The organism is Streptomyces spinosus (genome assembly GCF_020400655.1).
GTDB classification, from domain to species: domain Bacteria; phylum Actinomycetota; class Actinomycetes; order Streptomycetales; family Streptomycetaceae; genus Streptomyces; species Streptomyces argyrophylli.
In genome coordinates this window covers 1-56,126 of sequence record NZ_JAINRC010000007.1, presented here as the reverse complement: position 1 = coordinate 56,126, position 56,126 = coordinate 1, and the positions used below count along the sequence as shown (strand labels likewise).

Genomic DNA, 56,126 nt, shown 5'->3' with positions numbered 1-56,126 from the left:
GGTGACGGGGCCGCTCAGGTGCAGGATCAGCAGGTGCGTGGGCGCCGGGTCGAAGGCGGCACGATAGGGCTGCTCCTCCTGGACGGAGACGTACAGCCGCTCCCACCCCAGCCCGGTACTGCTGTGCCGCGTCCGTACGCCGGGTTGCCGAAGGATGCCGACCGTGTCGGCCAGGCCCAGCTCCGCCATGGTGCGACCTCCTCGTGGCACCGAATGCAGTTGAATGATAAACCGTGGCGGTGGGGGCGGAAGAGCGCGCGGCATCACTCCAGGGTTCGACCGGCACCCTCGGGCCGACGCGCCGGGCAGCCACGCCGTCACGGCTGGGCGGGTCGTGTCGACGACCGGGAGGAGGCACGCCACATGTGTGCCGAGGTCGGCGGACGGGGCCTGCTCCGCGAGCGTGTGACCGGCGACGCGGCTGCCACAGCGGGGGGTCGGGTCACCGCCGCACGCGCACCACCAGTCGCGGAAGACGCCTGACCAGCCAGGCGCTGACCAGCCCGATCGCGGCACCGGCGGCGACGTCACTCGGGTAGTGGGCACCTGACTGCACCCGCTCCGCCGCCACCAGCGCGGCCGGCACCGCGCAGACCGCTCCGGCCGACGGCCACGAGGGGGCGACCGCAGCGGTGAAGGCCAGCGCGGCCGCGGTGTGCCCGGAGGCGAACGACGAGGAACCGGGCCGGTCCTCGACCTCATCGTGGGGGATCCACTCCTTGGGCGGACGCGGCCGGTCGACCACCTGCTTGCACACGCCGTTGCACACCAACTGCGCCAAGCCGAGTGCCGCCATGCCCGCCACCGCGGCCTTACGGCCCCTCCAGCCGCCGGCCCAGACCATCACCGCGGCGGCACCCCACCACAACTTGGTGGCTTCCGCCGTTTCCTCCACCAGCGACAGCGTCCGGTGGATCTCGGGTCTCCGGCAGGAGGCCATCCACTTGGTCAGACGATGGTCCATCTCACGCGCTGTGGCAAGCAACCTCATGACCTGCTGGTATCCCGCGCTCACCGGATCACGCGCGTCCGCTTCCGCCCGCCTCACCGCCCCTGCCGGCGCCCGCCTCCCCACACCCCGGCTCTGTCGCGGCGCCCTGGGCGGCTTGTCGCGTCGTGACACGGCATACACAGACGCCTCCCGGCGCGGGGAGGGAACGGCGCCGGCCCGGGTGCGGGCGGGCGTCATCCGGCGGAGTCGTCGCGGGAAGGGGCCTCGGCCGCGCGGCAGGCCGCGCACACGACCTGCGCGGCGGGCCCGTAACGGCGCGTCAGCCCCTGGCAGCGTCCGCAGTAGCCGACCTGGTTCGCAGTACATCCGAGCAACAGGGCGGCCGCGGCCCGATCCGTCGAGGGGGCGATGCGCCGAGGCATCTCCTCCACGTGTCGAATGTACGACCGTCCGCCGCTCCGAGCAGCTCGTCAGGGCCTCGGCACGCAGCCCGGGTGAGTGGAGGCGGAGCTCGCGGGAGGACGGGCGCGCGCGTTCCGTACGGCTGTGCCACCTTGGCCGGGAGGGACGCGTGAGAGGCGAGCGCGGCCACGGGAGGTGTCATGAGCATCGGTCCTGCCCGCCGAGGAGGCCCGGACGACGGGACGGCACACGCGGGGCGGCCCGGTCGCAGGCGTTTCCTCGGAGCGTGCGCCGGCCTCGGGCTCGCCTCGATGACGGCGGCCTGCGACGCGTCCCCTCCCACCCGCGGACACCCCCGGGCCGCCCCCTCCGACCGGCCCGAAGCGGAACGGGACCGCCCCGGGACACCCGAGTGGCGCATCACCTCCCGGGGCCCTGCCCAGGCCGTCGCCGGCTACGCGGACCGGGTGAGCGTGACACCGGGCGAGGAGTGCGGCCTGTACGTGTCGACGACCGCGTCGTCCTTCCGGGTCTCGGCCTTCCGCGTCGGCTGGTACGGCGGCGGCCAAGCCCGGCTCGTATGGTCGTCCGAGCGCGTGCGCGGCCGCGTCCAGCCGGAGCCCCGCTTCCTGCCGGACACCCGCACCGTGCGCGCGGACTGGCCGCGCACGCTCACCGTCGGCACGGCCGGCTGGCCGGAGGGCGCGTACCTGCTGCGGCTGGACGCGGACAGCGGCCACCAGCGCTACGTCCCGCTGATCGTGCGCTCCACGCAGGGCACGGGCCGAACGGTCCTGATCCACGCCCCGGCCACCTGGCAGGCGTACAACCGGTGGGGCGGCTACAGCCTCTACGCCGGTGCCTCCGGCGCGTACGCCACCCGTTCCCTGGCCGTCAGCTTCGACCGCCCCTACGACGCCGACGGCGCGGAGAAGTTCATGGTGTACGAACGGGCGGCTGTGGTCCTGGCGGAACGGCTCGGCATACCCCTCGCCTACACCACCGGCACGGACGTGCACCGCGACCCGGAGGTGCTGCGCGGCGCGGCGGCGGTGGTCTGCCTGGGTCACGACGAGTACTGGACCCCGGAGCAGCGCCGGCATGTCACCCAGGCCCGCGACGCCGGCACCAACGTGCTCTTCCTCGGCGCCAACACGTGTTTCCGGCGGGTCCGCCTCGCGCGGGGGGAGACCCAACGGGACCGTACGGTGGTCTGCTACAAGACCTCCGTACGGTCGGACCCGCTGTACACCACCCAGCCCGCCCTGGTGACCACCGACTTCCGCCAGGCCCCGGCGCCGGATCCGGAATCCTCGCTCACGGGAGTGCTCTACGAGGGCTACCCGACGGACGCGCCGTACGTGGTCCACGCGGCGGACCACTGGCTGTACGAGGGAACGGGCGTACGGCCCGGTGACGCCTTCGACCACCTGGTCGGCGTCGAGTACGACCGGGTCACACCCGCGGCCCCCGTCCCCGCGCCGCTGGAGATCACGGCCCACTCGCCCCTGGTGTGCGGAGGCCGGCGCAGCCACAGCGACTCCGCCTACTACACGGCTGCCGGCGGCGCCGGCGTGTTCGCCACCGGCACCATGCGCTGGGTGGAGGCCCTCATGGCCGGCACCCCCGACGGAGGCCGCGACCACGGGATGGACGCCCGGACCCGCACCTTCGTCACCCGCACGACGGAGAACGCCCTGCGCGCCTTCGCACAGGGCCCCGCCGCCCGTCACCTCCCGGCGGCCCGCCCGAACGTCAGCGAGCTGTACCCGACACATACATGAGGCGGCACCCGCGGAATCCGCGCCTTCAGCCCCCGGTTCAGCCCTCGTGCGGCACTCGTGGTCCTTCCTCCTCGCGGCCGAAGACGTAGGCGCGCTCCACCCGCGCGACCTCCACGCTGTACGAGGAGTACCAGCGCTCACGTCCCAGCCGCTGTGCCTCGAGATGTTCGGGGTGGGCCTTCCATGCCGTGATCGAGGCCTCGTCCGCGTAGTAGATGACGACGAGGTCCCGGCCGTCCTCGTCCGTCAGCGACTCGCGGCCGAGATAGCCGGGCTGCGTCTCACCGAGTTCGGCCATGCGGCTTCGCTCACGAGTTTGAGCAGCGTTTGTGCATCAGTTTGGGAGGCGCTGAAACAGGATCGGAGTCGAACATCGGCCACGGCGACTGGGTACGGCGGAGGGGACACGCGAGGGCCGATCGGGGCACCGGCCAGTCCGGACGGCCCTGGGTGGTTCGCTACGCCCGGAGAGACGCTGAAGGCAAGGGGCCCCGTGTCTGTCCAGGTCGGACGAATGCGAGCGGAAGGTCCAGAGGGTGAGGATCATGAGCAGCAGGAACAGGCGTACCGCCGCCGCGCTGGCTGCCCTCGCGCTGGTAGGCACGCTGGCCACCGGATGCGTGGCAGGCAACAGCAACACATTCAGTGGGACATCCCTCAGCCGGGCCGCCGCGCGGCCGGGCCCCTCCGGCAGCGATTGCTGGGGTCCGACCTCGGGCGACGACTGGGACAACTGGGACTCATGGGGCCCCGGTATGGGGCCGGGCATGATGGGTCGCGATGACTGCGCGTGGGGCCCGGGCATGATGGGTGGGCACTACTGGCAGCGCGGCGATGGCACCCCGGTGAAGACCCTCGACCAGGCGCGCCGGCACGCCGCCGCCTTCGCCCACCGGCTCGGCCTGCGCGTCGGCGAGGTCATGCAGTTCTCGAAGAACTTCTACGCCGAACTGGAGACCCCCTCCGGGAAGCTCGCCACCGAGATCCTCGTCGACCCGGCCGACGGTGACACCGGGATCGAGTACGGCCCGGCGATGATGTGGAACACCGACTACGGCATGCACCCTCGCGGTCAGACACGGACCCGGCTCTCCCCCGACGAGGCCCAGCATCGCGCCCAGCGGTGGCTGCGTGATCGGGGCAGCGACCTGACCGCCGACAAACCCGATGCGTTCCCGGGCTACTACACGCTCCACACCATGCGCTCCGGGAAGATCAACGGCATGCTCTCGGTCAACGCCGCCACAGGCGCCGTGTGGTACCACACTTGGCACGGCACCTACATCGCCACCAGCGAGCACTGACAGATGCCGCGTCCCAGGCCCGACGCCCGTTCCTCCACCGATGAGCATTCGAACAGCGGTCTCCACCGGTGCCGCCCGAAGTCGTGAACATGTGCTGTCCGTTCTCGTGAACAAAGCCAGCCATGCGCTTGCTCATCGCGGCGTAGCCCTCGAGATCCGCGGCGGGAGGTGGTCATCTTAAGGAGCCCTCCGTCAGTGAGGAGCATGGCAGTCAAGGCTACTGACGTGATCCGTCGGCGGCTACCGCCTCGGACGCGCGGCCGGACCGGATACGCCGGGTACGACCGGACTGCCGCCGGAAGCACCTCCCGTCCCGGGTGATCCCTGGATCGACTAGGTTTACTCCATGTTCGAAGGCATGCTGGTAAGACTGCGCGCACTGCGCCCCGAAGACGCCGAGCACCACGTGCGGTGGCGCAACGACCCGGAGGTGGTGCGCTGGGCCGCGGCGGGTGACCCGTTGTTCGGCCCGGTCACGGCGGAGGCGATCCAGCTCGGCTTCGACACCATGCTGCGGCTGAACCCCAGGGAGTCGGCCGTGTTCACGGTCGAGGACCTGGCGGACGGGAACGTGATAGGCATGGCCGACTACCGGGACCTGGACCCCTACGCCGGGGTGGCCACCCTGGGAGTCACCATCGGTGAACGGGAGTTCTGGGGCCGAGGCCACGGCAGTGACGCGCTGCGGATGCTCGTGGACCACCTGTTCGGCGCGTACTGCCTGAGCCGGCTGGAGCTGGACACCTGGAGCGGCAACGAGCGTGCCGTGCGCGCCTTCACCCGGCTGGGCTTCCGCGAGGAAGGGCGCCGCCGGTCGGCCGTGCTGGTGGAGGGGGAGCGCTACGACCGCGTGCTCTTCGGCATGCTCCGCGAGGAGTGGGCGAAGCGCACGTGACGCCTGCCGCGGCCCGCTCTGCGCTCACACCGATGGCGCAGAAGCGCCTCCTGCCGGGCGGCGCCGGCCAGGGCCGTCCATTCCGGGTCGTCGGTGTGGGGTGTCATCCGCGCCACGTCCACCAGCCGGAACCCGCGCTGCGCGCAGAGCCGGTCGACCTGGTCGCGGTACAGGGCGAGGACCTCCTCCTGGCCGGCTTCCCCGGGTAGGGCGTGATCGGTGGGCCGGGGCCGGAACTCGACGTGGTGAGCGCGGAGTCGGGTCTCGATCCGCGCCGGACCGGTGGTGCGCAGGAGCGTGCTGCGACCGCTGTCGGGCATGACGGTCTTTTTGCGGCTCGTCTTGGCGTCCTGGTACACCGGGGCTCGCCGTGACACCAGCCGGTCCCGGCCAATGTCACAGGACCGCCTCACGGGAGTGTCCCCACCGCCGGGGTGCGCCCCGGGTCAGGACCGCTCGTCCTCACGGGTACGCCGGCGGTAGGCGGCGGCGTTGACCCGGCTGCCGCAGCTCCGCTTGGAGCACCAGCGCCGGGTGCCCGCCTGGGAGCGGTCGAGGAAAAGACGGGTGCAGGGCTCACCCGAGCAGTGCCGGATGAGCAGGTGGTCGGGTCCGCCGAGCAGGTCACTGGCGCTCGCCCCGAGGGTGGCCAGCACCTCCTGGACCCCGCCGCGGCGTTCCACCCGGCCCACGGCGTGGAGGGTGAGACGGACCGGAGGGTGCGCGGCGGCCCGCCGGACCCGGGCGACGTCCGCGAAGTCGTACGGCTCCCCTTCCGCTGCCGCCAGGGCCAGCCGGTAGACCGCCTCACGCAGCGCCCGTGCCTCGGCCAGTTCCGCGTGGCTCACCGCCTCCAACCGGTCGACCACCCCTGCCTCGGCGGCCCAGCGGGCGAAGTCCTCGGGCTCGGCCAGCAGTTCTCTCCGGCGAGTCGTGCGCCACGCCACGGTGGCGGCGAAATCGAGGGCGAGGTGATCACTGACGAAGGCGAAGCTCACCCCCCGAGTATGGGCGGTCCGCACGCCGGAGACACATGCCGTCATACCTTCAGGGTATGACGAAGAGGGTGAGCCGCGTCGTCCGGTCTGGAGGCATGCAGTGCGTACGCAGACGTCAGTGGAGCCGGAACGGCGTACAGGCCCGCGAAAGCGGATGCTCGTCAGGTACCTCCAGGTGGCCCTGCTGGTGCGCCTCGCCTCCGAAGGAGCACGAGTCGGCCTGGTGGTACTCGCCGTGGACCGTACGCGCAGCACCGGCTACGGAGGTGCCCTCGTCGCGGCCCTGCTGGTGCCCAGCGTCATCGCCGCCCCGCCGGCCGGTGCGCTTGCCGACCGGGTCCGGCGGCGCCGGCTGTTCCACGGTGGCTGCCTGGTCTTCTACGGGACGGGACTGGCCGCCGTTGCGCTGCTCGTCGGACGGGCCTGCGCTCCCCTCGTCCTGGCCGTGGCGGCCGCCGCGGGCTGCTGCACCCCCCTGCTGACCGGGGGCCTGACCAGTCTGCTGGGCGACCTGCTGCCGCCCGCGGCGCTGAACCGCGCCTTCAGCCTGGACGCCGTCTCCTACAACCTCGCCGGAATCGCCGGCCCGGCCGTCGCCTCCGCCCTCGCCGCGGCGACCGGTCCCGCCCGCGCCCTCGCGGCACTGGGCGCCGGAGCCGCCGCGGGCGGTGCGCTCGTCTTCGCCCTGCCGCTGGAACCGCGCGCCTCGGGAACCCCCGTGCCGCGCCCCGCCGATCTGGGTGCCGCGGCCGTCCTGCTGGTCCGCGACCCGCCGTTGCGCTCGCTCACGTGGGCCAGCGCGGTGGGCCAGCTCGGGATCGGGGCCCTGCCGGTGGCGTGTGTGATGCTCGCCGCCCACTACCGGACGCCCTGGGCCGCCGGCGGTCTGATGACCGCCATGGCGCTCGGCTCGCTGGCCGGCTCCCTGGTGTACGCCTGGCGGCCGTGGGGCACCCGCCGCCCCGAACTGACCGTCGTCGTCATGCTGTTCGCCACCGGAGCGGCGCTGGCCGCCGTGCCCTGGACGGACAGTGCCGGCGCGACGGCCGGAGGCTTCGCTCTGGCCGGGTGCTGCACCGGCCCGCTCTTCGCCGCCCTGCTGACCGGGCGTGACCGCTACGCGCCCCCGGCCGCCCGCACCCAGGTGTTCACCCTGGGAGCGAGCATCAAGAGCGCCTTCGCCGCGGGCGGGGCCGCGCTCGCGGGCGGCTGGCAGTCGGCCGGGCCCGGGGGCCTCGTCGCGGCGGTGGCCGGCTGCCAGGTCCTCGCGGCCGCCCTGGGCGCGCTCCTGCTCAAGGAACGCCGGGCGAGGGTGCCCCGTCCGCTCGCGGAGCGGAGCGCGGGGCACTGAACCCGTCTCTCCCTCTCCCTCGGCTGAGGGCGGTTGCGATGATGCTCCCCGGGCGCAGGCCGGCCGGAGCCGCCCGACGGCGTGTCAGTGGGTCAACAGGAAGGCGGCGGCCAGCATGACGAGCACGGAGACGCCACAGAACGCGAGGTGCGAGCGCGGATAGTCGTACCGTTCGCGTGTCACTCCGTTGTTGATCTCGTGCGCCCACACCGTGAACAGCTTGCGGCTCGGGTACATGCCGATCGTCAGCCCGATCAGCGCGAACGAGCACAGGACGAGCATGTCCGCCAGGGCGAAGCCGCGCCATGATCCGAACGCCACCGCTCCGGTGCCGCACACCACCCAGATGAAGGGGTAGACCGTCCAGAACCTCTGCATCGGCACCCATTTCGCCATGGCGGAGCAGTGGATCACCAGTGCGGTGACAGCCAACAGCCACGGCCCATCCGTGGTGACCGACGTGAACACGGGCTTCCCCCCAGGTCGTTGAACTCGCAAAGAGTAACAGCGAGGCGGGGGGCGGCTCTTGGGGCGAGCCCTCGACAGGAGCTCTCGGCGGGGCGGATGTCACGGGTCGGCCAACGGCTCATCACCCCGCTGACCGGCACGCCTCGGCTGCTGTCCCGGTGCCGCACCCGTCAGTGGCCGGCGCTCTGGCCGCCGTCGACGTGGAGGATCTCTCCGGTGACGAAGGGCGCGTTCTCGAGGTAGACGATCGCGTCGACGACGTCGCTGATCTCGCCCATCCGGCCGAGAGGGTGCAGGGCGGCCAGCATGTCGTCGGAGTCGTCCGAGTGCATGGGGGTCTTGACGACGCCGAGGGCGACGGCGTTGCTGCGGACGCCCTGGTGGGCGTACTCGATCGCCAGGGCCTTGGTGGCGGACTGCAGACCGCCCTTCGTCAGGGAGGCCAGCACGGAGGGCACCGCGGAGTTGGCGTGGTCGACCAGGCTGGTCGTGATCTGGACGACGTGTCCGCCGCCCTGGCGGGCCATCTGCTCGACCGCGAGCTGGGTGATGCGGAAGAACCCGGTCAGGTTGACACTCGTCACCGCTTCGTAGTCGTCCTGCGTGTACTCGGTGAACGGTTTGGCGATGAAGATGCCCGCGTTGTTGACCAGTGTGTCGATGCGCCCGAAGCGCTCCAGTCCGGCGGCGACGACGCGCTCGGCGGTGGCGGGGTCGGCGATGTCACCGCGCACGGTGACGACGTCCGGGTCCTCCGACTCGGCGATGCCACGGGCGGTGGCGACCACGCCGTAGCCCAGTTTCCGGTAGGCCTCCACCAGCCCGGCACCGATGCCCTGCGACGCGCCGGTGACCACTGCGGCCTTCTCCACAGGAGCGCTCATGACTGTCCTCTCGGTCGGGACCGCCCACCGTGCCGGCCTCGACGACCGCCCTGGGCAGAGTTCGTACAAAAGACATCTCCACTGACATACTGGCCGATAATTCTTCGGAGGGCGTCTCGGGCGGGGCGTCCTGACCGGCGGGGTCGGCGGTGAACCAGCCCCGCGTCATGCCTTGGGAGTGCCGTCCTACCACCTGTGAGCGAACAGGTCCCGGGCCAGGCGCTCCTGACCTTTGACTCCTTCCGTACGGTCGCCTAAGTTCATCTAGTCGACCGGTCGGTCAAGTGTGTCCGGTCGACGTGTGTACCGATCCCCTACCGGAGGCAGAGATCAGCGTGCGTACCACCACCCTGGGCACCCGCGGACCCGCGGTCGGCATCATCGGCCTGGGCGCCATGGGCATGAGTTTCGCCTACGACATGACCACACCCCGGGACGAAGCCACCTCCGTCTCCGTCATCCACCAGGCCCTCGACCTGGGCATGACCCTGATCGACACCGCCGATGTCTACGGCCCCTACACCAACGAGGAACTCGTCGGCCGGGCCCTGGCCGGCCGGCGCGACCAGGCGGTGATCGCCACGAAGGTCGGTCTGGAGTGCATCGACCCCACCGGCGGCCCCGGCGGCGCCCCTCTGGTCAGGCCCAACGGCAGGCCCGAGCACGTCCGCGCCGCCATCGACGCCAGCCTGCGCCGCCTGGGCACCGACCACATCGACCTCTATCAGCTCCACCGCGTCGACCCCGCCGTCCCCTTCGAGGAGACCTGGGGCGCCCTGGCGGAGGCGGTCGCGGCGGGCAAGGCGCGTCACATCGGCTTGTCCGAGGTGAGCGTGGAGCAGATCAAGCGCGCCCAGACCATCCACCCGGTCACCACCGTGCAGTCCGAGTTCTCCCTGTGGGCCCGCGACGTCCAGGCGGAGGTCCTGCCCTACTGCGAGGACCAGGGCATCGGCCTGCTGCCGTACTCGCCGCTGGGCCGCGGCTTCCTCCTCGGTCGCTTCAGCTCCTTCGACGAACTGCCGGAGAACGACCAGCGGCGGCGACTGCCCCGGTTCCAGCAGGACAACCTGCGGGCCAACCTCGCCATCGCCGACAAGGTCCGCGAAGTCGCCGACCGTATCGGCGCGCCCCCCGCGCAGGTCGCCCTGGCCTGGCTCGTCGCCCAGGGCAAGCACGTCGTCCCCATCCCCGGCACCAAGACCCCGAAGTACCTCGTCGAGAACGCGGGCGGCGCGGACCTCCGGCTGTCGCCGGCCGATCTCGCCGAGCTCGACAGCATCCCGGCCCCCGTCGGCGCCCGGTACTGAGCGCTCGCCCGGCGCCGCACACCCGCTGTCCAGGGGCTGCCGACACGACGGACAAGCCCCCGGACGGTGGCCGCACAGGAGGCTGAGGCTCCCAGCAGGGAGGACACCGGTCCTGGAGTCCGCCCCCATGAGCGGCGCACCCTGGGAGCGTGGAAAACGAGCGGCACGTTCCTTTGACGCTTCCTGCTGGAGAGCACCGGCCAGTGACTGCCGGCCAAGCCCGCCTTGGCCGGCTTGGCCGTACGGACGGCCGGGTCCCCGCCGTCGGCCGTGTCCCTCCACCGGCCCGCGCGGAACCGGCAGACCACGCGACCGCAGCGGGCCGGGCCGGACGACCGGGCCCCGAGCCCGCGATCCGCGACCTCTCCGTCGACCATCCCGAGGAAGACCGCATGACCGAGACGCCCTCACCCCGCCGGGCCCGAGTCGAGACAGGGGCGATCCGCTCACCCTGGGTCCACATCGCGCAGGCCGCTGCCGCCCTGGCGACCGGCATGGGTGTGGGACGCTTCGTCTACACCCCGATCCTGCCGCTGATGCACGCGCAGGCGGGACTGTCGGCCGAGGCAGGGGCGAACCTGGCCACCGCGAACTACGTGGGATACCTGGTCGGGGCACTCGCCGGAACCCTGCTGCCCCGGCTGGTGCGTTCCGCGGCCGTGCTGCGCGGCAGCCTCCTGGGACTGATCGCCTCTCTGGCCGCGATGCCACTGGCCCACTCCACCACCCCGTGGCTGCTGCTCAGGCTGGCCGCCGGAGCCTTCAGCGCACTGATCTTCGTCATCGCCGCGAGTTCCCTGCTCAGTCATCTGCGCGACCACCCGGCCCACCTGCCGGGTTGGGCGTTCGGCGGAGTCGGCGCCGGGATCGCCCTGTCAGGCCTGCTCGTGCTGGTGCTGCGCACGGCCGGCACCTGGCGGGTGGCGTGGTGGGCCTCCGCCGCTCTGGCCGCGGCACTCGCTCTGGCCGCGTGGGGCCTACGACCCGAGCCCGCGCCCCGGCCCGCCTCGTCCCCGGCGCACACGCACGCCTCAAGCGACGGACCACGCACCAAGCGCTGGTTCAGCACCCTGTTCGCGTCCTACACACTGGAGGGAATCGGGTACATCATCGCCGGTACGTTCCTGGTCGCCGCCATCGAGCAGGCCTCGCCCGGCTGGATCGGCAGCGGCGCCTGGGTGCTGGTGGGCCTGGCGGCCGTTCCGTCCTCCGCGGTGTGGGCCGGGCTGGGACGCCGGTGGTCCCGCCCGGACCTGCTGCTGGCCGCGCTCGGCGTGCAGGCCGTGGGCATCGCGTTGCCCGCGCTGCTCGGCGGGGTGGCGGCCGCACTGATCTCCGCGGTGCTCTTCGGCGCGACCTTCATCGGCGTGAGCACGCTGGCCCTCGCGACCGGCGCGCATCTGCGGTTCCCCCGTGCCGTGGCCCTGTTGACCGCGGGATACTCGGTCGGTCAGATCCTGGGCCCGCTGATCGCCAGGCCCCTGCTGCACCACGGCTACCACCAGGCCCTGATCCTGGCCTCCGTGGTCGTCCTGGCCGCGGCGCTCGCCGCCCTGGTGCTCCGCATCGGTTTCCCGCACCACGTACCGGCGCCGGGTGCGCTCGTCCGGCGCCCGACGACGGCCCCCGGCAGCCGACAGGCCTCCCGGGACGCCGTCGAAGCCGAGGTGGGGGAGTGACACGGCCACGATGGGCACCGGCTGGTGCTCATCGTGGCCGGATTCACGGCAAGGGAACGCCGAATAGGGGACGCCGACTACGCGAAATCCGTCCTACTTGAGGATTTCAAGCAGCCGATCCGCCAGAATCGCCGCCGAATGGGGATTCTGGCCGGTGATGAGGTTACGGTCCTCCACCATGTACGGCTCCCAGATCGGACCGCGGCTGAAGTCGACGCCGACCTTCTCCTTCAACTCGGTCTCCAGCAGCCACGGTGCCCTGGAGGCGAGCCCGACCCCCTCCTCCTCCTCATCGGTGAAACACGTGATCCTGTACCCCTTGAAGGGCGACTCGCCGTGGATCCTGGTGGCGAGGATCGAGGCAGGGGCGTGGCACACGATCGCGAGGGGCTTGCCGGAGGCGAGCTGTGCCGTCAGCAGCCGGCCGGCGTCGGCGTCGATCGCCAGGTCCGCCATCGGGCCGTGACCGCCGGGCAGGTACACCGCGTCGTAGTCCTCGAGACGGACGTCCGACAGCTTCAGGGGCCGACGCATCACCTCCGCGGAGCGGATGATGGCCTCCAGTTCCAGGGCCCCTTCCTCTCCGCCCGCCATGGATGGGCGCAGGCTCATCATGTCGACGTTGGGCGTCACGCCGCCCGGTGTCGCCACGACGACCTCATGACCGGCTTCCGTGACCTTCTTGTACGGAACAGCGAACTCTTCAGCCCAATAGCCGGTCGCGTATCTGGTGCCGTCCTTGAGGATCCAGTACGTCGCCCCGCTCACTATGAAGAGTATTCTCGCCATCGCGCTCCGCCTCCTCGCCCCCGCCCGAGTCGTTGTGGAATTCGACTTTTTCCCACTCTAAGCGGACATTTCACCGGACGCATGCCGGCTTTTCGGACGCGGTGATCCTCCGGGCGCGGACGAGCCCCCGGGATCGCTCAGGGCCTGCGGCCCTGGAAGGTGCGACGCAGGTCGCTCACCCAGGCATCGGGGTTCTCCCAGGGGATGAAGTGGCCTCCGTGGTCGTGGGCGTTGACGTTGACGTGGTTGAACCAGTCGGCCTGTGGGCCGGTCTTGAACGCCCGGACGCGCTCTTCGGCGGTGTGGATGCCGGGCGGGTTCTCGTACGTGACGAAGGTGAGGCCGACCGGGGCCTGTACGACCGGGGTGCGGTCGTGGGCGGGGGTCCAGGGGTAGCGGTTGGCGTTGGCATAGTAACGCATCGACGTGGCGATGGAGTTGTTCACCCAGAAGATGGTGGCGTGGGTGAGCAGGTCGTCCCTGGTGAAGACGGATTCGAGGTCGCCACCGTTGTCGCTCCAGCCGTTCCAGCGCTCCAGCAGCCAGGCGAGCAGTCCGGCGGGTGAGTCGCTCAGCCCGTGGGCCAGGGTGGCGCCGTCGAGCATGTGCACGGCGAGGTGGGACGCCCAGCGGTGGTCCTGCTCGATGACGCGGGCCCGGATGTCGGCGGGCTGGTCGTCGCCGAGGGGACGGTTCCGCGCGAAGTCCCACGCGCGGGGGCCGGTGAAGAAGTCGAGCGGAAGACCCGAACCGATGTGGATGCCGTACAGCTCGTCGGCGTACTTGTGGCCGAGCTGGCTGGAGACGATGCCGCCGATGTCGCAGCCCCCGGCGGCGTACTTCTCGTACCCCAGGGTCTCGGTCATCAGGGTGTGCCAGAGGTCGGCGACCTTCCAGAAGTTGACGTCCGGGAAGCCGGTGAGCGGACCGGGGAAACCGAAGCCGGGCAGGGAGGGCACGATGACGTCGAACGCGTCGGCGGGGTCACCGCCGAACGCGGCCGGATCGGCGAGCGGGTCGATCACCCTCGACCAGTGCCAGAACGTCCACGGCCAGCCGTGGGTGAGGATCAGCGGGACCGGACGGGGACCGCGGCCGGGCTTGCGCATGAAGTGCACGGGAACGCCGTCGACGCTCACCTGGTAGTGCTCGTGGACGTTGATGGCGGCCTCCGCCTTCCGCCAGTCGTAGCCGTCCCGCCAGTAGGCGACCAGCTCACGGAGGCAGGCGGCCGGGACGCCGTAGGACCAGTCCTCGTTCCCCTCGTCCACCGGCGGACGGGTCAGCGCGAGACGGGCACGCAGGTCATCGAGGACCTCCTCGGGCACATGGAGCGAGGTCGGCACCAAGGGGAAGGCGCGCGGGACGGTCATGCCGTGATTCCTTACTGGACGGGGGCGAAGCGGTGCCGTGGGCCTGTCGGGTGGATGGGCAGCAAGGCCGGCCATGCCGGGGAGCGAGGGCAGCGATGCGGCGCGTGCCTGCCGGCGGCGCGGGTCGAGCCGGCCGGCCGGACCACCGATGCACTCCCTTCGCCGAGACACGACCATCTTGGCACCGCCGGGCGTGACTTGGGGCGGAAGCGCCCGGCCCCGGTGCCGCGGCCGGCGCCGCGAGTCGCGGTCGCCGAAGCCGTTGCGCTGCGCCGGCCTTCGGGACGGGCAGGGTCCGTGGGTACCGTGCCGCAGCCGATCCGGCGACCTGACGCTGTGTCGCGTCCGGGCGACGAAAGGGGGGCGACCGGATGGGGGTCTGCGCGGTGCCGGGGCATTCTCCGGCAGCCGGTACGGGACGGCGCAGCCCGCCTGCGGGGCGTCCCTCACTCTCGCGGGCCGAGCGCCATACCGGCCTTATGGAAGGCTCACCCGTCCGGCCGGTGTCTTCGCCGAATGCGCGTGCCGCGCGGTACGGGGCGCCACGTGAGGTTCGCCCAGCTCGACGGCGCTCGCGAGAAGCGGGCCGGCTTGGTCCACTCGATCGGACCGTATCCGACTCATGGACGAATGATCGAATGACACGGCCCTCGTCGGGGTAGAACGGACGGTGGCGTCTTCCCGCAGTGGGAGATGCCGCTACTCACTCCGGCCGGCACCCCCGGCAAGATCGAAGGACGCAGTATGGCCAGCGGCACCGTGAAGTGGTTCAACTCCGAGAAGGGCTTCGGTTTCATCGCCCAGGACGGCGGCGGACCGGACGTCTTCGCCCACTACTCCAACATCTCCGGCAACGGCTACCGCGAGCTGGTCGAGGGCGAGACGGTCACGTTCGACGTCACCCAGGGCCAGAAGGGCCCGCAGGCCGAGAACATCGTCCGCGGCTGACGTCCTCCGGCTGACCTGCGGCCAACCGTGTAGAGCGGCCACCCACGCCGGGTGGAGCAGCTTGGCAGCCGGCTGGGTTCATCACCACAGACCGCAGGTTCGACTCCAGACCCGCTACGGAAGACGGGGGCCCGGCATCGGCCGGGCCCCTTGACGCGTTCCTGCGAGCAGGACGGGCTCAGGGGCCACCCGGCGTTCGAGGTCGGTCGAGCTTTCGCCGCTTGTCCGGTTCGGACCGTGGGACAGGCCTTCGGCGGGGTATCCGCAGCTGTGATCGATACCGGGCGGCTGACGGCGTCCGCCCGCGGGAAAGGAGAGGAACCGCATGGCTACCGGCGCGGACTCGGCGAGGATCACAGCGAAGGTCCAGGGCAAGGACATCACCCTGGACGGCCCGCTGACGAAGGACGAGATCCGGAGCAGGATCTGGTGGTGGCAGAGCGTCGGCACCGGCTACGACGACTCCCACAAGGATGTGATCACGACCCTGGGCGGGTACTACGAGGTCTCTCCCGACCCCCGTACGCCCGAGGCCGAGTCGCTGGTGGAGCTGGTGTACGACGAGCTTCACCCGGACGAGTGACACAACGCGGCACGGACGGAGCCGGTATCCGGGTCTCCTCCGAGGCGGGGTGCCTCAACAGAACGCGGCAGAAGAAGCGCATACGGTGATCAAGCCGGGGCACACGACTCCATGAGTACGCATCCACCGCTCCCGGCCGTTCGGCCGCCCGCGGGGTGCGCGCTCCCGGACGTCGCGGGCCCCGCGGAACGGCCCGCCTTGCGAGAGGGATGTCGCTGTGTTGCTGCCTGCGGAGAAGGAACTACGCGCTGTACTGGCCCGCTTTGCCGACGCCCGCTTTCGGCACGACCTGCACCCCACCGGTCACTCCAGCCGAGAGCTGGAGGACACCACCTACACGCTGTGCGTCATGACCGGCACCCAGTCGGTGGACGAGGCCCTCGCCGCCGCCGACGCCCTGCTGGAGCGGCTGCGAGCGGATCGCACCGCGCCCTCCAAGGCGACGCAAACCCTGGCCGCCTGACACCGAGCCTCCGGCAGTGACCCCCGGGACAGCACAGGTAGGGCGTCGGGAGGGCCGCGGTGCGTCCTCGCACGGCGTGCACGGCCCGTACGGCTGGTGAGGAAAAACGGATAGAACTCCGATGCCGGAAAAATCCATGGATGTGTGTAGTGCGCGAGGAACGGGTAGGGGCGCCCCCGCGACCGCACCACCGCTGGAACACACGTCACCCGCCGTCCCGCCACGAGGGGCAGGGGGACGCGGTCCGGCAAGAAGGAGAAGACCATGCAGATGACCGGACGGATCGCGATAGTCGGAGCTTCCACGGTGCTCGCCGCAGCCGCCATGGCGATCGGCGGCGGTCCCGCGACGGCGGACACGATCCAGGCATCCGAGCACCATCCGGCCGTCGCCGTATCCGGTTGCGCCCAGAACTCCGCCGGCCGCCATCATGCCGCCCGGCAGCCCATGGACCGGTGGATCGAGGACCAGCTGACGACCTTCTACCCGTCGTCCAAGCAGCGGCTCGCGGTGTTCGACCCCTGGGTCAAGGACCAGATCGCGCTGTTCCAGCAGACTGGCCGGTGAGCAGGGCCGGCCGTCGTCCCGGACCATTCCGGACGCCGGTGACGAGGAGTGCGCATCATCGCACCGCGTGTCGCCCATCGTCCGGCCCACGAACCCGGCACCCTTGACCGCCCGGTTGGCCGGCCCGGGCCCGCAGTGAGGCCGCGCGCCGTGGACAGGCGCTCCTCCGCCGCGGAACCAGCGGGTTGCCAGGGTCGGCGCGACAGGCGTGTGTGCTTCAGACGATCTTGAGAGTGGTGCCGTTGTCCTCGAGTGCGCTGGTCTCGTCGGCGGGCGCGGTGGCGTCGGTGACGAGGATGTCGACCAGGCTGGAGGGGCCGACGTAGGCGTGTGCCGTGCGGCCCAGTTTGCTGCCGTCGGCGGCGGCGATGACGCGACGTGCCGATGTGACGACCGCCTTTTTCACCGCTGCCTCGTCGAGGTCGTAGGCGGTCATGCCGTCCCCGGCGGTCAGTCCGCAGCAGCCCAGGACGGCGGTGTCGAACCGCAACGCCGACAGGGAGGCGAGGGTGAGGGGCCCGGTGAGGGCTCCTTCGCCGGCGCGGGGCCGGCCCCCGGGCACGAGGAGCGCGGTCGGTTCGGGGGCGTCACCGAGGACACCGATCGCCTGTAGTGACAGGGGCATCACGGTGATCTGCCGCCCGCGCAGCAGCCGCGCGACTTCCAGGCAGGTCGTGCCGCTGTCCAGCAGGACGGTCTCACCGTCGGTGATGAGCGACGCCACCTCGGCCGCGATCCGCCGTTTGGCGTCGACGGCTTCATGGGTGCGCAGCGCGAAGGGCGGCTCGTCCCCTCGCAGGAGGAGGGTGCGCGCCCCGCCGCGGAACCGTTCGAGGACGCCTTGCGCGGCCAACTGGTCCAGATCCCGGCGGACGGTCATGTCCGAGGCGCCCGTCAGGTCGGCCAGTTCGGCGACCGTGAGCGTTCCTGCCTCCCGGACGGCCTGGGCGATCAGCCGATGACGTTCCACGGTGCTCATACCGTGATTCAACACCACCAGGTATCGAACATGTCAGACGTTCGGAGAATGCCGTTTCGAACAATCAATGTGTTCGTTAGGGTGCTCCCATGGAAAGAACGCTGCGCGTCTCGCGCGTTGTGACGTTTGTCTACTTCGTCCTCAACGGCTTGTTGCTGGGCATGTGGGTGGTGCAGATCCCGGCCGTCGAGGAACGCGTGGGCATCGGTCACGCGGCCCTGGGCGGGTTCCTCGTGTTGCTGGGGGCGGGGGCCTTCGCCGGCATGCAGGTCGGCGGGCGCCTGTCCGACCGGCTCGGCACGCGCACCGTCGTCCCCGCGGCCGGGGTGCTGTGCAGCGTGACCCTGGTGCTGCCCGGCCTCGCCCGGGAGCCGTGGGCCCTCGGAGCAGCCCTGCTGCTCTTCGGATTCGGGAACGGCACCCTGGATGTGAGCATGAACGCGCACGCCGTACAGGTGGAGAAGGCGTACGAACGGCCGGTCATGTCGGCCTTCCACGCCACGTTCTCCGTCGGCGGCGTCCTGGCCGCACTGGTCGGCGCCCTGGCCGTCGACATCGGATGGGGCACCGCCACGACGCTGGGCGCCGGCGCGGGCGCCGGCGTCATCACCGCCCTGGTGTCGGCTCGTGGACTACTGCCCGCCGGGCCGGCCGCCCCCGTGACCGTTACGCGGGGGGAGCGCGAGGAGAGCAAGCGATCCGTTCCCACCAGGATCTGGCTCCTGGCCGTTCTGGCCCTGCTGATCATGCTGTGCGAGGGAGCCGCCAACGACTGGAGCGTCCTGCACCTCAAGACCGTTCTGGACGCGCCGGAGAGCACCGCCGCCTTCGCGTACGGGACGTATGCGGCGACGATGACCGTCGGCAGGCTCGTGGCGGACCGGATATCCGCGCGGTTCGGGCCGGTCGCCGTCCTGCGGTACGGCTCGGCCCTGGCCGCCGTCGGCATCACCGTCGTGGCCCTCTCGCCGTGGGTCTGGGCGGCACTGACCGGCTGGGCGCTGTTCGGCCTGGGCCTGTCCGGCTGCGTCCCGCAGCTGTTCAGCGCCGCCGGACACGCCGACCCCGCGGCTGCGGGCACCAACGTGTCCCGGGTCGCCGGACTCGGCTACATCGGCATGCTCGCCGGCCCCGCCGTCATCGGCTGGATGACCCATCTCACGGCCCTGAACCACACCTTCCTGCTCCTCGCCCTGTTCTGCGCATCGGCTGCCGCGGCGGCCGGCATCCTGCGCACCTCGCCCGAGCGGTCGCGCGTGGCCGAGCTGACGTCCTGACCCGGCCCCGCGATCCGCGGACCGTCGGGCACGCCGGGGCGGCGTCGGACGCGCCGGACAAGACAGCCGGCGTCCGCCCGCTTGCACCAGCGCCCGGGAGAGCGGCGAACCGCACCGAGGCGCCGGGAGGCGGAGGCGGCCCCCGGGGGTGACGCCGGCGTGCCCGGTACGATGCGCCGGTGAACACGGAGTCGAGTGCAGGGCAGGGACCGGGACGGCGTGGAGGAGCCGCGGCGGGCCCGGAGGCCGCCGCTGACCTGCACGCGTCCGCCGGTCGCCCCGCCGTCGACGCCCCCGCCGCAGACCTCCCCGCGTTCCCCGGCGACCTGTCGGCGTTCGCGGTGCAGCTGCGCCGCATGCACGGCGAGGTCGGCCGGGTCATCCAGCAGTACGCGGCCCGCCGCAATCTGCACGCCACCGACGTGCAGGCGCTTGCGGCCATCCTCGACGCGCCCGAGCCGATGACCCCCGGCAGGCTGCGCGCGGTGCTCGGCCTCACCTCCGGCGCCGTCACCGCCTGCATCGACCGGCTGGAGCGCGCCGGGCAGGTCCGCCGGGTGCGCGAGGACGCCGACCGGCGCGTGGTCCACCTCCACTACGCCGCCGACGCCCGCGCCGCCGCCCGCACCCACTTCCGGCCCCTGGCCGACGCCCTGCGCCGGGCCGGGGCGGACTTCGACGCGGACGAGCTGACCGTGGCCCTGCGGTTCCTGACCGCACTGAACGACGCACTCGCCCAGGTCTCCGGGGAGCCCGCCGGCCGCTGAGGCGCGCCTCGGCCCCGAAACGTCCGGCTCCGCACCGGAAGACCCGCCGCCGCGCCGGAAGGCTCGCCCCCCGTGCGGAAGGCTCGCCCCGGCCGGAAGGCCGGCACCCGCATCCGATCCGCCGACGCTCGGGGAAGCACCGGTGACACTGTCTTGAGATCACATTGCTCGATGATTGAGATTGTTTACGATCGAGTTTTTCGCCGCTCGCTTCGAGGAGTCACATGGCGCCCCCGCACCACCGAACCCGCGCACTCGTCCCGCCGGCCCTCATCGCCGTATGGCTGGTGGCCGGGGCGCTGCTGGGACCGTTCGCCGGACGGCTCGGCGAGGTGGCCACCAACGACCAGGCCGCTTTCCTGCCGCGCAGCGCCGAGTCCACCCGTGTCCTGCGGGAGCAGACCGCCTTTCAGCAGCGCGAGACCCTGCCGGTCATCGTGGTGTGGACCGCCGACGGCGGGGGGCCCGTCACCGGGCGGCAGCGGCCGGCCACCGCGGCGGTGGCCGCGCTCGCCCGCACGCCCGGGACGGCCGGAACACCCTCCCCGGCCCTGCCCTCGCAGGACCGTGCCGCGCTCCAGGCCGTGGTGCCGCTGCGTCCCGATCTGGGCGACCGGCTCGCGCCCACGCTGGAACGGGTACGGGCGGCCGCCGAGAAGGTGCCCGGCACCCGGGTGCGGCTCGCCGGTCCGGCCGCGACCCAGGCCGACCTGGCGGACGCCTTCTCCGGCATCGACGGGGTGCTGCTCGCGGTCGCACTGGCCGCCGTCCTGGTCATCCTGCTGCTGGTCTACCGCTCCCTGCTGCTGCCGCTCGTCGTCATCGCCGGCGCGGTGTTCGCCCTGGGGGTGGCCTGCGCGGTCGTGTACACGCTGGCCGATCACGGCCTGGTACGCGTCGACGGGCAGGTGCAGGGCATCCTGTCGATCCTCGTCATCGGTGCCGCGACGGACTACGCGTTGCTGGTGACCGCACGCTGCCGGGAGGAACTGGCCGCCGGCCGGGACCGTCACGAGGCCGCCCGTGCCGCCCTGCGCCGCTCGGCCGCCGCCGTCCTGGCCAGTGCGGGCACCGTCGCCCTCGGTCTGATCGCGCTGCTGCTGAGCGACCTCACCAACAACCGCGCCCTCGGACCGGTCGGCGCCGTCGGGATCGTCTGCGCCGCCTTGAGCGCACTCACCTTCCTGCCGGCCGTCCTAGCCCTCCTCGGTCGCCGCGCCTACTGGCCCGCCAGGCCCGGAAGCGGGACCGGAGCCGCCGGAGTGTGGCAGCGCGCCGCCCGCCTGGTCGACCGCGCGCCGCGCCGGGTGTGGGCGCTCGCCCTGACCGGACTGCTCGTCTGCTCGGCCGGAGCCTTCACGCTGGACTCGCGGGGCGTGCCGCTGGACGAGACGTTCGTACGGCACGTGCCGTCCGTGGCGGCCCAGCAGACCCTGGCCCGGCATTTCCCGGCCGGCGCCGGCACCCCCGTGGTGATCCTCGCCGACGCCGCCTCCGCCTCCCGGGTGGAACGCACCGTACGCGACACCCCCGGTATCGCTGCGGTGACCGCGACCGGCGCCGCGGGCCGCCCGGCGGAGGAGCCGCGCGTCGTGGACGGCCGGGTGCGGTGGGAAGCGACCGCGAAGGCGGCTCCCGACACCCAGGCCGCCCGCGACACCGTGGCCCGGCTGCGCGCCGGGCTGCACGCCCTGCCCGACGCGCACGCCCTGGTCGGCGGCTACACCGCCCAGCAGTACGACACCCTGCGCGCCGCCGTACGCGACCGCGCCGTCATCGTCCCGGTGGTGCTCGCCGTCATCCTGGCCATCCTCGTACTGCTGCTGCGGTCCCTCGCCGTGCCCGTCCTGCTGGTGCTGACCGTCGCCCTCAACTTCACCGCGACACTCGGGGTGGCGGCACTGGTCTTCCGCGGCCTGTTCGGTTTCAGCGGCACCGATCCGTCGGTGCCGCTGTACGGATTCGTCTTCCTGGTCGCCCTCGGCGTCGACTACAACATCTTCCTGATGTCCCGGGTCCGCGAGGAGACGCTGCGGCACGGCACCCGTGAGGGCGTCGCGCGAGGGCTCGTCACCACCGGCGGGGTCATCACCTCCGCCGGGGTGGTGCTCGCCGCGACCTTCGCCGCGCTCGGCGTGATCCCGCTGGCCTTCCTGGTGCAGATCGCCTTCATCGTCGCCTTCGGTGTGCTGCTGGACACCCTGGTGGTGCGTTCCCTGCTGGTGCCGGCGCTCGTACGGGACGCCGGTGACCGCGTGTGGTGGCCCACCCGGCCCGGCACCGGCAAGGCAGGCCGCAGCCCGGCGGCCCCGGACGAGCGGCACCCGGCCGTCCTCCGCCGGGGAGGCGGCGCCTGACGGCCGCCGCCCCCCGGCGGCGCGGGCCGTCGCGGTGGCGATCCGACGCGGTTCCCGTGCGAGTCGCCGCCGCGGGGCTTGGCACGGGCCCCGGCGATCACCGCCGCGGACCGTGCTGCGCGGCCCGTCCGCAGGGCTCCTGCACGGTCCGGGGTCCGGTTCGATCCGGCGCGGACCGCGTGCGAGATCCGTTCACGGGGCTCCTGCAGGGTCCGGGCCGGTCCGACGCGGACCGCGTGCGAGATCCGTTCACGGGGCTCCCGCACGGTCCGGGGCAACCGATGCAGACCTTGTGCGAGTTCCGGTCACAGGTCCCCGGACGGACCGCGGCCGACCGGGCGCAGCCCCGGTGCGGCCTCGCCGCGAGGCTCCCGGGCGGACTACGGCAATACGATGCAGACCCGATGCGAGTTGCCCGCGCGGGGCTCCCGGACGGACCGTGGCCGTGAGGCGTCAAGCCACCCGGAAATGGCCGGAAAAGGAGCAGGCGACATGACGGCACTTGCTGTGACCGAAGCCGGGCCCGTGCCCATGTCCGTGCCCGTGCCCACGGTGTCACCGGAGGACGATCTGGCCTCCCGGTTCGCGGCCGGGGACGAGGCCGTCATGGAGGCGGTCTACCGTCGATGGGCCCCCCTCGTGCTGTCGCTGGCGCGACAGTCGCTGGGCGACGGTGCGGAGGCCGAGGACGTCACCCAGACGGTGTTCCTCGCCGCCTGGCGCGGACGCCACGGATACCGTCCGGGCCGAGGTCCGCTGCCCGCCTGGCTCGTGGGCATCACCCGCCGCAAGATCGCGGACGCCCTGTCCGCCCGCACCCGGCGCACGGACACCGCCGCCGCGGCGGCACGCGAGCCGTACCGCACACCGGAGCCGTCGTACGCGCAGGACGACGTCCTGGACCGCGTGGACGTCACCCGGGAGCTGCGCCGGCTTCCCGAGGCCCAGCGGCGGGTGCTGTGCCTGACCTTCTACGGTGACCTGACGCAGACGCAGATCGCCCACGTCACCGGCTGGCCACTGGGTACGGTCAAGAGCCACGCCCGGCGCGGCCTGCTGCGCCTGGGCCGGAGCCTCGTCGGGGAGACCTCGGAATGAGCCCGCTGAACGGGCGGTGCGCGGGACGACGGACACGCGCCACGGGGGGCGACCCCCGCAGGCCGGCCGGCGCAGACGCCGGGGGGTGCCCCGCTCCGCACGCGCGCGTGCTCGTCGCCGGTCTCGTCCGCGCGACCCCCGGCGCGCGAATACCAGCAGAACAGGGACACTTGACCACCGTGAACCCCGCCGCCCCGTCTCCCCCCGAACCGTCCGCCGTACCGGGCGACGCCGGTCTGACCACCGGTGTACTGGCCCGGCGCCTCGGTGTGTCGCCCATGACCCTGCGCTCGTGGGACCGCCGCTACGGCATCGGACCGACCGCGCGCACCGAGGGCGGGCACCGCCGCTGGACCGCGGCGGACGTGGCCACGGTGGAGGAGATGTGCCGGCTGACGGCGACCGGCGTTCCGCCGGCCGACGCGGCCCGCGCCGCCCGTACGGCCTGCGGGGGCCCGCCCTCCGACACCGAAACCGCCACCGTCGCCACGCCGCCGGTGCCCCCGGGGCGATCACGGGCCGCCGGCGCGCTGCCCCTCGGCGATGTGCGCCAGGAGTGCCGCGGCCTCGCGCGCGCCGCCGTACGGCTGGACGCGCCCGCGCTCGAGAAGCAGCTCGCCGCCGCCGTCGAACGCCACGGCCTCGTCGTCGCCTGGCAGGAGGTGATGGTTCCCACCCTGCACGCCGTAGGACGCCGGTGGGCCTCCTCAGAGGACCGGTACGTGGAGGTGGAGCACCTGCTCGCCTGGCAGGTCTCCACCGTGCTGCGCCGCAACACGCCGCCCGCCACCCCCGTCGCGTCCCCCGGGGCCGGCTGCGTCCTGCTGGCCTGCGTCCCCGGCGAGCAGCACACACTGCCCCTGGAGGCCTTGCACGCGGCGCTCGGTCAGGAGGGGCTGCCGGTGCGCATGCTGGGGGCCGCCGTCCCGCACGAGGCGCTGGACGCGGCGGTGCGCCGGCTCGGCCCGGCCGCCGTCGTGCTCTGGGCCCAGGAGAGTACGCGGGCGGCCCCGGCCCTGGCCCGGCACGTGGCCGGGCTGCGCTGGGGGATGAAGGGGACGCGGCGTGGCCCGGCGGTGGTGCTCGGCGGTCCCGGCTGGGGCCGCAGCCGGCCCGTCGCCGGCATCAGACCGGCCGGGCTGGCGCAGGCGGTGCAGGCGCTGCGCGCGCTCTGCGCCGCGGGGTGAACCGGCGCACGCCTTCCCCCCCTCACTCCGCTCGCCGGCTGCCCCCGTCTGCGCACGCGTCGGTCCGTGGGCAGCCCCTCCGGCTCCCTCACGGCGCGCCCGCCGCACGCCGCCGCTCCTGCCGCAGCACCTCGTCCAGGTCCCCGAGACGGTCCAGACCCTGTACCGCGCGTCGCACGCGGGCGTTGCCGGACAGCAGCCGCCGGTGCCGGTGCAGGAAGGACCAGTACCCGGCGGTGTAGGGGCACGCGCGCGGGCCGGTGCGCTCGGTCGGCCGGTAGGCGCAGCCGTCGCACAGGTCGCTCATGCGGTGGATGTAGGCGCCGCCCGACGTGTACGGCTTGGTCGTCATCCGGCCGCCATCGGCGTACTGGGACATGCCCACCACGTTCGGCACCATCACCCAGGCGTAGCCGTCGACGAAACAGCGGTGGAACCAGTCGGTCACCGCGGCCGGGTCCCACCCCCGCTGCAGTGCGTGACTGCCCAGCACCATCAGCCGTGGGATGTGGTGCGTCCACCCGGTGTCGCGCACCTGGGCCAGCACGGTGGCCAGGCAGCGCGCCGTGAGCGCGTCCGCGTCCAGCTCGGCGAAGTACCCGGGCAGTTCCCCCGTGTGCCCGAGCGCGTTGGCGTGCCGGTAGTCCTCGCCGAAGTGCCAGTACAGCTGCCACACGTACTCCCGCCAGCCCGCCACCTGCCGGACGAAGCCCTCCGCGCTGTTCACCGGGACCGCGCCCTCCCGCCACGCCCGTTCGGCCCGCTCCACGCACTCGGCCGGGTGCAGCAGTCCGAGGTTCAGCGAGGACGACAGCAGGCTGTGGCTCATCACCGGATCTCCGGCGAGCATCGCGTCCTCGTACGGCCCGAAGGACGCCAGCCGGTGCGTCACGAAACGGCGCAGGGCCGACAGCGCCTCGCGCCGGGTGGCGGGGAAGCGGCGGGGCCCGTCCCGGCCGACGAACCGCACCCCGTCCTCTCGCTCCCACCGGTCCAGGTCGTCGCGCACCCCGGCGTCGATGTCGTCCTCCTTCGGCCGGAACGGCCCCGGCACGTCCAGCTCCCGGGTGCCGCCCGGCGGGGGCTCGCGGTTGGCGTGGTCGTGGTTGAACCGGCCGCCCGCCGGGTGACCGCCCTCCATCAGCAGGTCGTGCTCCTGACGCACCCAGCGGTAGAAGTCCTCCTGGAGCAGCCGTCGCCCACCGCGCCTTTCGGCCCAGCCGGCGAACTCCTCGTGCGTCACCAGGAAGCCCCGGGCGGGCAGCACCCGCACCCGCGGCAGGGACCGCACCAGCCGGAGGGCCGCGTACGAGGTGGGGTGGCACACCGTGACCGGCCCGTCGCCCACCGCCCGGCGCAGACCCTCGCGGTAGGTCTCGGCCCGCACGTACGTCACCCGTCCGCCCAGCTCCGCCGCGCGGTGCCGCATCGCGGAGAGCACCAGGTGCGCCTTGGCACGGTGGAAGCGACGCCGCCGGAAGACCGACCTGGCCTCGATCATCACCAGGGACGCCCCGCGGTCGGGGCCGTCCGCGCCGGCGGGCGTGAGGAAGTGGGGGCCGAGCTGGTCGCCGAAGATCCAGTGCGGGGTGGTCATCGCGGCGGTGCCTTCCGGGTCGTGGCTGGGTGCCTTCCCTGCGGTGCGGAGCCCCTGCCCCTCGTGCCGCGTCCGGGGTCGGTGCCGGAGCGCGGCCGGACCCGGCAACGGGGTCCGGCGCGGCGGCCCTCCGCTGCCCACGGCGGCGGCACGCACGGACAGCGGTACCGGTATCAGGTGAGGTCACTCTCGGACCGTTTCCCCCGGTCGGCCGGTGACGGACGCGGCGCGCCGCCGACGATCCTCCGTTCGGGCGAGGGCGAGGGCGAGCGTGAGGCCGACGGCGTCTGGGCGTCACCGGCGCGAGCGCGAGTCAGCGCAGGCCGATCCGCCGGGCTTCCCTCGACCGGTGAACGCGGGTACCAGGACGGCCGCGGAAGCCGCCCGTGCGCCGCTCAGCCCGGGAACCGTCCGGTGGACCGCAGCTGCCAGCGCCGCTCGGCATACGCCAGGTCGTCCCGCCACAGCCGCCCCGCCGCGGCACGCAGCACGGGACGCAGCAAGGGCGCGGCCCGGCGGGCGGCGGCGAAACCCGGACGGTCCGAGGCGGCGACCACCGCCTCGATCACGGCGGTGCGGGGCCGGCCGGCCTCGTCCGCGCCCAGCGGCGTGGCATGGGTCTCCACGACGGAACCCGCGCCCTCGCCCTCGGTGATGTGCATGACGACCGTGCGCGGCTCGGGGGCGGTGAACACGGCGCGAACCGGTACGACCAGCCGGCCCGCCACCTTGAAGGACACGTCGACCGTCAGCGCGTCCGGCCCGTCGTCCGCGGCTGCCCGGTCCCCGGGCGCGTCGACCACCCTCAGATCGACGAACGAGTACGGGTGGAACCAGGCCCCGTGCCACGGATCGAGCCGGTTGGCCACCACGTCCTCGGGCTCGCAGACACCCACGCCGGTGTAGACGGTGTCCAGGGCGCCCCGTGGCCCGGGCCGCCGCGGGACGACCGGCGCGTCCAGTGGTTCCTCACCGCCCACCTCGTCCAGGCGCGCCCACACCAGCACCCCGTCGTCGTGCACCGGCAGCGGCGCCCAGCCCGCGTACGGGCGGCCGTCCAGCGCCAGTCCGTGCCAGTGGCACACCAGGGTGCCGCAGCGCACCGGGCTGTCCCGCAACGGCGCCCCCAGGTGCGGGCAGACACCCGGCCCGCCCACGAGGCGCCCGTCAGGCCCTCGCCACACCACGACCTCCTGCCCCGCCACGGTCCGCGCCAGCTTGCCGTCGCCGCGCAGGGCGCGGGAGGCGCCGACCACGAACCAGTTCCCGGACGGGCGGGCCTGAGCCCGCCTCAGCGCCCCGGCGATCACCCCGGGCCGCGCCTCGCGCCAGGTGGGCCGCTGCCGCTCCCACGGCACGGCATGGCGGCGCAGCGACAGCAGCGGACGACGGCGGTTCACGCGACCTCCTCGGCGGAGCGGACGGCCGCCGGCGAGAGCACGGCCGCGGGCAGGTCGCGGGCGCGCGCCGGCGGCCGGTGTCCGGCACCGGCCCGCGCACGCAGCCGGGCCGCCACCACCCGGACCAGCCCGTCGGCGGCGACGACCGCCCTGCGCCGTCGCGGCACCACCGACCGCCGGTGCAGCACGGCCCAGCCGTCGCGGGCGACGGCGTCCAGGATGCCGCCGTACAGGACGGCCGCCGTGCGGATGCAGGGACGGGACACCGGATCGAGCAGTGCGACACCCGGCATCGCCACCCGGTACACCTTGCGGGTCAGCGCCTCGAACTCCCTGAGCGCGGCCGTGATCCGACGGTCGGAGCGGCCCGTCGCGCGGCTGTGGACCAGCAGCTCCCGGTCGACGCCGTGACCGGCGAGCAGGTCGGCCGGCAGGTAGACGCGCCCGCGGTCCAGGTCCTCGCCGACGTCCCGCAGGAAGTTGCTCAACTGGAAGGCGACGCCGAGCGCCGCGGCGTACGGCTCGGCCTCCTCCCGCGGTGCCACGGTCCCCAGCACCGGCAGCATCTGGAGCCCGATCACCGCGGCCGATCCGTGCATGTACGCGCACAGGTCCGCGTAGGTGGGGTAGGCGGTCACGGTCAGGTCGGAGCGCATAGCGGTCATGAAGTCCCGGAAGTGGACGTGGTCGATGGCGTACCGGCGGGCGGTGTCGGCGAGGGCCCGCACCACCGGCTCCCCGCCGCCGCCCCGCCGCAGCCCGTCCTCCAGCTCCTCCTGGAGCCGGGTCAGCGCCTCCGCCCGCGCGTCGGCCCCGGCGCCGGTGCCCAGGGAGTCGACGATGTCGTCGGCCCAGCGGGCGAAGCCGTACAGGGCGTGCACGGCCGGCCGGCGCTCGACGGGCAGCAGCCGCGTGGCGAGGAAGTAGGTCCTGCCGTGCCGCGCGTTCAGGGCGCGGCAGTGCCGGTAGGCCTCGCGCAGCACCGGATCGGTGACCCCCGCCGCGTCCAGCTCTCGATCGGTCATCGGGTCCTGCCTTCGGTCGTGGGGGCAGCGGGGTCGGCCGCGGGGCTCTGCGGCGGCTCGGACCGTGCCGCGGCAACGGGGGGACACGCCGGGGACAACGGCGGTTCCTGCGGGCCGTCAGCCCGGCCGGGGGCTGTGTCGCACACGCCGAGTGCCGCTCCGCTGGACGGGGACGGTTCGGGGGAGCCGGCGGGAGCCCGGAGACCCGACCGGTCGGGGACGGTGGCGCTCGCGGCGGGACGCGAGGGGAGCGGGCGGGTGATGCCGTGCCGCCCGGTCACCCCCGTGACGCGGGCCGCGGCCAGCTTCCCCGACAGCAACACCGTGGGCACGCCCACACCTGGTGTGGTGCCGCAGCCGGCGAGGACGGCGTTCTCCGTGCCGCGCACCAGGTTCCGCGGCCGGAACGGCCCGGTCTGCGGGAAGGTGTGCGCGGCCGAGAAGGGGGTTCCGGCGGCGTGCCCCTGGGCGTGCCACTCGGCCGGGGTGACCAGACACTCCTCCTCGACGGCATCCGCGACGCCCTCCAGTCCGCGCCGCGCGAGTTCCCGCAGCAGCGAGTCCCGGTAGCGCGGGCCGAGATCGGACCAGGCCGCCGCGTCCGGGCCGATGTCGGTGTTGGGGCAGGGGGCGAGGATGTAGTGCAGATGGCGGCCCGGCGGCGCGAGGCCGGGATCGGTGGCGGTGGGGCGGGTGACGAGCAGCGACGGGTCGCTCATCAGCCGTCCGGCGCGAGTCAGTTCGTCGAACGTCGTGTGCCATGCCGCGCCGAACATGATCGTGTGGTGGGCGAGGCGGGGCCAGGTGCGGTCCGTGCCGACGTGCAGCACGACCGCCGAGGGCGAGTGGCGGAGCCGCAACGGCCGGCGCGGCCGGCGCCCGAGCAGCCGGTAGGCGACGGGCAGGTCCGGGGTGAGCACGACCGCGTCGCACGCGATGCGGCCCGCGTCGGTGACGACGGCCGTCACGCGCTCACCGGACCGCTCCAGGCGGGTCACCCGCTGCCCGTAGCGCAGGTCGGCGCCCGCCGCCGCGGCGGCGTCCGCCATCGCCCGCGGCAGGGCGTGCATGCCGCCGCGGGGGAAGTACACGCCCGCGACGGTGTCCATGTAGGCGATGACCGCGTAGGCCGCCAGCGCGCGGGCCGGCGGCACCCCCGCGTACAGCGCCTGGAAGGAGAACACCCGGCGCAGCCGCTCGTCGCTCAGGAACCGGCCGATCCGTGCGTCCAGGCGACCGAAACCGCCGAGGGCGGCCAGCCGCGCGAGGTCGGGGGTGAGCAGGCCGAGCGGGGAGTCGAAGTTGGCGTCGATGAACCGGCGCATCTGCGCCCGGTACAGCCGCTCGAGCCAGTCGCGCAGCCGCCGGTAGCCCGCCGCCTCACCAGGGCCGGCGAAGCGCTCCACCTCGGCCGCCATCGCCTCCGCGCCGGTGTGCACGTCCAGACTGCTGCCGTCCGCGAAGCACGCCCGGTACGCCGGGTGCAGGGGGATCAGCTCGACCCGCTCGTACAGGCTGTCCCCGACGGCGGCGAACGCCTCGTCGGCGAGGTCGGGCATGGTCAGTACGGTGGGCCCGGTGTCGACCCGGTAGCCCCCGAGGTCCAGGCGTCCGGCCCGGCCGCCGGGCAGCTCCTCGCGCTCGACGACGGTGACCCGGCGTCCGGCGCCCAGCAGGTGCAACGCCGCGGACAGGCCGGCGAGTCCGGCGCCCACGACCACCACGTGGTCGGTGCGCCCCGGCAGTGTGCGGATCACCGGCCGCTCCCCGCGCCTCGGGGATGAGGGGCGTACGGGCCCTGCCAGGACCGCGGCCCTGCGGCGGCGTCCCCGCCCGGCCGCGCCCCGGCCGTGGCGAGCAGCAGAGCGCGCAACGGCGCCGCGCCCTCCGGGTCGAGCAGGGCGCGGTCGAAGTGCCGCAACCCCTGCGCGGCGAGCCGGTCGACCTTGGTCTCCACGGTGGCGCGCGCACCCGTCGCCACGAGCACCTCCCGCACCTCCTCCAGGCCGGGTTCGGTGAGGGAAGCGTCACCGAGCCACCGGTCCAGCACGGCGAGCGCGGCGCCGTCACCGGCGGCCTCGGCCCGTGCGCGGGCGACCGCGACCAGATAGGTGGGCTTGCCCTCCCGGATGTCACCGCCGCACGCCTTGCCGGTCTCCAGCGGGTCGCCGAAGACGTCGTCGAGGTCGTCGCGCAGCTGGAACGCCATGCCGACGCAGCGCCCGGCGTCGCACAGCCTGCGCAGCGTCCCGTCGTCCGCGCCCGCCACGGCGGCTCCCAGGGCGAGGGGCCGCTCGACCGAGTACAGGGCGCTCTTGAGGAGGGCGGCGCGCAGCACGCGGGCAAGGGACCGTGACGCGGTGATCTGGCCGTGCAGGTCCAGGTACTGGCCGGCCACCATCTCCGTGCGCATGTCGCTCCACAGCCGCCGCACCACCACCCCCGTCCACGCCGCCAGCGGGATCTCCGCCACCAGGTCGTCGGCCCAGGCCAGCGCCAGGTCCCCGGCGAGAACCGCCGCCGACTGCCCGAACCGCCGGGCGCGCTCGGGCCCCACCCGGTCCTCGTGCCCGGCGGTCAGGTCCGTGTGCAGCGTGGGCCGGCCCCGGCGCAGCGCGGCCCGGTCCATCACGTCGTCGTGGACGAGCGCGCACGTCTGGAGCAGCTCCAGGGCACCGCCGATCCGCAGGGCCCTGCTCGCCGTGGCCGCGTCCCGGCCGGCGCAGGCCCGCGAGGCCCACCACACCAGCTGAGCCCGCGTGCGCTTGCCACCCTCCAGAGTGAAGCGCGTCACCCGTTCGGCGACGTCCTGCGCGAACAGCGGATCCGCCAGCCGTGCGCGGCGCACGCGCTCCGCCAGCGCGTGGTCGAGCACCCGGTCGACGGCGCCGGGGACGTCGGCGTCGATCCGGCGCACCTCGGCGGGCCCGGTCGGAAGCGGTGCGGCCGCCGCCGGGCACGTCTCGGTCCTGTCCCGCCCCGCGCCGTCACCGGCCACCGGCCCGTGGGCGGGCGAGGCCACGGCCGCCGTCGCGACCGGCCGCGGCGGCGAGGCCGCACGGTGGTCCTCTGCGTGGGTAGGACGCATCCCGGTTCCCTCCGTCGTGTCTGTGTCCGTCGTCTCCGTAGGGACTGCTTCCGCGTGGGCGGTGGGAACGGATGCGCGAACCCCCCAGGTGGTCGCGCGGCCGTCGCTGCTCCGCCCACTCCACCGTGCTGTGTCCGGCGCCCGTCCGCTCGTCGCCGGAGGTGCCCTGCATCCGCCCGGGTACACAATCCGGAATACCGAGCGGGGACATCCCTGTCAGACGGGCATCCCGCTCCCGGCGGTCCGGCCGTCGTGCGGGGTGTCCGGACGGATCGGACCGGAACAACACCGCGCAGGGGAGACGCCGTGTCGGAAGCGCACGTGGCCGTCGTGGGCCCGGAGGCGACCGGGCTGCCGCGGCACATCGGCTCACCGGATCAATCCCGGGCCGTGGACGCCGTCCTCGACGCCCGGCGGGCGCGTCGCCGGGTCCCCCGCGGCGGGCACGGTGGACCTGGTGCCACGGGAGGGCTCGCCCGTCGCCCGCGCGACCGGAGGCGGGACGCCAGGGCCCCGCGCCGGGACACCGCCTGTCGGTGGGCGCGGCCCGCGGGCCCGGACCCTGCCCACCCGGGTTGCTGCCGCCCGGAGTCCGACGTGCGAGGTCACGGGGGGAGCGGGTGCCCGTGGTGTGTCAGTAGAGTGGTGGCAGCAAGCGAGGGAGGGGTAGTGAGAGCGCCGCGCACTCTGGCGACCCTGGACGAGGTCGACACGGGTGATCACGTCTGTCAGCTGCTGGACCCCGCTGACGACGTCATCGACCGCAGCCGGGCCTTCGTCGCGGACGGTGAGCTGCACGGCGACAAGGTGGTGATCGTCGGTCCCATGCTCCAGGCCGACAGCGAGTTCGCGCGGCTCGTGCTCGATCCCGCCCGGCTGGGTGGTTCCCTCCTGGCTGCGGTCCGCCGCGAGGCGGCCACCGCCGACCGGCAGGGGTTCCGCTCGCTCCGGGTCCTGCACCACGTCGGTCCCGGACGCTGCGCGGCACGGACCGACGAACTGCTGCGCAGCGAACTCGACCTGGAGGAGTTCGCCGCCGACACCGGAGCCCTGGTGGTCTGCGCCTACCACGCCGCCGACTGGGACCTCGCCGCTCTCCAGCGTCTCGGGTGCGTGCATCCCCACCGGCTGGGCAGTCGTGCGGTGTCTCCCGCGTTCCGGGTGTTCCGGGCGGGAAAGGAAGGTTGGGCGGTGACCGGGATCGTCGACGGCGACGGCGCGGACGCCTTCAGTGCCGTACTGAGTGCCCTCCTGGCCCAGACGGACACGGTGCGCCTGTTCTGCCACGCCCTGGAGTTCTTCGACGCGTCCGGGATGAGCGCCCTGGCGGATGCCGCCAGGCACCTTCCGGACCGCAAGGTCGTCCTGGAAGGCGCCAACGACACCGTGCGGCTCGCCTGGGAGCTGTCCGGCTTCGCCGTCCCCGACATTCCGGTGGTGATGGTGCCGTGACGACCTCCTCCGCGCCCGCCTCCGCCGCGGCCGGTACCGGATACCGGCACGAGCTGTACCCGTACTCCGGGAAGGACGAGTTCGTCGAGGGCACGGCACGTTTCATCCGGGACGCGCTCGACGGGGGCGAGGCCGTCGTCGTGGCCGTCCCGCAGGACAAGGCTTCCCTGCTGCGTGCCGAGATCGAGGACGACGCCGTGCGCTACGTCGACACCAGCCGGGTGGCGCACCATCCGGGCAGGCTGATCGCCGCCTGGCAGGAGTGGCTCCAGGAGCACGTCTCGGAGGGGCGGCCCGTCCGGGGGATCGGCGAATCACCCTGGGACGCGGTCCGGGGCCAGGCCGAGGCCCAGGAACTGCGCTACCACGAGTGGCTCCTCAACAAGGCGTTCGCCCAGGGCCCGGCCTGGTGGCTGCTGTGCCCCTACGACACCGCGCACGACGAGGACGGGCTGGCGCAGATGGCCCGTTGCCATCCCGAGATGCGCGAGAACGGCCGGACCGTCCGGTCCGAGACGTATGACCCGCAGGCGCCGTACCGCTTCACCCCTCTCACCGGTGCCTGTGATCCGTACGACGAGTTCGCCTACACCAAGGGCGAGCTGTCCTCCGTGCGCGACAAGATCACCGCCTGCGCCGAAGAGCACGGCCTGACGGGCCGGCGCCTGCGCGAACTGCACCTCGCCGCCACGGAGGTGGCGACCAACAGCATCCGCCACGGCGGCGGACAGGGCGTGCTGCGCACATGGAGCGAGGACCGCCGGCTCGTGTGCGAGTTCCGCGACGCCGGCTACATCGACGACCCCCTGGCCGGACGGAGGAGGCCGGAACCCCGGCAGTCGGGCGGACGCGGCCTGTGGCTGGTCCAGCAGCTCTGCGACCTCGTGGAGATCAGGTCCACGCCGCAGGAGGGCACGACGATACGCCTGCACACCGCGCTGCCGGAGTGATCCGGGGATCTCGTCCGGCTCCCGAAGGCGTCCCTGTACTCTGCATGGGAAGCCGAGTCGTCGCCGACAGCAGGCACGCGGGGCGGAACGGGGGGTAGGCGTACGACAGCGCCCACACCGGGCGGTACCAGGCGAACGGCCAAGTTGGGAGCACGTCACCCATGCTCACCGTGCGGATGCGGGGCGAGAACACGACAGTCGCACAGTTGCCGGAGGAGATCGACTACGACACCGCCGCACTCATCGGTGCCCAGTGCGAGGACCTGATCCGGCAGGGCTGCACCACCCTGGTACTGGACGGGTCGCGCGTCGAATACCTCGACTCGTCGGGTGTCAGCATGTTCCTGGCCCTGTGGCGCATACTCGACGCCCGCTCCGGCACCCTGCGCCTCGCCGCCTTCAACGCCCACCACCGCCAGGTGTGGAAGTTCCTCGGCCTGGACACGTTGCTGCCCCTCTTCCCCACGGCGGACGCCGCCCTCGCGGCCCCCGCCCCGCAGGACGGCATGGACCGGAACCAGGACGCGGGCTGACGGCGGCAGCGCCGGCCCCGTCGGCTTCCGACGGGGTTGTCACCCGCCGGGGTGAGGGCAGCCTCCTGATCGACGCGTCCGCCGACGTGCGGCTCGTCCGCCGCACCGACGGCTGCGGCAGCAGCGCCTACGACCGCGGCCTGACCGTCGGCAGGCCTGGCCGTCGGCAAGCAGCAGGGCCTGGCGACGAAGGACGCCAGGCGGACAGGTCGGATCGCAGGCCGCCGCAGACCGCGATCCGCCTTCCAAGTGATCCCGCCACCCGGTGGTGTCGCCGGCAGCCCGACGACCCCGTTCCGGCCCGAAGGTCAGGCCGTGGCCTCCACGAGCCGCTTCATACCAGGCTGATCGGTCACACAGCCCACCAGACCGAGCGCCCGGGCCAGCGCCAGGTCCCGCTCGTCGTTGACCGTCCAAGCCATCACGTCGATGCCGGCCGCGCGGCACTTTTCCACGATGGCCTGGTTCAGCTGGCGCAAGTCCACGCTGACCAGGCTGGAACCGACCGCCTGAGCGCGGCCGACGAAGGTGTCACGGTGCGCGCTGGCGCCCGCCACCAACACGGTGCGGGCCTGCGGCAGCAGGTGGTGGACCTCGATCAGCGCAGCGTCGTGGAACGACAGCACCGAGACACGGTCCAGCAGGTCACGGTCGGCGAGCACCTTGGCCAGCGACCGGGCAGCGGCCACGTCCTTGATCTCCGCCTGGATCGGCAGTGTCGGCCCGACGGCGTCCAGCACCTCCGCGAACGTGGGGATCCGCTCGCCGAGACCGGCATCGAGCTCCTTGAGCCTGCGCAACTCCTGGTCGGCGATCCGGCCCGTGCCGTCCGTCGTACGGTCCAGGGTCTCGTCGTGCATGACGACCAGCTCGCCGTCACTGCTCAGATGCAAGTCCAGCTCGATGCCGTCCAGCCCCTCACGCTCAGCCCGCAGAAAGGAGCGCAAGGTGTTCTCCGGCTCGGCGGCCATGACACCGCGGTGGCCGATGGTGAAGAAAGACACTCTGTCGCCGTCCTTCGATGTGATGACCCGGGCAGCGCGAGCACCGTGCCCGACTGCCCGCCAGCACGCCCCAGCCTAACGGCCCCCACCCGGCCGCTCGTTCCCACCCACCCGGATGACGGACTTCCGCGCACGCCGGCCGTTCTCCACTCTTCGTTCGCTGTCCCATCGAGGCGCTGAGTGGCCACTGCCGGAGGCCGGGTCTAGCGTGGGCAACGTGCCGCGCGCTCCCTGACACCGTGGGAGTGGGTTCCCCGGGAAGGGAGGTCGGCATGCTCCCCGCGTACCACCGGACCACCCCCTCGGACCGGACGGCGCTCGGGCCTTCTCCCGTGACCTGCCGGACGCCGAACCCCGTCCGCTGCCGGCCGGTCACTTCGCCCCGGAGACGCATCTCCACGCCATCAGCGGCTACGTCCACGGATTCCCCGGCCGCGTCCTCGGCTGAAGCGTGCCGGGAGCGGGACTCCGAACAAGGAGGGTGAGCGGTGGCGACCTTGGTCGCGGTCAACGTGGGGATGCCGACAGACGTGCCCTGGCAGGGCAGGACGGTGTACACCGGCGTGTACAAACAGACCGTGTCCGGGCCGCGGATGGTGCGGCGGCTGAACATCGACGGAGACGGCCAGGGCGATCTCGGCGGACACGGCGGGGAGATGCGGGCCGTGCTGGTCTACCAGCTCGAGTCCTACCGCTTCTGGTCGCGTGAGCTCGGACGCGACGACCTGACGCCCGGAAGCTTCGGTGAGAACTTCACCGTGGACGGGCTCCCCGACAACGAGGTCTGCATCGGCGACCGGTACCGCATCGGCGGGGCCCTGTTCGAGGTCTCACAGCCCAGGGTGACGTGTTACCGGGTCGGCCTGCGCTTGGGAGAGCCGCAGATGGCGGCGCTGCTGGTGGCCCGTCACCGGCCCGGTTTCTACCTGCGTGTCATAGAGGAGGGGGAGGTGGAGGCCGGGCAGGAGATCGTCAGGGTCTCCACCGGCCCGGAAGCGATGACCGTCGAGGAGATCGACGCGGTCCTCTACCTCCCCGGACACACGCGCGAGCAGGTGGAACGGGCGCTGCGCATCCCCGCCCTCAGCCCGGGCTGGCAGGGCTCGATGCGCGCGCTCCTGGAGCAGGCGGAACGGGGGTCCGGCCCGGCGTCGGGCAGCGCCGGCCTCACGGCGGCGTCCAGCGCCCCGCCCCCCGCGTGGACCGGTTTCCGCCCCCTGACGATCACGGACGTCCGGCCCGAGAGCGAGAGCGTCATCAGCCTGTCCCTGGCCGCAGCCGGGGGTTCCGCCCTGCCGGCCGCTCTGCCGGGACAGTTCCTGACCGTGAGAATACGGCCCGAGGAGGGCGGACCACCGCTGATACGCAGCTACTCGCTGTCCGGCCGGCCCGGCACGGGGACGTACCGGATCAGCGTGAAGGTGGAACCCCACGGTGTGGCGAGCAACTATCTGCGCGCACACGCCCGCGCCGGTGGCCACCTGGACATCGCCGCGCCCCGCGGCACCTTCTGCCTCGCCGACGGCGACCGTCCGGTGGTTCTCGTGTCCGCCGGGGTAGGGGTGACGCCCGTGCTGGCCATGCTGCACGCGCTGGCGAGCAGCCGCTCCCGACGACAGGTGTGGTGGCTGCACGGAGCCCGCAACGGCACGGAGCATCCCTTCGCCCAGGAGGCCCGCGGCCTGCTGGAGAGCCTGGACCACGCGCGGTCGGTCGTCTACTACAGCAGGCCGAACGCCGAGGACCGGCAGGGCGAGGACTACGCGCAGGCGGGACGGCTGACCGGCGAGCGGCTTCTCGGCCTGGGCCTGCCCACCGACGCCGACGCCTACATCTGCGGACCGGTGACCTTCATGGACGATGTCACCGACGCCCTGGTCAGGGCCGGTCTGGAAGCATCGCGCGTGCACACCGAGAACTTCGCCTCCGGCCCCTCGATCACTCCGGGCATCAAGGGCGCGCCGCCGGCCAGGGCGCCGCACCAGCCCGCGGGGCCGGCCGGCACCGGGCCTGCCGTCTCTTTCACACGCAGCGGGCTGACCGTCGCGTGGGACGACACCCGCGGCTCCCTGCTCGAACTCGCCGAAGCCTGCGACGTCCCGGTCCAGTGGTCGTGCCGCACCGGTGTGTGCCACACGTGCGAACTCGCCCTGATGTCGGGGAGCGTCGACTACTCACCCGATCCCGTCGAGCCGCCGGGCGACGGAAACATCCTCATCTGCTGCTCCACACCCGCCGAGGATGTCGTCCTGGACCTTTAGCGGCCCCGCCGCCGCACCGCCGCGGAAGGCGTCCGGTCCCGTTCGCGGCTATGAGCAGGGGGTCAGCCCCGCCGGTCGCCGTCCGGTGCGGTGGCGGCACGGTCGGCCCGTCCACCGGTGCCCAGGCTGCCCGTGGCACGCAGCGGCCGTCCGGCGTCCCAGCGGGGCAGATGGTGCCGGGCCAGCCGGAGCACCACGGGCGGCAGGGCCCAGCGCACGGGCTGGACGAGGCGCAACCACGCCGGGACGTAGACGGCGGTGCTGCGGCGCTCGACGGCGCGCGCCAGCCGGGCGGCGACCGCGTCCGCCGGACGGATGTCCCGGACGCCCGGGGGCATGTGCACGCGCAGTTCACGCAGGACCGCGAACTCCTCGGCTTCGCGGATCATGTCGGTGTCCGCCCAGCCGGGATAGGCGACGCCCACCGCGATCCCCTCGTGTGCCACCTCGGCCTGCAGGGCGTGGGCGAAGGCCTCCACACCCGCTTTGGAGGCACAGTAGGCGCTCATCATCGGGGTGGCCCCGAGCGACGCGAGCGACGCGACCTGGAGGAAGTATCCCGCCGTCGCCGTCAGGTCGGGCAGGAAAGCCCGCGCGGTCTGGGCACTGCCCGTCACGTTCACGTCGATGACACGGCGCCATGAGGCGGGGTCCGACGTCGCGAAGGGGCCTCCTTCGGCGATTCCCGCGTTCGCCACCACCGCCGACGGCCGGCCGAGGTGTGCGCGGACCGCGGCTGCCGCGTCGTCCAGGGCGGAACTGTCGGTGACGTCGACCTCGACCGCCAGTGCCGGTGTGGGCAGGGAGGCCGCCAACGCGTTCAGTTCTGGGCCTTCATGGCCGAGAAGTGCCAGGCGCGCCCCGCGCCGGGCCAGTTCGCGCGCCAGTGCCGCTCCCAGTCCGCGTGCGGCCCCGGTGATCACGACCGTCCGGCCCTGGAGCGGGCCGGCCCTCACGTGCTGTCCCCTCGTCCGTGGTTCCGGCTCGCACCCGGCCGGCCGAACCGGTCCGCCGACGGTGCCTGCTGGGCGGGCGCGCCGCCCGAAGGGCTCTTCGCTGTCCCGGGGAGCGGGCGCACCGGTGTCCATTCCGGTGACGGGAGCCAGCGGGTGGAGATGTGCACACCGTCGGCCGCCCGGCCTCCCGACATCGCGGCGGCGGCCAGGCAGAAGCGGACCCACATGTTGAGCTGGACCTCCTTCGCCAGGCGCAGGCGCGAGTACAGAAGGTGCACCAGGCGGCTGCCGGGGCACGCCCAGAGCTCGATCTCGAACACCAGCAGGCCGTCCTCCTCTCGCGCGCGGAAATGCACCTGACCGGCCTCCATGTGACCGCGCAGGGTCACCAGGTGCAGGCTCTCGAGGTCACGATGGACGACCTTGACGGGTCCGTTCCAAGGCCCCGGCATCTCCACCAGCAGCTCGTCCCCGACGTCCAGACCGTGCCTACGGAGCTCACCGGTGTGGATGTCGACCACCTCGGAGGGGACGAAGCCCTTGAAGTCACGGCAGACCCACTCGATGAGCTTGCCCGGACCGACGTCGGTATCGGCGATGCGCACGCGGAAGAGCCGGTGGAACAGGGGGCCGTAGCCGTCCTGTGCTCGTTGCACCCGGCTGTCGACCGCCGCGTGCGGCAGCTGCGGTGGGAGGTCCGTCTCGTCACCGCGGCACTCGCCGCCCCGGTACAAAGGGGTCGTCTCCCACAGGTAGCGCCACGAGACCAGCCCTGTGCCCAGAAGCCACCGCGCGAGCACGGCCGGCGTCCGAGAACCGCGTGGAGACGTCATCCCGGCCCCTTCGACTCCGTATGAGACATCGGCAAAAGGTCTATACCCTGATAAAAGCGCACTTTCTCGAAGAACGCTTACACAGGGAAGCGACCCGGGAGGTCCCCATGGTGGTCCGGCTCCTGCGCCGCGCAGGTGTGCGGGGTAGTCATCTGCACCTGGTCTCGCTCGCCTCCGTGGGCCTGTGCGTGACGTTGTGGGTGCGTGCGAAGACCGTCGACCAGGAGCAACGGGGGAACGCCGAGCGGCGCGCGCTCTTCGTGGGTCTGTGGCCGCCGACGCTGTGGCTGATCGGCGACTCGCTCGAAGGTTCCGAATGAGTCCCTTGGGCAGCCGGGTCCTCGGCCGGCCCGACGCCGTACAGGTGTGGCGGAACCTCGCGGACGCGCGCGTCAACTACTCGGTCGACGAGGTACGCCGGCCGTCCTGGAACATCGACGTCCACCGCACCGCGCTGCCGGCGGAGCGACCGGGCCCGCCGGAGCCGGGAGGCTCATGGGAACGGGCGTGCCGCCTGGTCCGCGACTACGAGTTCTCGCCCCCGGAGATCGTGCGCGCGCTCTACGACCCCGCCGCACCCCTGCTCGGCCGCGACATGCTGCTGGAGGCCCGGTTCCACGGCATGCACTTCTACTGCGGTGTGCGCGTCACCGGGGTCGTGGACGAGGTGCGCGACGGGACCGACCGCGTCTGGGGTTGGGCCTACGAGACCCTGGAGGGCCACCTGGAACGCGGCCGGGCCACCTATGAGGTGGTGAAACGGCAGGAGACCGGCGAGGTGCTGTTCGTCGTCTCGTGCCATTCGCAGGGCGCACCCACCCTGGACCGGATCACCTCCCTCGGGTGGCGCCTGTTCGGCCGCCGCACCCAGCTGCGGTTCTACCACAGGTGTGCGGCACGGCTGCGCCTGTTCGTCGAGGCCGAACTGCGTGGCCGTGAGCCGCTGCCCGGGCGGTCCCCGGCAGTCGGGCGCCTGGTGTGGGCACCCTCCGACACGAGGACGCACCACAGGGACGCGCTGGCGATCCACAGGGTCGCCCCCGGCTGAGGCACATCGCCCCATCGGCCGGGCCCCCGTCGTACGCGACGGTGACCGGGGTACCCGGACCGCATGTCAAAACCCTTGCGCAGAGCATGCGTTGTCCTGGCGCTGTACGTGCTGGTGGCCGTGATGATCCGGTTCAGCGGTGGTGGTGCCGGCTGGGGGCCGGCCTTGCTGAGTGCTCTCGTGGTGACGCCGCTCGCGCTGTGGATGGTCTGGTTGCGTCGCCGTATCAGGGAACGGGCGCAGGAGTGGGGCAGGCGCAGGTCTCGGCCCTGGCCCGAGGAACGGCACCGCTGAGTCCCTGCCTCCTGCCAGTGCAGGTGACGGTGGCCGAGGCGGCGATCCGCGCTCGCTGGAGCCCCCGCCGGCGCCGGCCGGGCACGCCGATCCGGCGTGAGTCCGTCCGCGTCAGGAGAGGCAGTCGCCCGAGCCGATGAACTCGGGGGTTCCCATGTTCCCGCTGTAGACGGCCACGGACCAGCGGATGTACTGCCAGGACCGGTTCCTGCTGTACTCGTCCCTGAGTTTCCCGCAGGTGGTCCTCCGGGCGACATCCTGGAAGTTGTCTCTCTGGGCCCGGCCGATCAGTCCTCCGTAGGTGTCCTGGATCCACACGTACGCGGCCTTCTCGGCCGGGTCGAACCCGAGGCTGATGTCGTCGTCCGCGGCGGAGGGGTCCACGCCGTCGCCCTCGGCGACCCGGGCCCTCCACGCGGCGGTGACGGCCTTGTCCGTGGCGTCGGCGACCCGGATCTCGTCCCTGTCGGCACTGGGTATCTGCGCGGTCGCCATGCCGGACTCGTCCCCCCGCCACTGTCCGGCGACCTCGTTGTAGCACCCGTCGGTGGCCCGGCCGAAACCGAGGACGTCCGCCTCGGTGTCGCCGTCGGAGTCCTTCCAGAAGACGGAGTAGCGGCCGTAGGGCCAGGTGGTCGGGCTGCTCTGGAGGCGGCGGGCGAGAGTGGTGCAGGATGCCGTCTCTCCTGCCCTGCGGAACACCTCCTGGTCGTCCTCCGGCAGTTGGGAGACCGGCCCGCCGGTCACCATGACGGTCTGCGCACGCCGGTTGAACGTGACCGTGGCGGTGAGGTGCTCCAGGCCCTTGGTGGCGAGCATGGCCCTCACGTCGTTCCCGATCGCCTGGGCGGTGTCCTTCTCCTCCTGGGTGCTCGCGTTGGTGCTCGCCCGCCACTCGTCGTCCGACGGCTGGGCCTCGTCCCCGGCCCGTGTGAAGGCCGGGTCGGCCACGCCGGCCAGCGGATCGGTCGGTACGCGTATCCCGCGCGCATCGTCAGCGGTGTGCGTCGCCACAGCGGGGCCGGGGGTCGCGGCGGGCCCGGTGGCGCCGCCGGTGTGCCGGGCCGGGGACGCGGCCGACGGGCCCGCGACGGCGTCCCGCGCGCCGCCTCGGTCCGCGTCGTCCGGGAAGGCGGCCGGGAAGGCCAGGGCGCCGCCGGCGAGAGCGCCGATCACGGCGGCGGCCACGAGCACGGTCGTGACGGTCCGTCTGCGGGAGCGCGCGGAAGGGGCGTGCCAGGTGGGGTCGTCGACGGTGGGTATCTCCCACACGGCCGTGACCAGTTCACCGACCCGGGTGGGTGCCGGTGCGTCACCGCCCGCGAGGACCTGGGTGGCCTGGGAGGCGAGCAACCGCGAGCACTCCTGGGCGGCCGAGGCGGCGGATATCCGGTCGGCGGGTTCCTTCGCGAGGGCGCTCTCCACGACTTCGCGCAGTTCCCCGGGCACACCGTCCAGGTCGGGGTCCTCGGACATCACGCGGAACGCGACCACGTCCGGCGCGCCGGTACCGAACGGGAGCCGGCCGGTCGCGGCGTAGGCGACGAGCGCGCCCCAGGCGAACATGTCGCCCTCCGGCCCGGCGGCGCTGGTGCGGTAGTACTCGGGGCTGATCCAGCCGGGGGTGCCGGTCATGACGCCCGTCCGGGTCACGCTCGTGCCGTCGGCGGCGCGGGCGATGCCGAAGTCGAGCACGCGCGGTCCGGCCGGAGTGAGGATGACGTTCTGCGGCTTCACGTCACGATGGACGACGTCGGCTTCGTGGACGGCCGCCAGCGCTTGCGCCGTGCCCGTCGCGAAGGCGTACAAGGTGCCGCCGGTCAGGGGGCCGTGGTCGGCCAGGTACTGGTGGAGAGTGGGGCCCGGGGCGTAGGCCGTCGCCAGCCAGGGCGCGTCGGCTTCGGGGTCGGCGGCGAGCAACGGCACGAGGCACGGACCCTGCACCCGCGCGGACAGCTGGACCTCGCGGCGGAACCGGGCCCGGAACTCCCGGTCTTCGGCCTGTGCGGGGTGGATCACCTTGACAGCGACCCTGAGCCCGTCGGCGGTGAGACCGGCGTGGACGGTCCCCATGCCGCCGGAGCCGAGACGGCCGATGATCCGGTAAGGGCCGACACGGGAAGGGTCACCTGGGCGGGCGGGCTGCACCCGCCCGCCGGTACCAGCAGAGCTCATGACGGGTCCTAGCCTGGGAAACTGACAGTGAAGAAGATGTGAAGGAGGTGTATATCATGATCGCATAGTTACGTGAAACGGGCTCCGGCCGGGACTGGCCGTGGACGCGGCGACTCCTTGGCCCCCGGGGGCACCCGGCGCGGTGTGCGCCGGACCGTGGAGGCCGCCGTGTGAACCCTGTAGCCGACCGGAACCCTCGGGCAGGCGGACTCACGCACCAGGCGGTGGGCGGTCAAGTGACCGTTAGGGGCGGTGAGTTCGGCGGCGTCGCGGCCGAGCCGACGTCCTGCCTCGCGGCCTCCGACGGGATCGCGGCGGTCTCCGTGCAGGTCTCGGCGGTCTCCACCGAGCGCGGGCGGGAGTCGCCGAGCGCGGGCGGGAGTCGCCGAGCGCGGGCGGGGGTCGCCGAGCGCGGGCGGGGGTCGCCGAGCGCGGGCGGGGGTCGCCGTCGCGGGCCGGGGCGGCCCGCTCGGACGGCGTGACGTCACGCGGGCGCTACGCGCTCCAGGACCTTCGCGGCGGCGGCGATGTCGCAGCCGTCCAGGCGCGAGAACACATGGCGGCGTACGCTCGCGAGGTTGGTGGGCCATGCCTGCTTCAGCTGTGTCCATCCCGCGCTGGTGAGGACGGCGAGCCAGGACCGCCCGTCGTCCGGCGACTTCTCACGGATGACCAGCGACTGCGACTCGAGCCGGTTGACCACTCGCGTCATGCCGCTCAGCGACAGCCCGCACATGCCGGCGAGCTCGCTCATGCGCATCTGGTTGTCCGGCACCTCGGAGAGATGCACGAGGACCATGTACTCGGTACCCGAGATCGGCTGCTCTTCCAGCATGTCCGCGTCGACGACCCGGGGCAGTAACGTGATCACTCTGCCCAGAGCCCGCAGGAAGGCCTCCTCGACCGCGTTCAAGGGCTCCAGGGGTGTCGCTTCTGCCATGGCCACAGTGTAGATGGCCCGCGATCACCGTCCGCGCAGTCGGTGGCCCCGCCCTGTGACGCGCCGTACAGGCGAGAAATAAGGGCAGACCGTGAACCGATCACCCAGGCGGCTCCGTGTATCTGCTGACAGACTCCCGCCACCCACCCCCTTGTGGCGGGACGGGGCGGCCGCCCCACGTGGTGCGCACTACGGGCGGCCGCCCTTCAGCACGTCAGGATGCCGTGCAGGAGCAGATCGATCAGCGCCGGGACCAGGCCGGGCTGTCGTTCGGTGTCGGCCATGACGCTGATGCCGCCGAGGGCCATGAGGACGTCCTGCGCCTCGACCTGTGACCGGGTGACGTTCTGACTCGCCCCGGCGGCGAGGAGGTGGCGGACCGCCTCGGTGAGGTGGGCGCGCGTGGTCAGCCGCTCGCCCTCGTCGGTCAGCACCACTCGCAGGACATCGGCCATCCCGTGCTTGGCCGCCATGAACTCGATGAAGCGTTCCATCCAGGCCCGCAGTGCCTGCGCCGGGGGCAGCGAAGCGGTGAGTTCGGGCGCCGCGGCGCACAGCACCTGTACTTCGTGCCGGTACGTCGCCTCGATCAGCAGTTCCTTGGACGGGAACCGGCGGTACAGCGTGCCGACACCGACGCCGGCCGCGCGGGCGATGTCCTTGACCGAGGCGCCCGTGCCTTCCCGGGCGAACGCCTCTGCCGCGGCGCTGAGCAACCGGTCCTCGTTCCGTCGCGCGTCGGCGCGCAGCGGCCTGCCGTGCCGTCCGGTGCCGTCCGTTCCCTTGCCGGTCAACCTGCATCCTTCCCTCGACCTTGCAACCGGAACCGGTTCCGCTTAATCTGCATCCGGAACTGGTTCCGGTTACGAGGCTACCGTGCCCGTGCACGAGAGGCGAGGGGCGAGAGGCCACACCGGACCGCGGCGGGCCACGGCGGACGCGGGGATCGCTGCCCGTCCCGCGACACCGGCATCCGAGGGCGACCCGCCCGACCACCCCTACAGGAGGAAGACACATGACCGCGCGACTGAAGAACACGGTGGCCCTGGTGACCGGCGCGAGCAGCGGCATCGGCGAGGCGACCGCGCGGGGGCTCGCCGCGGAAGGCGCTGCCGTCGCCGTGCTGGGACGGCGGCGGGCACGGCTGGAGGCGCTCGCGGACGCACTACGGGCCGACGGTGGCACGGCCTTGGTGGTGGAGGCCGACATCACCGACAGGCAGCAGGCCGCGAGCGCGCTGGAGAGCGTGGTGGCAGAGCTCGGCCGCCTGGACACGGTCGTCAACAACGCCGGTTTCATGGGGGTCGGGCAGGCCGTGGACTCCCCGCTGGAGGAGTGGGAGCACATGCTGGAGGTGAACGTGCGGGGTCTGCTGTACGTCACCCACGCCGCGCTGCCGCATCTCGTGCGCGCGGCGCAGGACTCGCCGCGGGGAGTGGCGGACCTGGTCAACATCAGCTCCACCGCGGGACGGGTCGCCCGCCCCGGGACGGCCGTCTACAACCTGACCAAGTTCGGGGTCAACGGCTTCACCGAGGCGCTGCGGCAGGAGCTCAGCCAGAAGCGCGTGCGGGTGAGCGTGGTCGAGCCCGGCACCGTGGACACCGAACTGAGCACGCACCTGCGCGACGGCGTACGGCAGGCCGTCGAGCAGCAGATCGCCGGCATGGAGCCGCTGCGGCCCGAGGACATCGCCGACGCCGTGTCCTACATCGTCACCCGGGACCGCCGGGTCGCCGTCAACGAGATCCTCGTCCGCGCCGCCGAACAGACCTGGTAGCCGCCGGCCCGCAGGCGCGCCGCTCACCTCGCCGCCGACCCTGTCCCACGGGCCCGCTCAGCTCCGCAGCGACGACAGCGCGGCGGCGACCCGCTCGGCAACCTCCGGCGGTGTCGAGGCGTGCGGGGAGAAACGGAGTGAGTCGGCACGCACCGTCGGAGTGACACCCTCGGCGTGCAGGGCCTTCGCCACGAGGGACGGTTCGTGCCCGGGCACGGTGAAGGAGAGGATGCCCGCTCGCCGCGCCGGGTCGGCGGGGGACAGCACGCGGCCCCCGCACCGCTGCACGGTGTCGGAGAGTTCGGCGATCCGCGCGGCGATCGCGGCCTCGATCGCCGCTACGGTGTGCCGCTCCACGATGGCGAGCGCGGACGCGAACGCGGCGGCCGTCACCGGGCTGAGATGGGTGATCGACCACCGGCGCGCGTCCGGCGCCGGCGGGTGTGCCGTTCCGTCGAACAGGCCGGCGTCCTCGACCCCCGTCCAGCCGGTGAGGACGGGGTCGAGGCGTTCCAGCGCCCGGTCGGACAGCGTGGCGAAGCCGGTGCCCCATCCCGCGCGCAGCCACTTCTGGCCGCCCGTCACCAGCACGTCGGCCGTGTCCCAGGGCAGCGCGGCCACGCCGAACGCCTGGATGCCGTCCACGATCAGCAACCGGTCCGGCCCGATCGCCTCGCGCAGCGCCGCGAGGTCGGCGCGGAAGCCGGTACGGAAGTCCACGGCGCTCACGGACAGGGCGACCACGTCGTCGGTCAGCGCGGCGCGGACCTGATCGGGGGTGACACCGGCGCCGGGCGCGGGGTCGAGCCAGCGCGGTGCGGCCCGGCCCAGCTGCGCGGCGCGGTGCCAGGGATAGTGGTTGGCGGGGAAGTCGGTCCGCGGCGCGAGGACCACTCCTTCCCGGATGCCGAGGGCCGCGTGGAACAGGCCGGTGGACGTGTTCGGGAGCAGCACGGTGTGCCGGACGTCGGTGCCCGCCAGGCGGGCGGCCGTGTCCCGGACGGCGTCTTCCGCACGCATCAGGGCGTCCACGGTGGTGTGGTCGGCGGTGGCGGACTCCGCGACGGCGCGCGCGCCGGCGGTCACGGCATCCCGCGACGGCGGTCCGAAACGCGCGAAGTCCAGGTATCCGGCGGGCGTGTCGAAGTGGGCGGCGTACGACGTGAGCACGGGGCTCGTCCTTCCGGGCCGGTGCGGTGCGGTGGGGGTGGCGCGGCGGGTGAGGACCGAAGGCGTGCGGGGGACCGCCTCCTTGCCGTCCGCCACCACGCGTGTCGCCACCCGCCCCCGCACCGTACGCGGTGCGCGGCACGAGGCCCTCCCCGGGGTGCCGATGCGCGTCGCGATTCTCCCTCGTTCCGCCCCGCGACCCGCCCTCCGCAGCAACCGAGCGGTCGTCGTACCAGCGGGACGGCGGGTGCCCCGGCCGTGGCGCGCGCAGCGGCCGTGCCGCGCCGCTCGGACACATGCCGCGGCCGCGTACGGCTGCTCATGGCCTGCCGGAGTGCCCTCGGGTGGCCACAGGGGGAGACTGGAGACGCAGTGGCGCAGTGGCGAGGGCCGTTGCGCCGGGGCACACGTGTGCCGGGTCCAGGTGTGCGCTGCGGCCCCGGTCGGCCGTTGAGGCGCCGGGCCGTCGCGGGGGGACGCGCGGCGGTCGCGCGGCGGGCACGCCGACCGGTGGATTCCCCGCCGCCCCGCGCCCGCGGGCGCCCGGCCGCTGCCGATCGGTGGCCTACTCGGCCCAGGAGGAGCGCTATGTCGAGACAGACGAACATCGCCGCCCAGACCGCCTTCGCGGAGGCCGTCATCTCCGGAGACCTCGACGCCCTGGACAGGGTCGTGGCGCCCGGTTCGGTCGATCACGACCCCGCCCCCGGCCAGGGGCCCGGGCCCGCCGGGTACAAGGCGATGTTCGGCGAACTCCGCGCCGCCTTCCCGGACCTGAACGTGGCGGTGGAACACCTCGTGGCCACCGACGACGAACTGGCCTTCGCCTACACCATCAGCGGCACACACCTCGGACCCCTGATGGGACACCCGCCGACCGGCAGGAAGGTGAGCTACCGGGGCATGCAGATCAGCCGCTTCGACAGTGACGGCAGGCTCGTCGAACGCTGGGGCAGCAGTGACGAGCTCGGCATGCTGCGACAACTGGGTCTCACCGGGGACGAGTGACGCCGAGGACGCCCGGGCCGCTCCGGGAAGCCGTCCGGACCGGTCGCCGCGGGTGGCCACGGGAGGCCGTCGGCACGACGTCCTCCCGTGACCCGGGGCCCGGGTATCAGGCCCGGCCGCTCAGGGCGAAGACCTTCACGTCGCCCACCGCCGTCGAGGTCACCGACTCGGCCGTCCGCCGCGGATCGACGGGCAGGGCCACGTGCCAGATCCGCACGGCCCGCCCGTCCGCTGTCCCGTCGACGCGGTAGCGGGTGGTCGTCGTCAGCGCCGTGTCCTCACCGAAGTGGGGTGTCGTGCCCGCCCAGTCCGTGACGGCGAGCGGCACCGTGGACGTGGTGCCGTCGGTGTACCGGATGGTGACGTCGGCGTGCTGGTCCCCGTTCACGGCGGTGACCAGCAGGTCGAGCGCGGAGTAGCGGCCGGGCGTCAGATAGGTCCGTTGGCCGCGCAGAGCGAGGAAGTTCCCGGCCGTGCCCGAGGTCTCGGGGATGCGGTAGGCGTGCCCGCCGACCGAGGCGAGTCCGGGCGCCGGCAACTGGTCCGCCGGGAAGCTCCACCCCTTGCCGTCGAGGTCGCCCTGTTGCCTGGCGCCCGCGGTGGACACGCCGTCGGTGTCGTACTGGCCGGTCAGGTCCTGCGCGCAGGAAGATCCCGAAACAGTGCACCGCGCGGGCAGGTTGGGCACCGGGGTCGCGGCGGCCGGAACATGGTCCACCGGGAGGTCGTCCGGGCGCGTCCCCCAGGAGCTGTCGGGCGTGGCACCCACGTCCACCACGACGTCACCGCCGTGGTCGAGCACCGACTCCGCCAGCCAGGAACGGGTCTGCGGACGGCCGTCGACCCGGACGCCTCGCACGTAGACGTTCTCGGCGGAGGCCCGCGGCGCGGTGACGGTGAGGGTGGCACCGCCGTCCCGCCTGATGCGGGCCTTCGGGAACACCGGGCTCGACAGCAGCATCTCGGCGCGGCTCGGGGTCTGCGGGTACATGCCCAGCGAGGCGAACACGTACCAGGCCGACATCGTGCCGAGGTCGTCGTTGCCCGGAAGACCCTTGGGGCCGGTTCCATAGACACGCGAGGCCATCGCGCGGACGGTCTCCTGCGTCTTCCACGGCCGGCCCAGGGCGTTGTAGAGCCACGGGGTGTGGATGCCGGGCTCGTTCGTCGGGTCGTAGCGCGACGCGTCGCCACCGGTCGCCCAGGAACCGTCGGCACGGTGGAAGAACGCGTCGAGCCGCTCGGCCGCCCGCTGCCTGCCGCCCATGGCCGCGGCCAGGCCGGAGACGTCGTGCTGCACCATCCACGTGTACGTGGCGCTCGACCCCTGGGCGAACCCGGTGTCCGAGGTCGGCGAGAACGGCCACTGCCAGGTGCCGTCGGCCTTGCGCGCCTGCTGGTAGCCGCCGTCGGCGCCGGCCGACGGGTTGAAGGTGTTGCGCCACCAGCTCGCCCGCGTGATCAGCGACTGGTGTTCGGCGGTGCGGCCCAGCCGCTCGGCCCAGTCCGCGAGGGCGAAGTCGGCGGCGGAGTCCTCCAGGGTCTCCGCCGCGCCGCCCCAGCAGTGGCAGACGTCCTGGGGCGCGTACCCCAGGCGCAGGTACTCGGCCAGGTTCGGGCGCTGGCCCTCGCACTGTCCCGGGCAGCCCTTGTCCGACAGGCCGTCGGGGTGGGGGACGGTCGCCTGGCGCACGAGCGAGTCGAAGGCGCCGCGGACGTCGAAGTTGCGGACGCCGAGGGAGTAGAAGCCCGCCAGGACGGGGGCCGAGGGGTCGCCGGTCATCACGTGGGTGGGACCGTTCACGTGCACCCAGCGGTCCCAGACACCGCCGTTCTGCCGGGCCAGGTTGTACAGGGACTGGGCGAAGTCGCCGGCGACCCGCGGCTTGAGCAGTGCGAGCAGCTGGGTGCGCGCACGGTACTCGTCCCAGCCGGAGAAGTTCCCGTACTGGGCGCGCTGGCCGTGCGGCAGCCGGTGGGTCTTCAGGTCGGCGCCCGGGTAGGTACCGCCGACGTCGTTGGTGACGTTGGGTTCGAGGAAGACGTGGTACAGCGCCGTGTAGAAGGCGGTACGGGTGTCGTCGGCGCCACCGGACACCTCGATGGAGCGCAGCTGACGGTTCCAGTCGCGGCGGGCGTCCGCGGCGACGGAGTCGACGTCGTCGTGCTCCCCGACCTCGTGGGCGAGGTTCTTCTCGGCGGCGCCGAGACTGGTGTAGGAGATGCCCACCTTCATGCGCACGCCGGCGTCGGTGGAGGTGTCGAAGCCGACGTAGCCGCCGGATCCGCGGCCGGCGCGGTCCGCTCCGGTGGCGTAGCCCTCGCCGCCCTCGGCGAAGGTGCTTCCGGGACGCAGGTCGCCGTCGACCCACGTGCCGTTGCTCGTGAAGGCGCGGTCGAAGGTGGCCACGAAGTGCAGCCGGTAGTAGCTCTTGCGGTTGTTGGTTCCGCCGTTGGCGCGGCGCCCGCAGAACGCGCCGGTCAGCACGGAGCCCGTCACCCTGTGGTGGGCGGGGTCGATGTGGATCTCCGCGTCCTCGCTGCCGTTGAGCGAGTTGGAGACACGGAACAGCAGGTTGGCGTCGGAGCCCTTGGGGAAGGTGAACTCGCCGACGCCCGCGCGGGTGGTGACCGAGAGGTCCGCCGTGGCGCCCGAGTCGAGCGTCACGGTGTACCGGCCCGGTGCGGCCTTCTCGTGGGCGTGACTGAAGCCGGAGGCGTAGACCTCGTCCTTGGCATCGGCGCTGGGGGAGGACGTGACGGCGCCGACGAAGGGCATGATCGGGATGTCGCCCGCGGCTCCGGGGTGGCAGCCCGCGCCGTTGACGTGGGTGAGGCCGAAGCCCCGGACGCGCGGTGTGTCGTACGCGTAGCCGTTGGCGCCGGCGGCGTTCGTCTGGTCACCCGCGGTGTTCGTCGGGCTCCAGGAGATCATGCCGAGCGGCCGGACCGCCCCGGGGTAGGTGTTGCCGCCCCCGGAGGAGCCGATCAACGGGTCTACGTAGCCCACGGGATCGGTCACCCTGGCAGGTGGCGCGGCCGTGGCCGCCGGGGCGGTGACGGTCGCGGTGCCCGTCACCGCGGCCGCCAGACCGGCTATGACGAGACGCTTCATGGAAGTCTTGATCACACAGGGATCCCACAGCAGCACGCCGGACGGGGTGTGAACGACGCGAGGACATCCCGTGTGATCCTCGTGCACCGGGACCGGGACGGCATGGAGAGCGTCGCTTGCCCTCCGCCCAATGCGAGCATATGCTCCTAATTCAAGGGGTCACCACACCCCTCGCCCGGCCTTCCCGCGGCGCCCACCGGAGCTCCGCCGAACGGCGGCGTCCCCGGTTCCGTGCGCGACGCGCACGCGATCCCGCCCAGTCCCGAAGAAGGAGACAGAACCCATGGCTGCCCATCACCCCACTCTCATCGCAGGAGCGGGCGGCGTAGGCCGCGTGGTCGTCGAGAGGCTGCGCGCGCACGACGTGCCCGTACGCGTACTGGTCCGCCGGGACGACGACCGGGCCGCGCGGCTCCGTGCCCTCGGGGTCGAGGTCGTCCTCGGTGACCTCACGCGCCCCGAGACCGTCGCGGCCGCCCTGGAGGGCGCCCGGAGCATGTACTTCGCCATGCCCGTCTCACCGGACCACCTCCTGGCGGCGACCGTCGTGGCGAGCGTCGCCCGGGAGTACGGCACGTTGGAGGCCCTGGTCGACCTGTCGCAGATGACCGTGTCGCAGATGACCGCCACGAGTACGGCCGAGTCCCACCAGCAGCGGCTGCACTGGCTGGCGGAGCAGGTGTTCGACTGGTCGGGGCTGCCGGTGGTGCACATCCGTCCGACCTCGTTCCTGGACAACCCCCTGTTCACCACGCTCCCGGCACGGACGATTCCCGCGCGGGGCACGCTCGAACTGCCCTTCGGCTCGGGGCGTACCTCGCCGGTCGCCGCGGACGACGTCGCCCGGGTGATCGCCACCGTGCTGCGCGAGCCCGCCCCGCACGTGGGGCACGTCTACGAACTGACCGGCCCGCGCACGCTCGACATGACGGAGATGGCCGAGGTCTTCGCGAGGGCGCTGGGCCGGCCGGTCTCGTACGTGGACGTGCCGCTGGAGCAGTGGCGCGAGGAGACGCTCTCCACGATCGGCCTGCCGTCACACGTCGAGCAGCACATCCTCACCATGTGCCGCCTGCACCAGGAGAACCGCTACGACCGGGCGTCGGACGACGTCGAGCGTCTGACCGGCATCCCGGCCCGGACGATCGAGGAGTTCGTGGCGGCACGCAGGGACTTCTACCTGGGCTGACCTGCCGAGCCCTGCCGGCTACGGGTCCTCTACGCCACCTTCAGTGACCCGGACGGCAAGGGCTGGGTCCCCCCCGAGATCACGCAGCGGTTTCCCGGCCGCTGACCGTCTGTCCGAGAGTCTGCCGCCGAGGGGGCGCGGCCTCGCCCCACATGAAGGTTCATACACTCACTATTCAATAGGTAATGTGTAACCCTGATTGAGCGGGACGCTCTCGCGGGCGTCCGTCCGCAGCCCACCGCAGAGGGAAGGCAAGACCCCATGGCGATGCACGCCTCCGACCTCGGTCACGCGCTCTTCAAGGTCCTGGAGACCGGTGACCCGGCGCTGGCCGCCGAAGTCGTCCACGACGAGTTCCACAACCGCGAGGCGGCGGTGTCTCCTCCGGCCTGCCGCATCCCGGGGCCGGCGGGCGTGCTCGCCTCCAGCGCGTGGATGCGGTACGCGTTCGACGACCTCCGGCTGCCCGTGACCGACATCGTCACCAACGACTCCCAGGCATGGGTACGGCTGCGCATGCGGGGCCGGCACACCGGTGCCTTCGTCCTCTTCAACGCCCAGGGAGTCGACCAGGTCGTGCCTCCCACCGGCCGCGAGATCGACTTCGAGCAGATCCACGTGCTGGACCTGCGAGACGGCAAGGTCGTCCGGCACGAAGCCGTGCGGGACGACATCACCATGCTCGGTCAGCTGGGCGTCTTTCCCCCCGGCCCGGCCGCCGGGCTGCGCATGCTGTCCTGGCGGGTCACCGGCCGGGCCGCCAAAGCCGCCGCCGAGGTCACGACACGAGCGGCCGAGGCCGCCGCGGCACTGCCGCGCGACACCACGGTGTGAACGACGTGCCCCCGCGCCCGGTGCACCGCACCGGCCGGCGGGGGCAGGCACGTGTGCCGTCAGTCGGCCCCGGGCCGACCGGGGACCGGGACACAGGGGATCGGCACCTCGACGGTGACGGCCGTGGCCGATCCGGCCCGCTACTCGGACGGCCGGTCTTCCGGGGCGGATGTGCGACGCAGCAGGGTCGCGACGGCCGTGTGCAGCAGAAAGGCCTCCGCCCGCTCCCAGGACCAGCCGTTCTCCAACACCAGGGTGCGCCAGCCGGTCGGGCCGAACCAGAACCAGAGGAGATCCGCCGTCTCCTCCTCGGGACGGTCGGGTGCCGGGGGCAGAGTGTGCAAGTGGCGAGCGGCTGTCCGAAGGGCCTCACGGTAGGCCGAGGTCGCCCGTTCCCACAGAGCCTCGCCGTTCTCGTGGACGGGCAGAGCCGCCCGGATCGCTTCGTGGATCTGGAACTGTCCTTCGTTGCCGATCCGCGTGCCCCGCGCCAGCGCCTCCAGGACGGCTTCCGGCGTGCGCAGAGCGAGCACGCGCCGCATGGTCTTCTCGTAGTCCGACGCGACCACGCCCTGGTCCACGATCTCGTCCAGGATGTCGCCCTTGCTGCCCACGCTGGCGAAGACCGTCTTGGCCGAGACTCCGCTCGCCGCCGCGATGTCCGCCACGGTGACCCTGCCGTAACCGCGCGCGGCGAACAGGTCGGTGGCGCACCGCAGGATCTCCGCGCGCGTGCGGGCGGCTGCCTGCTGGCGCAGGGGAGAGACATACGGGCGTTTGGCGGGCATGCGGTCATCGTATCGACGCCGATCCGCCGGGCTCTATTGATTAGGTGGCATAACACCCTGAAACGCGCGAAGCAGGCCGCCGATCACGCTTGTGGTCGGCGGCCTGCCGAGGTGCCTGAGGGATCCGGCGACGGGTGACCGCCGGGCCAGGCGTCAGTGGCCGGCGCTCTGGCCGCCGTCGACGTGCAGGACCTCGCCGGTGACGAACGGCGCGTTCTCCAGGTAGAGGACCGCGTCGACGGTGTCGCTGATCTCACCCATCCGTCCGACCGGGTGCAGGGCGGCGAGCGTCTCGAAGTACTCCTCGGAGTGCATCGGGGTCTTGATGACACCCAGGGAGACGGCGTTGCTGCGAATTCCCCGGGTCGCGTACTCGATGGCCAGAGCCTTCGTGGCGGACTGGAGGCCGCCCTTGGTCAGGGAGGCCAGTGCCGAGGGCACCGCGGAGAGGGCGTGGTCGACCAGGCTCGTGGTGATCTGGACGACGTGACCGCCGCCCTGACGGAGCATCTGCTCGACGGCGAGCTGGGTGATCCGGAAGAACCCGGTCAGGTTGACGCCCGTGACCGCGTCGTAGTCCTCCTGGGTGTACTCGGTGAACGGCTTGGCGACGAAGATGCCGGCGTTGTTGACCAGGGTGTCGATGCGGCCGAACCGCTCGATCGCGGCGGCGGCGACGCGCTCGGCCGTGGCGGGCTCGGCGATGTCGCCCTGAAGGGTGACGACGTCCGGGTCGTCCGATGCGGCGATCGTCCGCGAGGTGGCGACGACGGCGTAACCGAGCTTGCGGTACGCCTCGACCAGCCCCGCGCCGATGCCCTGGGACGCACCGGTGATGACGGCGACCTTCTTGCCGGAGTTGCTCATGAGGGCCTTCCTCGTTCTCGGAGTGTGACGGTGGTGGTGCCGACCGGTCCTCGTCGGGCGGTCACGTCGGACAACCAGACGACCAGTCGGCTAATTCCGTCTCATTTCGCGCGGGAGCGCCCTTTTACCCCATCTGGCCTGCGGTGGGAGCCTGTGCCTACCACCTGCGAGCCAACACGTCACGGAGGTGCCCCCGTGCTGTCCCGTCGATCGTCGCTCCGTAGCATGGGCCTCATGGAGTTGCGTCAGTTGCGGTACTTCGTAGCGGTGGCCGAGGACCTCAACTTCGGGCGTGCCGCGGACCGGCTGCTCATAGCCGGTCCGTCGCTGTCCCAGCAGATCAAGGCGTTGGAACGCGACCTCGGCGTGCGGCTCTTCGACCGCGACCGCCGCTCGGTCGCCCTCACGGCCGCCGGTGCGGCACTCCTGCCGCAGGCGCGCGACCTGCTCGAGCGCGCGGAGGACCTGCGGAGCCGCGCCGCCAGGATCGCCGGCTCGGAGTCCGTCCGGATCGGCTACGTCAACTGGCTGCCACCCGACCTGACGGCCCGGACCTCGGCCGTGGCCCGGGTGCACGTCGACGCGTGGATCGCGCCCTCGCACACCCAGGCGGCCCGGGTCGCGGACGGCAGTCTCGACCTCGCGGTGTGCTGGGTCCGCCGGCAGGACCTGGACGAACGCGGCCTCGACGCCCGGCTCGTCGGCGCGGACCGCCTGTACGCGGTCTCCGCAGGCCGTCAGCCGGACGACGTCCGCGCCCGGGACCTCCTCGTCCTCACGGACACCGACGTCACGACATGGTCGTCCTGGAACGTCTACGCCGAGGGGCTGGCCCGCGACACCGGCGCCCGTACGGTGCGCGTCTCCGACGGGGGGATCACCGGTCCGGGCTTCTTCGACCACGTGCGCCGTGCGCGCCGCCCGGTCCTCAACTGCCCCAAGGCGCAAGGGGCATCGCTGCCCCCCGACCTGGTCGCGCGCCCCGTGTCCGGGCCGAAGATCTACTGGACGTGGTCCCTGGTGTGGCGCCGCGACGAGAAGCGCGCGGCCGTGCTCGACACCGTGGACGCCCTCACGCAGGGAGTCGGCGACTGCGGCCTGGACGACCCGGACGCATGGCTCCCCGACGACGACCCGTACCGCCGCTGACCGGTTCCGCCGTAGCCGGGCCCGGTACCGCCGCACCCGGGGCCACCACCTCGCCCGCGGCCCGGGCCCGACGGCCGGCGTCCCGGAGCTGTCGGCGCGAGGTGAGCGGCGCCTTGGGGTGAGCGGCGCCTTGGGGTGAGCGGCGCACTGTCTGTCTGCGCGACCTGCTGGCGTTTGACTGAAGTAGACCGGTCGTCTATATTAGGTGGCCGGTCGACTCAAGAGGTCGACGCAGTCCCTCGAAATGGAGAAGTC

Annotated in this window: 53 protein-coding genes (1 of these 53 running past the window's edge); 27 read left to right on the top strand and 26 right to left on the bottom strand. The window is 72.8% G+C overall.

The window, feature by feature from the left end; translation table 11 throughout:
• From LG395_RS14810 to LG395_RS14800, 3 genes are all read right to left on the bottom strand, one after another.
• Positions 1–189, bottom strand: partial view of a helix-turn-helix domain-containing protein gene (locus tag LG395_RS14810; protein ID WP_225809936.1) — the start only. The gene continues 681 nt to the left of window position 1, outside the view; the window shows 189 of its 870 coding nt (coding positions 1–189); its start codon is at positions 187–189; its stop codon lies beyond the left edge, outside the window.
• Positions 190–442: 253 nt separating this feature from the next.
• On the bottom strand, positions 443–964 hold the full coding sequence (locus tag LG395_RS14805; protein ID WP_225809933.1) for a phosphatase PAP2 family protein: 522 nt from the start codon (positions 962–964) through the stop codon (positions 443–445).
• 221 nt (positions 965–1,185) lie between these two features.
• Positions 1,186–1,374 (bottom strand): hypothetical protein, encoded by a 189-nt coding sequence (locus tag LG395_RS14800; protein ID WP_225810228.1) that lies wholly within the window; start codon positions 1,372–1,374, stop codon positions 1,186–1,188.
• A 180-nt stretch (positions 1,375–1,554) separates the two neighbouring features.
• Between LG395_RS14800 and LG395_RS14795 the strand changes: the two genes are divergently transcribed.
• Complete coding sequence (locus LG395_RS14795) at positions 1,555–3,138, top strand: N,N-dimethylformamidase beta subunit family domain-containing protein (RefSeq protein WP_372463233.1); 1,584 nt, start codon at positions 1,555–1,557, stop codon at positions 3,136–3,138.
• Positions 3,139–3,175: 37 nt separating this feature from the next.
• Here the strand turns inward: LG395_RS14795 and LG395_RS14790 are convergent, their stop codons facing one another.
• The gene (locus LG395_RS14790) at positions 3,176–3,436 is read right to left on the bottom strand and encodes an antibiotic biosynthesis monooxygenase family protein (RefSeq protein ID WP_225809931.1); all 261 of its coding nucleotides are present in this window, start codon (positions 3,434–3,436) and stop codon (positions 3,176–3,178) included.
• Positions 3,437–3,905: 469 nt separating this feature from the next.
• Between LG395_RS14790 and LG395_RS14785 the strand changes: the two genes are divergently transcribed.
• Positions 3,906–4,442, top strand: coding sequence for a hypothetical protein (locus LG395_RS14785; RefSeq protein ID WP_225809930.1), 537 nt, complete (start codon positions 3,906–3,908; stop codon positions 4,440–4,442).
• A gap of 346 nt (positions 4,443–4,788) precedes the next feature.
• Positions 4,789–5,337 (top strand): GNAT family N-acetyltransferase, encoded by a 549-nt coding sequence (locus LG395_RS14780; protein WP_171150182.1) that lies wholly within the window; start codon positions 4,789–4,791, stop codon positions 5,335–5,337.
• Here the strand turns inward: LG395_RS14780 and LG395_RS14775 are convergent.
• Entirely contained in the window at positions 5,283–5,657 is a 375-nt protein-coding gene (locus LG395_RS14775; RefSeq protein WP_225809929.1) for a cupin domain-containing protein, read from the bottom strand. The genes LG395_RS14780 and LG395_RS14775 overlap by 55 nt on opposite strands.
• A 126-nt stretch (positions 5,658–5,783) precedes the next feature.
• The gene (locus LG395_RS14770) at positions 5,784–6,335 is read right to left on the bottom strand and encodes a CGNR zinc finger domain-containing protein (RefSeq protein ID WP_171150180.1); all 552 of its coding nucleotides are present in this window, start codon (positions 6,333–6,335) and stop codon (positions 5,784–5,786) included.
• A 154-nt stretch (positions 6,336–6,489) separates the two neighbouring features.
• On the opposite strand from LG395_RS14770, the gene LG395_RS14765 reads away from it, so the two are divergent.
• Positions 6,490–7,686, top strand: a complete 1,197-nt coding sequence (locus tag LG395_RS14765; RefSeq protein ID WP_225809928.1) for an MFS transporter — start codon at positions 6,490–6,492, stop codon at positions 7,684–7,686.
• Between the two features lie 84 nt (positions 7,687–7,770).
• Here LG395_RS14765 and LG395_RS14760 read toward each other — a convergent pair whose 3' ends face one another.
• Together LG395_RS14760 and LG395_RS14755 are read right to left on the bottom strand one after the other, a co-directional pair.
• A complete protein-coding gene (locus LG395_RS14760) occupies positions 7,771–8,118 on the bottom strand; it encodes a hypothetical protein (RefSeq protein WP_225809927.1) in 348 nt (115 codons plus the stop codon).
• A gap of 206 nt (positions 8,119–8,324) precedes the next feature.
• Positions 8,325–9,038, bottom strand: a complete 714-nt coding sequence (locus LG395_RS14755; RefSeq protein ID WP_225809926.1) for an SDR family NAD(P)-dependent oxidoreductase — start codon at positions 9,036–9,038, stop codon at positions 8,325–8,327.
• A gap of 335 nt (positions 9,039–9,373) precedes the next feature.
• Here LG395_RS14755 and LG395_RS14750 point away from each other — a divergent pair, with 335 nt between their 5' ends.
• Together LG395_RS14750 and LG395_RS14745 are read left to right on the top strand one after the other, a co-directional pair.
• Positions 9,374–10,348, top strand: coding sequence for an aldo/keto reductase (locus LG395_RS14750; protein ID WP_225809924.1), 975 nt, complete (start codon positions 9,374–9,376; stop codon positions 10,346–10,348).
• 494 nt (positions 10,349–10,842) lie between these two features.
• Positions 10,843–12,027 carry a YbfB/YjiJ family MFS transporter gene (locus LG395_RS14745; RefSeq protein ID WP_225810226.1) on the top strand — a complete coding sequence of 395 codons (1,185 nt, stop codon included), beginning with the start codon at positions 10,843–10,845 and terminating at the stop codon, positions 12,025–12,027.
• A gap of 93 nt (positions 12,028–12,120) precedes the next feature.
• Here LG395_RS14745 and LG395_RS14740 read toward each other — a convergent pair whose 3' ends face one another.
• Entirely contained in the window at positions 12,121–12,816 is a 696-nt protein-coding gene (locus tag LG395_RS14740; RefSeq protein ID WP_171150176.1) for a type 1 glutamine amidotransferase domain-containing protein, read from the bottom strand.
• 137 nt (positions 12,817–12,953) lie between these two features.
• Positions 12,954–14,189, bottom strand: a complete 1,236-nt coding sequence (locus tag LG395_RS14735; RefSeq protein WP_225809922.1) for an epoxide hydrolase family protein — start codon at positions 14,187–14,189, stop codon at positions 12,954–12,956.
• A gap of 744 nt (positions 14,190–14,933) precedes the next feature.
• Between LG395_RS14735 and LG395_RS14730 the strand changes: the two genes are divergently transcribed.
• The 4 genes from LG395_RS14730 (at position 14,934) to LG395_RS14715 (ending at position 16,750) form a co-directional block, all read left to right on the top strand.
• Entirely contained in the window at positions 14,934–15,137 is a 204-nt protein-coding gene (locus tag LG395_RS14730; RefSeq protein WP_014677112.1) for a cold-shock protein, read from the top strand.
• A 325-nt stretch (positions 15,138–15,462) separates the two neighbouring features.
• Positions 15,463–15,720, top strand: coding sequence for a hypothetical protein (locus LG395_RS14725; RefSeq protein ID WP_171150174.1), 258 nt, complete (start codon positions 15,463–15,465; stop codon positions 15,718–15,720).
• 217 nt (positions 15,721–15,937) lie between these two features.
• Entirely contained in the window at positions 15,938–16,183 is a 246-nt protein-coding gene (locus tag LG395_RS14720; RefSeq protein ID WP_171150173.1) for a DUF5133 domain-containing protein, read from the top strand.
• A gap of 264 nt (positions 16,184–16,447) precedes the next feature.
• Complete coding sequence (locus LG395_RS14715) at positions 16,448–16,750, top strand: hypothetical protein (protein WP_225809920.1); 303 nt, start codon at positions 16,448–16,450, stop codon at positions 16,748–16,750.
• A gap of 217 nt (positions 16,751–16,967) precedes the next feature.
• Here LG395_RS14715 and LG395_RS14710 read toward each other — a convergent pair whose 3' ends face one another.
• Complete coding sequence (locus tag LG395_RS14710; protein ID WP_225809918.1) at positions 16,968–17,729, bottom strand: DeoR/GlpR family DNA-binding transcription regulator; 762 nt, start codon at positions 17,727–17,729, stop codon at positions 16,968–16,970.
• 89 nt (positions 17,730–17,818) lie between these two features.
• Between LG395_RS14710 and LG395_RS14705 the strand changes: the two genes are divergently transcribed.
• From LG395_RS14705 to LG395_RS14685, 5 genes are all read left to right on the top strand, one after another.
• The gene (locus LG395_RS14705; RefSeq protein ID WP_171150170.1) at positions 17,819–19,006 is read left to right on the top strand and encodes an MFS transporter; all 1,188 of its coding nucleotides are present in this window, start codon (positions 17,819–17,821) and stop codon (positions 19,004–19,006) included.
• A gap of 179 nt (positions 19,007–19,185) precedes the next feature.
• Positions 19,186–19,773 carry a MarR family winged helix-turn-helix transcriptional regulator gene (locus tag LG395_RS14700; protein WP_372463232.1) on the top strand — a complete coding sequence of 196 codons (588 nt, stop codon included), beginning with the start codon at positions 19,186–19,188 and terminating at the stop codon, positions 19,771–19,773.
• Between the two features lie 224 nt (positions 19,774–19,997).
• On the top strand, positions 19,998–22,130 hold the full coding sequence (locus LG395_RS14695) for an MMPL family transporter (protein ID WP_225809917.1): 2,133 nt from the start codon (positions 19,998–20,000) through the stop codon (positions 22,128–22,130).
• 492 nt (positions 22,131–22,622) lie between these two features.
• Positions 22,623–23,228 carry an RNA polymerase sigma factor gene (locus tag LG395_RS14690; RefSeq protein ID WP_372463231.1) on the top strand — a complete coding sequence of 202 codons (606 nt, stop codon included), beginning with the start codon at positions 22,623–22,625 and terminating at the stop codon, positions 23,226–23,228.
• Between the two features lie 170 nt (positions 23,229–23,398).
• Positions 23,399–24,415, top strand: coding sequence for a MerR family transcriptional regulator (locus tag LG395_RS14685; RefSeq protein ID WP_372463230.1), 1,017 nt, complete (start codon positions 23,399–23,401; stop codon positions 24,413–24,415).
• A gap of 88 nt (positions 24,416–24,503) precedes the next feature.
• On the opposite strand, the gene LG395_RS14680 is transcribed toward LG395_RS14685, so the two are convergent.
• From LG395_RS14680 to LG395_RS14660, 5 genes are all read right to left on the bottom strand, one after another.
• Positions 24,504–26,012, bottom strand: a complete 1,509-nt coding sequence (locus LG395_RS14680; RefSeq protein WP_225809913.1) for a cryptochrome/photolyase family protein — start codon at positions 26,010–26,012, stop codon at positions 24,504–24,506.
• A gap of 395 nt (positions 26,013–26,407) precedes the next feature.
• Positions 26,408–27,412, bottom strand: coding sequence for a DUF5914 domain-containing protein (locus tag LG395_RS14675; RefSeq protein ID WP_225809911.1), 1,005 nt, complete (start codon positions 27,410–27,412; stop codon positions 26,408–26,410).
• A complete protein-coding gene (locus LG395_RS14670) occupies positions 27,409–28,437 on the bottom strand; it encodes a phytoene/squalene synthase family protein (RefSeq protein WP_225809909.1) in 1,029 nt (342 codons plus the stop codon). Before LG395_RS14670 ends, LG395_RS14675 begins: the two co-directional genes overlap by 4 nt.
• Entirely contained in the window at positions 28,434–30,191 is a 1,758-nt protein-coding gene (gene crtI, locus LG395_RS14665) for a phytoene desaturase family protein (protein ID WP_372463292.1), read from the bottom strand. The genes LG395_RS14670 and crtI overlap by 4 nt, the downstream gene beginning before the upstream one ends.
• Complete coding sequence (locus LG395_RS14660; protein WP_225809906.1) at positions 30,191–31,525, bottom strand: polyprenyl synthetase family protein; 1,335 nt, start codon at positions 31,523–31,525, stop codon at positions 30,191–30,193. Before LG395_RS14660 ends, crtI begins: the two co-directional genes overlap by 1 nt.
• 669 nt (positions 31,526–32,194) lie before the next feature.
• Between LG395_RS14660 and LG395_RS14650 the strand changes: the two genes are divergently transcribed.
• The 3 genes from LG395_RS14650 to LG395_RS14640 all read left to right on the top strand — a co-directional run bounded on the left by LG395_RS14650 (position 32,195) and on the right by LG395_RS14640 (position 34,460).
• Positions 32,195–32,977: an MEDS domain-containing protein gene (locus LG395_RS14650; protein WP_171150162.1), complete on the top strand. Its 783-nt coding sequence runs from the start codon at positions 32,195–32,197 to the stop codon at positions 32,975–32,977.
• On the top strand, positions 32,974–33,927 hold the full coding sequence (locus LG395_RS14645; protein ID WP_225809904.1) for an anti-sigma factor RsbA family regulatory protein: 954 nt from the start codon (positions 32,974–32,976) through the stop codon (positions 33,925–33,927). The genes LG395_RS14650 and LG395_RS14645 overlap by 4 nt, the downstream gene beginning before the upstream one ends.
• 161 nt (positions 33,928–34,088) lie before the next feature.
• On the top strand, positions 34,089–34,460 hold the full coding sequence (locus LG395_RS14640; protein WP_171150160.1) for an STAS domain-containing protein: 372 nt from the start codon (positions 34,089–34,091) through the stop codon (positions 34,458–34,460).
• 308 nt (positions 34,461–34,768) lie between these two features.
• Here the strand turns inward: LG395_RS14640 and LG395_RS14635 are convergent, their stop codons facing one another.
• The gene (locus LG395_RS14635) at positions 34,769–35,464 is read right to left on the bottom strand and encodes a glycerophosphodiester phosphodiesterase (protein ID WP_171150159.1); all 696 of its coding nucleotides are present in this window, start codon (positions 35,462–35,464) and stop codon (positions 34,769–34,771) included.
• A gap of 488 nt (positions 35,465–35,952) precedes the next feature.
• On the opposite strand from LG395_RS14635, the gene LG395_RS14625 reads away from it, so the two are divergent.
• On the top strand, positions 35,953–37,725 hold the full coding sequence (locus LG395_RS14625; protein ID WP_225809902.1) for an MOSC and FAD-binding oxidoreductase domain-containing protein: 1,773 nt from the start codon (positions 35,953–35,955) through the stop codon (positions 37,723–37,725).
• Between the two features lie 62 nt (positions 37,726–37,787).
• Here the strand turns inward: LG395_RS14625 and LG395_RS14620 are convergent, their stop codons facing one another.
• Both LG395_RS14620 and LG395_RS14615 read right to left on the bottom strand, forming a co-directional pair.
• The gene (locus LG395_RS14620; protein WP_225809899.1) at positions 37,788–38,681 is read right to left on the bottom strand and encodes a short-chain dehydrogenase/reductase; all 894 of its coding nucleotides are present in this window, start codon (positions 38,679–38,681) and stop codon (positions 37,788–37,790) included.
• Positions 38,678–39,514: a DUF1990 domain-containing protein gene (locus tag LG395_RS14615; protein ID WP_225809897.1), complete on the bottom strand. Its 837-nt coding sequence runs from the start codon at positions 39,512–39,514 to the stop codon at positions 38,678–38,680. Before LG395_RS14615 ends, LG395_RS14620 begins: the two co-directional genes overlap by 4 nt.
• 107 nt (positions 39,515–39,621) lie before the next feature.
• Between LG395_RS14615 and LG395_RS14610 the strand changes: the two genes are divergently transcribed.
• The 3 genes from LG395_RS14610 to LG395_RS14600 all read left to right on the top strand — a co-directional run bounded on the left by LG395_RS14610 (position 39,622) and on the right by LG395_RS14600 (position 40,856).
• Positions 39,622–39,834, top strand: coding sequence for a hypothetical protein (locus LG395_RS14610; RefSeq protein ID WP_171150157.1), 213 nt, complete (start codon positions 39,622–39,624; stop codon positions 39,832–39,834).
• The gene (locus LG395_RS14605; RefSeq protein ID WP_225809895.1) at positions 39,831–40,562 is read left to right on the top strand and encodes a DUF1990 family protein; all 732 of its coding nucleotides are present in this window, start codon (positions 39,831–39,833) and stop codon (positions 40,560–40,562) included. Before LG395_RS14610 ends, LG395_RS14605 begins: the two co-directional genes overlap by 4 nt.
• A gap of 63 nt (positions 40,563–40,625) precedes the next feature.
• Positions 40,626–40,856, top strand: a complete 231-nt coding sequence (locus tag LG395_RS14600; RefSeq protein WP_225809893.1) for a hypothetical protein — start codon at positions 40,626–40,628, stop codon at positions 40,854–40,856.
• Between the two features lie 111 nt (positions 40,857–40,967).
• Here the strand turns inward: LG395_RS14600 and LG395_RS14595 are convergent, their stop codons facing one another.
• The 3 genes from LG395_RS14595 to LG395_RS14585 all read right to left on the bottom strand — a co-directional run bounded on the left by LG395_RS14595 (position 40,968) and on the right by LG395_RS14585 (position 44,765).
• Entirely contained in the window at positions 40,968–43,031 is a 2,064-nt protein-coding gene (locus tag LG395_RS14595) for a serine/threonine-protein kinase (protein ID WP_225809891.1), read from the bottom strand.
• Positions 43,032–43,515: 484 nt separating this feature from the next.
• A complete protein-coding gene (locus tag LG395_RS14590; RefSeq protein WP_225809889.1) occupies positions 43,516–43,971 on the bottom strand; it encodes a MarR family winged helix-turn-helix transcriptional regulator in 456 nt (151 codons plus the stop codon).
• Positions 43,972–44,177: 206 nt separating this feature from the next.
• Positions 44,178–44,765, bottom strand: coding sequence for a TetR/AcrR family transcriptional regulator (locus tag LG395_RS14585; RefSeq protein WP_225809887.1), 588 nt, complete (start codon positions 44,763–44,765; stop codon positions 44,178–44,180).
• A 221-nt stretch (positions 44,766–44,986) separates the two neighbouring features.
• On the opposite strand from LG395_RS14585, the gene LG395_RS14580 reads away from it, so the two are divergent.
• On the top strand, positions 44,987–45,751 hold the full coding sequence (locus LG395_RS14580; RefSeq protein ID WP_225809885.1) for an SDR family NAD(P)-dependent oxidoreductase: 765 nt from the start codon (positions 44,987–44,989) through the stop codon (positions 45,749–45,751).
• Between the two features lie 57 nt (positions 45,752–45,808).
• Here the strand turns inward: LG395_RS14580 and LG395_RS14575 are convergent, their stop codons facing one another.
• Positions 45,809–47,032: an aminotransferase class V-fold PLP-dependent enzyme gene (locus LG395_RS14575; RefSeq protein ID WP_225809883.1), complete on the bottom strand. Its 1,224-nt coding sequence runs from the start codon at positions 47,030–47,032 to the stop codon at positions 45,809–45,811.
• A gap of 477 nt (positions 47,033–47,509) precedes the next feature.
• Between LG395_RS14575 and LG395_RS14570 the strand changes: the two genes are divergently transcribed.
• Positions 47,510–47,929: an ester cyclase gene (locus tag LG395_RS14570; RefSeq protein WP_171150150.1), complete on the top strand. Its 420-nt coding sequence runs from the start codon at positions 47,510–47,512 to the stop codon at positions 47,927–47,929.
• A gap of 106 nt (positions 47,930–48,035) precedes the next feature.
• On the opposite strand, the gene LG395_RS14565 is transcribed toward LG395_RS14570, so the two are convergent.
• Positions 48,036–51,044, bottom strand: a complete 3,009-nt coding sequence (locus LG395_RS14565) for a GH92 family glycosyl hydrolase (protein WP_308071258.1) — start codon at positions 51,042–51,044, stop codon at positions 48,036–48,038.
• Positions 51,045–51,327: 283 nt separating this feature from the next.
• Between LG395_RS14565 and LG395_RS14560 the strand changes: the two genes are divergently transcribed.
• Both LG395_RS14560 and LG395_RS14555 read left to right on the top strand, forming a co-directional pair.
• Entirely contained in the window at positions 51,328–52,233 is a 906-nt protein-coding gene (locus tag LG395_RS14560) for an NmrA family NAD(P)-binding protein (RefSeq protein ID WP_225809881.1), read from the top strand.
• Between the two features lie 261 nt (positions 52,234–52,494).
• Entirely contained in the window at positions 52,495–53,067 is a 573-nt protein-coding gene (locus LG395_RS14555; protein ID WP_225809879.1) for an ester cyclase, read from the top strand.
• Between the two features lie 140 nt (positions 53,068–53,207).
• On the opposite strand, the gene LG395_RS14550 is transcribed toward LG395_RS14555, so the two are convergent.
• Together LG395_RS14550 and LG395_RS14545 are read right to left on the bottom strand one after the other, a co-directional pair.
• Positions 53,208–53,855: a TetR/AcrR family transcriptional regulator gene (locus tag LG395_RS14550; protein WP_171150146.1), complete on the bottom strand. Its 648-nt coding sequence runs from the start codon at positions 53,853–53,855 to the stop codon at positions 53,208–53,210.
• Between the two features lie 153 nt (positions 53,856–54,008).
• Positions 54,009–54,722 carry an SDR family NAD(P)-dependent oxidoreductase gene (locus LG395_RS14545; protein ID WP_225809876.1) on the bottom strand — a complete coding sequence of 238 codons (714 nt, stop codon included), beginning with the start codon at positions 54,720–54,722 and terminating at the stop codon, positions 54,009–54,011.
• Between the two features lie 225 nt (positions 54,723–54,947).
• On the opposite strand from LG395_RS14545, the gene LG395_RS14540 reads away from it, so the two are divergent.
• Positions 54,948–55,871, top strand: coding sequence for a LysR family transcriptional regulator (locus LG395_RS14540; RefSeq protein WP_308071264.1), 924 nt, complete (start codon positions 54,948–54,950; stop codon positions 55,869–55,871).
• Positions 55,872–56,126 lie beyond the last annotated feature (255 nt).

Excerpts from the sequence above, each read along its gene's own strand:
- LG395_RS14805 (WP_225809933.1), bottom strand. The coding sequence starts at position 964 with ATGGACCATCGTCTGACCAAGTGGATGGCCTCCTGCCGGAGACCCGAG.
- LG395_RS14800 (WP_225810228.1), bottom strand. The coding sequence starts at position 1,374 with ATGCCTCGGCGCATCGCCCCCTCGACGGATCGGGCCGCGGCCGCCCTG.
- LG395_RS14795 (WP_372463233.1), top strand. The coding sequence starts at position 1,555 with ATGAGCATCGGTCCTGCCCGCCGAGGAGGCCCGGACGACGGGACGGCA.
- LG395_RS14790 (WP_225809931.1), bottom strand. The coding sequence starts at position 3,436 with ATGGCCGAACTCGGTGAGACGCAGCCCGGCTATCTCGGCCGCGAGTCG.
- LG395_RS14785 (WP_225809930.1), top strand. The coding sequence starts at position 3,906 with ATGATGGGTCGCGATGACTGCGCGTGGGGCCCGGGCATGATGGGTGGG.
- LG395_RS14780 (WP_171150182.1), top strand. The coding sequence starts at position 4,789 with ATGTTCGAAGGCATGCTGGTAAGACTGCGCGCACTGCGCCCCGAAGAC.
- LG395_RS14775 (WP_225809929.1), bottom strand. The coding sequence starts at position 5,657 with ATGCCCGACAGCGGTCGCAGCACGCTCCTGCGCACCACCGGTCCGGCG.
- LG395_RS14765 (WP_225809928.1), top strand. The coding sequence starts at position 6,490 with ATGCTCGTCAGGTACCTCCAGGTGGCCCTGCTGGTGCGCCTCGCCTCC.
- LG395_RS14755 (WP_225809926.1), bottom strand. The coding sequence starts at position 9,038 with ATGAGCGCTCCTGTGGAGAAGGCCGCAGTGGTCACCGGCGCGTCGCAG.
- LG395_RS14745 (WP_225810226.1), top strand. The coding sequence starts at position 10,843 with ATGGGTGTGGGACGCTTCGTCTACACCCCGATCCTGCCGCTGATGCAC.
- LG395_RS14740 (WP_171150176.1), bottom strand. The coding sequence starts at position 12,816 with ATGGCGAGAATACTCTTCATAGTGAGCGGGGCGACGTACTGGATCCTC.
- LG395_RS14735 (WP_225809922.1), bottom strand. The coding sequence starts at position 14,189 with ATGACCGTCCCGCGCGCCTTCCCCTTGGTGCCGACCTCGCTCCATGTG.
- LG395_RS14730 (WP_014677112.1), top strand. The coding sequence starts at position 14,934 with ATGGCCAGCGGCACCGTGAAGTGGTTCAACTCCGAGAAGGGCTTCGGT.
- LG395_RS14725 (WP_171150174.1), top strand. The coding sequence starts at position 15,463 with ATGGCTACCGGCGCGGACTCGGCGAGGATCACAGCGAAGGTCCAGGGC.
- LG395_RS14715 (WP_225809920.1), top strand. The coding sequence starts at position 16,448 with ATGCAGATGACCGGACGGATCGCGATAGTCGGAGCTTCCACGGTGCTC.
- LG395_RS14710 (WP_225809918.1), bottom strand. The coding sequence starts at position 17,729 with ATGAGCACCGTGGAACGTCATCGGCTGATCGCCCAGGCCGTCCGGGAG.
- LG395_RS14705 (WP_171150170.1), top strand. The coding sequence starts at position 17,819 with ATGGAAAGAACGCTGCGCGTCTCGCGCGTTGTGACGTTTGTCTACTTC.
- LG395_RS14695 (WP_225809917.1), top strand. The coding sequence starts at position 19,998 with ATGGCGCCCCCGCACCACCGAACCCGCGCACTCGTCCCGCCGGCCCTC.
- LG395_RS14690 (WP_372463231.1), top strand. The coding sequence starts at position 22,623 with ATGACGGCACTTGCTGTGACCGAAGCCGGGCCCGTGCCCATGTCCGTG.
- LG395_RS14680 (WP_225809913.1), bottom strand. The coding sequence starts at position 26,012 with ATGACCACCCCGCACTGGATCTTCGGCGACCAGCTCGGCCCCCACTTC.
- LG395_RS14670 (WP_225809909.1), bottom strand. The coding sequence starts at position 28,437 with ATGACCGATCGAGAGCTGGACGCGGCGGGGGTCACCGATCCGGTGCTG.
- LG395_RS14660 (WP_225809906.1), bottom strand. The coding sequence starts at position 31,525 with ATGCGTCCTACCCACGCAGAGGACCACCGTGCGGCCTCGCCGCCGCGG.
- LG395_RS14640 (WP_171150160.1), top strand. The coding sequence starts at position 34,089 with ATGCTCACCGTGCGGATGCGGGGCGAGAACACGACAGTCGCACAGTTG.
- LG395_RS14615 (WP_225809897.1), bottom strand. The coding sequence starts at position 39,514 with ATGACGTCTCCACGCGGTTCTCGGACGCCGGCCGTGCTCGCGCGGTGG.
- LG395_RS14610 (WP_171150157.1), top strand. The coding sequence starts at position 39,622 with ATGGTGGTCCGGCTCCTGCGCCGCGCAGGTGTGCGGGGTAGTCATCTG.
- LG395_RS14605 (WP_225809895.1), top strand. The coding sequence starts at position 39,831 with ATGAGTCCCTTGGGCAGCCGGGTCCTCGGCCGGCCCGACGCCGTACAG.
- LG395_RS14600 (WP_225809893.1), top strand. The coding sequence starts at position 40,626 with ATGTCAAAACCCTTGCGCAGAGCATGCGTTGTCCTGGCGCTGTACGTG.
- LG395_RS14595 (WP_225809891.1), bottom strand. The coding sequence starts at position 43,031 with ATGAGCTCTGCTGGTACCGGCGGGCGGGTGCAGCCCGCCCGCCCAGGT.
- LG395_RS14590 (WP_225809889.1), bottom strand. The coding sequence starts at position 43,971 with ATGGCAGAAGCGACACCCCTGGAGCCCTTGAACGCGGTCGAGGAGGCC.
- LG395_RS14580 (WP_225809885.1), top strand. The coding sequence starts at position 44,987 with ATGACCGCGCGACTGAAGAACACGGTGGCCCTGGTGACCGGCGCGAGC.
- LG395_RS14570 (WP_171150150.1), top strand. The coding sequence starts at position 47,510 with ATGTCGAGACAGACGAACATCGCCGCCCAGACCGCCTTCGCGGAGGCC.
- LG395_RS14565 (WP_308071258.1), bottom strand. The coding sequence starts at position 51,044 with ATGAAGCGTCTCGTCATAGCCGGTCTGGCGGCCGCGGTGACGGGCACC.
- LG395_RS14560 (WP_225809881.1), top strand. The coding sequence starts at position 51,328 with ATGGCTGCCCATCACCCCACTCTCATCGCAGGAGCGGGCGGCGTAGGC.
- LG395_RS14555 (WP_225809879.1), top strand. The coding sequence starts at position 52,495 with ATGGCGATGCACGCCTCCGACCTCGGTCACGCGCTCTTCAAGGTCCTG.
- LG395_RS14550 (WP_171150146.1), bottom strand. The coding sequence starts at position 53,855 with ATGCCCGCCAAACGCCCGTATGTCTCTCCCCTGCGCCAGCAGGCAGCC.
- LG395_RS14545 (WP_225809876.1), bottom strand. The coding sequence starts at position 54,722 with ATGAGCAACTCCGGCAAGAAGGTCGCCGTCATCACCGGTGCGTCCCAG.
- LG395_RS14540 (WP_308071264.1), top strand. The coding sequence starts at position 54,948 with ATGGGCCTCATGGAGTTGCGTCAGTTGCGGTACTTCGTAGCGGTGGCC.